The following is a 56,092-nucleotide window of genomic DNA, read 5'->3' as shown; positions in this document are numbered from 1 at the left end:
CTTCGGCTCTTCCGCGTCGTCGGCTTTCTTGTCGTCAGCCTTCTTCGCGGCGGCCTTCTTGGCCGGCTTCGCCTTGGTCGCGGTTTCGGCCTCCTCGTCGTCGGCCATCAGCTCTTCCTTGCTGACCTTGACGTCGGTGACCGAGATCTGCTCGAGCAGGTGGTCGACAACCTTCTCCTCGAACATCGGCGCCCTGAGCGCGTTGAGCGCCTCGGGGTTGCCGCGATAGAACTCGAAAGCTTCCTGCTGCTGGTTGGCCGGGAAGCGACGAACCTGCTCGAACAGGCCGCGCTGCAGTTCCTCATCCGACACGGTGACGCCGGCCTTCTCGCCGATCTCGGCCAGCACCAGGCCAAGGCGCACGCGGCGCTCGGCCAGACGCATGTACTCGGCGCGCGCCTCTTCCTCGGTCGTCTCTTCGTCGGCGAAGGTGCGGCCTGCGGCCTCCAGGTCGCGGTTGACCTGTGCCCAGATGTTGTTGAACTCCGCCTCGACGAGCTTCGACGGTGCTTCGAACGAATAGGCCGCATCGAGCTGGTCGAGTAGCTGGCGCTTGACCTTCTGGCGCGTCATCGAGCCGAACTGGTTCTCGATCTGGCCGCGCACGATGTCACGCAGGCGCTCAAGCGATTCCAGGCCAAGGTTCTTGGCGGTCTCGTCATTGATTTCCAGTTCGCCCGGCTTCGACACTTCCTTGACGGTGACGTCGAAGGTCGCCTCCTTGCCGGCCAGATGCGCCGCCTGGTAGTTTTCCGGGAAGGTTACGGTGACCTGCTTCTCGTCGCCGGCCTTGGTGCCGATCAGCTGTTCCTCGAAGCCCGGAATGAACTCCTTGGAGCCCAGCACCAGCGGCTGGTCGTTGCCGGCGCCGCCGGCGAAAGCCTCGCCGTCGATCTTGCCGACATAGTCGATGCTGACACGGTCGCCCTCGGCGGCCTTGCCGGCCTTCGGCTCGTAGCTGCGTGCCGATTCGGCGACGCGCTTGACCTGGTCGTCGATTTCCGAATCGGGAACGTCGAACACCTGCCGCGTCACCTTGATGTCGGAGAAATCCTTGATCTCTATCGCCGGAATGACCTCATAGTTGAGGCGGAATTCGAAGTCGGCGCCGCCGGCCAGGATCTTCTCGGCTTCCTTCTCGTCCTCGGTCATGATGACCTCGGGCTGCATGGCGGCTTTTTCGCCGCGCCCGGTGATGATGGAACGGGTCGAGTCGTTGAGGATCTCGTTGACCACTTCGGCCATGAACGACTTGCCATAGACCTTGCGCAGGTGCTGCACCGGCACCTTGCCCGGACGGAAGCCGTTGATGCGGACCTTGTCGCGGGCATCCGACAGCCGGGCCATCAGCTTGGCTTCCATATCACCGGCCGGCACGGTGATCTTGATCTCGCGCTTGAGACCGGAATTGAGTGTTTCGGTGACCTGCATCGTAAAACCTTTGTTTTCACCAATGAGACTGCCAAACGGCTCCCTGCCGTTCACAGCCTGCCGGTAATTCTTGCCGGGAATGGCTTTTGGTACGGAACCTGGCGATTTGACCGGAAATGCGGCTCAAACTCTCCCAAACTGCGTTCCAAAATGTGAATAAGTTCTTGTTTTTCCTACTTCTTATCACATTCTGCAGAAGCGGATCGTCGCGTCCCGTCACATTTGACACGCCTTTTGTCACAGGCGAGCCTAATTTTCAACAGTCTTCGCGTTTAGGCGAATAACCACATTTCGGTCCTGACCCGACATGTTGTCTCCGACATTGACAGAATGATGGCTACATGGGATTGCCGGGCCACGCGGGTATGGCGGAACTGGTAGACGCACCAGATTTAGGTTCTGGCGAGAGATCGTGGGGGTTCGAGTCCCTCTACCCGCACCACCCTTCGCTCTTCGAACTTTGGGTGGCAGGCCACACGAAGCTCGTTAGACGAAGGAGTGTCCTCCGAAGCCTTGGCGAACGAGGACCGGCGTTATCGTGCCTCCCACGACCTAGTAAAGCGGCTCCTCGAACAGCGTCTTGTCGCCATCCACCAGCGCCTTGATCTGCGCCGTGCCATCGGCGGCGAGCGCCAGCTTGATCCCGAATGGCCGCACCCGCATGTCGGTCTGGATCGCCAGTCCCTCGCCTTCGGGCAGATAGAAGCGTTCGATGCCGTAATCCGGCGCGATTGTCATGCCTTCGCCACGCAGGTCCCAACCGGCGGCGACATGGCCCGAAATGTCGGCCTCCTCCGCGGCGGCCGGCGTCGGCGCCTTGCCGAACCAGGCGATGGTCGGTGTCCAGTAGCCATCGGCGCCCTTTTTCAGCCGGACCACGATCGAGGTATCGTCGCTGGAGAATTTGTCGGCCGGAATGTTGGCGATCATCTTCACCGGTATGCGCGAGATGTCGTAGCCGAGGATGATATAGTCGCCGCGCAGCAGATCGCGTGGGTCGACGGGCTCGATCTTCAGCAGCACTTCCTTGCCATTGCGCAGGATCGCCGCCCGTCCAGCGATGATCCAGCTCAGGAATCCGATCTGGACGAGCGCCAGCACCAGCGCCGAGATGACAAGCCTCTTTCCGGTCATCATGCCGTGGCTCCCCCGCTGAGTGGACCCTTCATGCGTTTTTCGACGCGGATGATGACGATCGCAAGCACGCCGAGCAGTACCGCGGCGGCAAGGAAGAAGCCGGCCGTATCGAGCATCGACTGCAAGGTCACGACGTAGATGATGGCGAGTTCGAAGGCGAAACCGAGATAGGCAAGCCAGCGCAGGCCCCGGCTCTCGCGCCCTGCGAGCACGATAGCCGCGACGATGCCGGCCAGCGCGACGACCGAAGCGATGGCGAAGCCGCTGTTGTAGGTACTTTCGTCGGCCAGTTCGAACTGGATGATGGCCAGGCCGGTGAGGAAGCCGAGCAATGCGTGCAGCGGCAAGCGGCCGCCGAGCTGCACGATCCTGTCGACAGGTTCCGGCGCAAAGACCGAACCCGCGAAAAGCAGCGCCGAAACGATGACCAGCGGGATCGCTACCGGCAGCGTCGCATGGTCCGTCGCCAGCAATATGAGATAGAAGAGCAGCGACACGATGATCAGGTGCCGCGCCGGCTGGCTGCGGGTCCAGAACGAGATGGCAAACAGCACGATCGCCATGACGACGAAGGCATGCGGAAAGCCGCTGCGGCTGTAATAATCGAACCCTTTCAGGAACAGCCAGGCGTCGGCGATGCCAACTGCTGCCACGGTCAGCGGGTTTGAGCGCAGCGCCACCGCCGCCAACGCCGTGCCGGCGCCCCAGGTGACCAGCGCCGAAGCCTCGTCGCCGGACAAATGGTACATCTGGCCGATCAGCGCGATCGAGCCGCCGAACGCGGCCGCCGCCACGATCCACAGCGCTTCGCCGATTGCCGCGTGGTCGCGCGTCTTCAGCACCCCGCCGCCGACATAGCCGCCGAGGATAATGGCAAAGAGCGCCGCCACCCGCGCCAGGCGCGGAATCGCATCCCAGTTGGCGGCGACGAAGATCAGGATGGCCGCTCCAAAGAGAAGAGCCGCCATCATTGCGAGGATCGAGCCGAAGCTGAGCGACTGGCGTGCGTTGGCCTCGACGTCGCGCCTCAGCACGTCGGCCGTCGAGGCGTCGATCAGTCCGGCCTGCCGCCACCGCTCGATGTCGGCCCTGATCCGTGTCGAGTACCCCGCCATGTCCTCTCTCCCCACCCGGTCGTAATTTTAACCGACGCACCCAAACCGTTGACGTCACGGCACTTTCTGATTCTGGCTTCTTTGTGTCAGGTCCGTGAAGGCGCGTTAATGTTGCATTGCACAATTTGCATTGCTGCCATGCAGCCATAGCGCTTTTAAATCGATATGGGTCCCCCTACTTATGGTTCGTACACAAACGGAATGATCCGCAAGAAAGACGAAACGAGAACTACCATGAACTTGATCCGCAACTACCGCAACTGGCGCCGCTACCGGGACACCGTTTCCGAGCTGAGCCGCCTGAGCAACCGTGAACTGACCGACCTCGGCATCAGCCGCAGCGACATTCCTTACGTCGCTCGCAAGGCGGTCTAATTCTTCGGACCGCGAATGGTCCGAACCAGTTTTGAAAAAGAGAACGACAATGAACCTGATCCGCAACTATCGTAACTGGCGCGTTTATCGCGAGACGGTTACCGAGCTGGGTCGCCTTTCGAACCGCCAGCTGCATGATCTCGGTATCGTCCGCGACGAAATCAAGATCGTCGCCCGCAGGGCGATCTAACAGAATTTCGCTTGGGTCGACCTCCTCCCCGACCTCAAGCGAATACGGTCAGCCCTTACCTCCTCCCAAGGGTTGACCACCAAAACGGCGCCCGCCGCACCTCCTCCCGCGGCGGGCGTTGTTTCCCAGGGGCAAACGAATTTGCCCAAGAGGCTTCGCCCTCTTTAAAAATGCGAAAAGAATTTCGTCAAAGCCGACCTCCTCCCCGGCGATGACGAATAGGCCCAACCTTCACCTCCTCCCGAGGGTTGGCCACCCAAACGGCGCCCGCCGCACCTCCTCCCGCGGCGGGCGTTGTTTCCCTAGGGCAAAATGAAATTGCCCCAGAGGCTTCGCCCTCTTTAAAAATGCGAAAGGAATTTCGTCTGAGCCGACCTCCTCCCCGGCGATGACGAATACGGTCGATCTTCACCTCCTCCCGAGGGTCGCCCCAAAAAACGACACCCGCCGGACCTCCTCCCCCGGCGGGTGTTGTTGTTTTCAGGCGGAGGCTTTCCCGACCAGCGTTCGCGTTACCGCCGCGCGACAATTGCAATCGCGACGGCAAGCGATTATTCCGGCGGCCATGAGCAAAAATCCAATCCATATCATCGGCGGCGGCCTCGCCGGTTCCGAAGCGGCATGGCAGGTGGCGCAAGCCGGCGTGCCCGTCATGCTGCATGAAATGCGCCCGGTTCGCGGCACCGACGCCCACAAGACAGACGGCCTGGCCGAACTGGTCTGTTCCAATTCCTTCCGCTCCGACGATGCCGAAAACAACGCCGTTGGCCTTCTGCACGCCGAAATGCGGCTGGCGGGCTCCTTGATCATGAGTGCCGGCGACGCCAACCAGGTGCCGGCCGGGGGCGCGCTGGCCGTCGACCGCGACGGTTTCTCCGAGGCGGTGACCAAAAAGCTCGAGGCGCATCCGCTGATCACGATACAGCGTGAGGAAGTGCCAGGGCTGCCGCCGGCGGAGTGGGACCAGGCGATCATCGCCACCGGGCCGCTGACCGCACCGTCGCTTGCCCAATCAATCGCCGAGGCGACCGGCGCCGATGCGCTGGCCTTCTTCGACGCCATCGCGCCGATCATCCATTTCGACACGATCGATATGGATACCTGCTGGTTCCAGTCGCGCTACGACAAGGTCGGGCCTGGCGGCACCGGCAAGGACTACATCAACTGTCCGATGGACAAGGACCAATATCTCGCCTTCGTACAGGCGCTGATCGACGGCCAGAAGACCGAATTCAAGCAGTGGGAAGGCACGCCCTATTTCGACGGCTGCCTGCCGATCGAGATCATGGCCGAGCGCGGCGTCGAAACGCTGCGCTACGGACCGATGAAGCCGATGGGCTTGACCAACGCGCACAATCCGACCGTGAAGGCCTATGCCGTGGTGCAGTTGCGCCAGGACAATGCGCTGGGCACGCTCTACAACATGGTCGGCTTCCAGACCAAGCTGAAGCACGCCGAGCAGGTGCGTATTTTCCGCACTATTCCGGGCCTGGAAAACGCCGACTTCGCCCGCCTCGGCGGCCTGCACCGCAACACCTATATCAACTCGCCGACCTTGCTCGACGCCTCGCTGCAGCTGAAGTCGCGGCCCGGCCTGCGTTTTGCCGGCCAGATCACCGGCTGCGAAGGCTATGTCGAAAGTGCGGCCATCGGCCTGCTCGCCGGGCGCTTCGCCGCAGCCGAGCGGCTTGGCCACGCACCGTCCCTGCCGCCGCTCACCACCGCCTTCGGCGCGCTGCTCAACCACATCACCGGCGGCCACATCGTTTCCGACGACGAGCCCGGGAAAAGATCCTTCCAGCCGATGAACGTCAATTTCGGCCTGTTCCCGCCCGTCGAAGCGCCGAAGACCGAAGGCAAGCGCATGCACGGCAAGGACAAAACCGTGGCCAAACGGCATGCGATCACGTCGCGAGCGCGGAGTGACTGTCGACAGTGGCTGGGTTTGCCGGCGGAGACGGCTCAGGCGGCGGAGTAGCGGACAGCCCGATCAGTCCTCAGGCGATATTATTCCGCGGCCTCGACACCTGCCGACGGCAGTCCGGGCTTGCCCGCCTCCCCCGGATTTCTCCGCAGATACGCTGCCTTCAGCGTCTCCGACGTGTCGCGCGAACCGTCATGGCTCCATCCCGGCGGCTTGATCAGGTAGTTCAGGCGCTCGCGCGGCGTCAGATCGGGTGCGAAGGCGTCCCTGAACATGCCGATCCATTCGTGGAACGCCACCTTCAGCGGGTTGAAGGTGCCCAGGTTCTTGACGATCCCATAGCGCGGCCGATCTTCTTCCAGCTCCTCGACGAAGGTGCCGAACATGCGGTCCCGACAGCGCCATGCCGAGCACGACGATCGCAACCAGTACGGACAAGCTCATGGATTTCCTCCCGGCCGGCCCGTCGTCTTCGGCGACAGTTCTCGGCAGGCGGACTCCTTAACACGATTGACGTTTACGTCAAAGTGCTGGCCAACCCTTGCCTGCACGACGCAGCAGCAACCAATGCCGGCGCAACGCCGACAGCCGTGCCACGCCGCCGAGCGGTGAGTGGCGCGAGCCTTCCATCTTGGCGAGATAGGCGCGTGACAGCGCCAGCGGCAGGAATGCCGAACGCAACGACCCCGGCAGCGCCGCAGCGCCTTGCTCGAAGGCCGACAGGTGTTCGCGCGCCAGCGCGATCATCGCCGCCACCGCGCGCCGGGCACCAGGCCCGCCGTCGCCGGCAACAAATTCTTCCGGCGACGAGCCCGCCGCCGCCAGGATGTCGGCCGGGATAAAACACTGTCCACGCCTGCGGTGCAGCGGCAACAGAAGCAAAAGCCCCGTAATCGCCTGCGCACAACCCGCCCTACCCGCCAGTTCGGCAAACCCTGGCGCGTCGGCGGGATCGAGTACCATCGCCGCGAGTTGGATGAGGGCGGCCGCCGTCTCGCCGCAATAGCCCTCCAGATCGGTGCGCGATGGCATCGGGTCGTCGTAGAGATCGAAGATGCGCGCCTCGAGCATGTTCTCGAAGGCCAGTTTTGGCAGCTTGAATGCTGTAATGGTGAGGTTCAAGGCGTCGGCAACGGGATGGCCCGCGCCCGCCTCACCGCCGGCGGCAATGACATCGCGCCACCATTGCAGCCGCACCTCGCCGGGTAACGGCTCATGGATGCGGTCACGGATGCCGGCGATCTCGGCATTGAAGGCGTAGAGCGAAAACAGTGCGTCGCGCTTGTCGGCAGGCGCGTAGAGCGCGGTGAGATACCTGTCATGGTCGGCGGCGCGCACCGCGTCCATGACGATTTTGGCGTTCTGCAACATATCAATCGACGGCGATGAGCGCCGCGGCCACGGCGCGGTCTTCCGCCAGAAGGACATTGTAGGTCCGGACCGCGGCCCCGGTCGACATCGGGTCGGACGTTATGCCGGCCTCTTTCAGCGCCGCCCGCAGCGCCGCCGGCAAGGGCCGCAAATCCCTGCCCATGCCGACCAGCAGGATCTCGACCTTGTCGGCTTCCGCCAGAAGCTTGTCGAAATCCGCGACGGTCAGCGCCAGGGGATTTGCCGGCTCCCAGCCATGGATGCCCGTGGGCAAGCAGAGCAGCGAGCCGCGATGCGACATGTCGGCAAAGCGAAACCCGCCATTGCCATAGGCCTCTATCGGCGCGCGGCCGGGGAAATGCGCCTCGCGGATGACGATGCCTTTGCCGGTCACCACTCTGTCACCCTTCGGGCCGCGCGTCAGGTCGCGACGGCCTTGCCGCCGTTCACCGGCTTTTCCTCATCGGCCGAAGCCTGCGGCCGCAGCTTGAACAGGATCAGCAACGGCGCCGCGATGAAGATCGACGAATAGGTACCGAACACGACGCCGAACAGCATCGCCAAGGTAAAGGAGCGGATCACTTCGCCGCCAAACAACACCAGCGCCAGCAGCGCCAAGCTGGTCGTCACCGACGTCAGCGTCGTTCTCGACAACGTCTCGTTGATGGCGTTGTTCAGCAGCTGCGGTAGAGGCATTCGCTTGTATTTTCGCAGATCCTCACGGACGCGGTCATAGACGACGATCGTGTCGTTCAGCGAATAGCCGATGATGGTCAGGATCGCCGCCAACGACGACTGGTTGAATTCGAGCCCGGTGATGACGAAGAAGCCGAGCGTCATGACCACATCGTGCACCGTCGCGACAATGGCGCCGACCGCGAACTGCCATTCGAAGCGGAACCAGACATAGACCAGGATGCCGACCAGCGCGACGATCATGGCTATCGTGCCTTGCTTGGCAAGTTCGCCGGAAACCGTCGGGCCCACCACTTCGACACGGCGGAAATTATACTGGTCCTGCAGCTCGCCGCGCACCTTGTCGATCACGGTCTGCTCGGCATTTTCACCCGCGTCTTGTGTGCCGACGCGGATCAACACGTCGTTGGGTGCACCGAACTGCTGCACCTGGACTTCGCCGATGTTCAGTTCCGTCAATCTGCCGCGGATGTCGGCGAGATCGGCATTGCCCGACTTGGATTGTACCTCGATCAGCGAACCGCCCTTGAAATCGATGCCGTAATTGATGCCGGCGCTCATAAACAGCACCACGGACAGGATCGACAAGGTGCTCGACAGCGCGAACGTCCACCGCCGGATACCCATGAACGGAATTTTCGTGCCGGGTGGAATGAAGGTCACCGGTGCCTTCGGCAATTCCTTCGGACGGGCGCGGCGCAGCCAGATCGACACCAGCAGGCGGGTGAAGGTGAAAGCGGTGAAGACCGTGGTCAGGATGCCGATGGCATAGGTGATGGCAAAGCCCTTCACCGGTCCGGTACCGAGATAGAACAGCACCACTGTCGCAATCAGCGACGTGACGTTGGAATCGACGATGGTCGCCAGCGCCTTCGAGAAGCCGGTGTCGATCGCCTGGATCACCGAGCGGCCGGCTCGTCGCTCCTCGCGGATACGCTCGTAGATCAGCACGTTGGAATCGACCGCCATGCCGATGGTCAGCACGATACCGGCGATACCGGGCAAAGTCAGCGTCGCGCCAAGCAGCGACAGCAGCCCGACGATCATCGCCACGTGCACCGCCAGCGCGATGTTGGCGAGGAAGCCAAGGAAGCCGTAGGCGACGAACATGAACGCCACGACGAGGATCGAACCGATGATGCCGGCGACCTTGCCGGCATGGATCGAATCCTGGCCCAGGCCCGGACCGACGGTGCGTTCCTCGATGACGGTCAATGTCGCGGGCAGCGCGCCGGCGCGCAGCAGCACGGCGAGGTCGTTGGCGCTCTGGGCAGTGAAATTACCGGAGATCTGGCCGGTACCGCCAAGGATCGGCTCGCGAATCTGCGGCGCCGAGATCACCTGGTTGTCGAGGATGATGGCGAACAGCTTGCCGACATTCTGCGCGGTGGCCTGGCCGAAGCGGGCAGCGCCCTTCGAATCGAAGCGGAACGAAACCACCGGCTCGTTGTTCTGCGAATTGTATGTCGCCTGTGCGTCGACGAGGTTTTCACCCGATACGATGACGCGGTTCTCGATCAGGTATGGAACCGGCGGATCGTCCTGCGAATAGAGCACCGAAGAACCGGCCGGCGGGCGCCCCCTGAGCGCATCCTGCACCGGCATCGACTGGTCGACCATCTGGAAGGTCAGCTTCGCGGTCTGGCCGAGGATTTCCTTCAGCCGCTGCGGATCCTGCAGGCCGGGCACCTGGACAAGGATGCGGTCGTCGCCCTGCCGCTGCACGATGGGCTCGGTCGTGCCGAGTTCGTTGACGCGGCGCTCGACCACTTCGATCGACTGCGCCAATGCGGTCGATGTGCGGTACTTGATACCGGCGTCGGTGACGGTGAACTTGAGCAGCCCCGGCTCGGAATCGTCGAGCGACATTTCCTGGATGGAGCCGCCTGTGAACAAGCCGGCTGCGACAGGATCGGTCAAGCTCTTCAACGCTTTCTTGGCGGCATCGAGCTGAGCGGGATCGGTGATGCGGACCTGCAGGGTCTTGCCGGTACCGGCAAGACCCGTATAGCCGATCTTGGCATCGCGCAGCAGTGTGCGGATTTCATCGCGCGTCGTCTCGAGCCGATCCTTGATCAGATCGTTCTGGTTCATCTCCAGCAGGATGTGCGAGCCGCCCTGGAGATCGAGGCCGAGTGTCATCTGCCGCTTCGGCACCCAGCTGGGGAGCTGGGCCAGCGTGCTGGCGGGGAACAGGTTCGGCGCGGCGAGGACCACTGTGGCGGCCACGGCCAGCCAGATCAGGATCATCTTGAAGCGCGAGAAATAAAGCATATGGCGTCGTCCGTCAGAGCGTGTCCGCGGATCGCTCCGCCTGGAATTTGGTTATTTCTTGGCGTTCTGGTTGGCGACCGGTTCGCCCTTGACGCGCACGTCGGCAATCGTCGAGCGCAGCGCCGTCACCTTGGTGCCGCCACCAAGGTCGATCTCGAGTTCGTTGTCGTCGATCACCTTCGTCACCTTGCCGACGAAACCGCCGCCGGTGACGACCGTGTCGCCGCGGCGAACCGCCGCCAGCATCTCGCCGCGCTTCTTCAGCTGCGTGCGCTGCGGGCGGATGATCAGAAAATACATGATCACGAAAATCAGGACAAACGGCAAAATGCTGATGAACATATCGGGAGAGGCGCCGCCGATGCCTTGGGCGTATGCCGGTGTCACGAACATCGAGGTACTCCTGAATTTTGAAAACAGCCGCCAAACCGTCTTGTGGAATTTGGCGGCCCCTAGAAATTTGGCCGGAATATAGTCGGTAAAGTTGTCAATGCAACTGCGCGACCGGGCAAATCCGCCGCTTTTCCGGCCTGTTTAGCCGTGTTAGAGCAGGATCGCGAAAAGCGCGAGCCGGTTTTCGGAAAAGATCACGTTCGAACAAATGGTTGCAACCGGTTTCGAAACCGCCGGAATCGAACCGGGTCCGCCTGCCACTGCAAAAACCAACGCAAAAAGACCTGATATGACCGATACCAGCATCGATGCCTTGAACCAGAAACTCGACCGCCTGATCGAAGCGGTCGGCCGCCTCGCTCCGCCGCCGGTCCCTGAAACCGACCTCGACGTGGCCGACTGCTTCGTCTGGCAGGCCGATCCCGGCTATCTGGAGCCGGTGCGCAAGGTCAATCGCGTCGACATCGGCCTGATCCGCGGCGTCGACCGCGTCCGCGACATCCTCGTCGACAACACCGAGCGCTTCGCCGCCGGCTTCGCCGCCAATAACGTCCTGTTGTGGGGCGCGCGCGGCATGGGCAAATCGTCGCTGGTCAAGGCCGTGCATGCCGAGATCAATGCCAAGGCCAAATCACAAAAGCCCAAGTCCGACCTGCCGCTCAAGCTGATCGAAATCCACCGCGAGGACATCGACACGCTGCCGAAGCTGATGAGCTTGCTGAAGGCGGCCCCTTTCCGCGTCATCCTGTTTTGCGACGACCTGTCCTTCGATCATGATGATACGTCCTACAAGTCGCTGAAGGCGGCGCTTGAAGGTGGCGTCGAGGGACGCCCGGCCAACGTCATCTTCTACGCCACATCGAACCGCCGTCACCTGTTGCCGCGCGACATGATCGACAATGAGCGCTCGACCGCCATCAACCCGTCCGAAGCGGTCGAGGAAAAGGTCTCGCTATCCGACCGTTTCGGCCTCTGGCTCGGCTTCCACAAATGTTCGCAGGACGAATATCTCGACATGGTCAACGGCTATGCCAGCCATCATGGCCTCGACATCGATCCCGAGCAGCTGCGCGCCGAAGCGCTGGAATGGGCAACGACGCGCGGCAGCCGCTCCGGCCGCGTCGCCTGGCAGTTCACGCAGGATTTGGCCGGCCGGCTTGGCAAGCCGTTGAAGGATTGATGCGTTTGATCGCGTCGCGGGCGCAACGTCATCCGGGCGGTTGAGCCCGTCGCAGATCGCCCGGCGTTTGGCCGATCTCGCGGCGCATCCAGTGCGCCAGGTGTGACTGGTGCGCGAAGCCGGTCAATTCCGCCACTTCGCTTGTGCTGAGATCGCCTCGCAACAGCAGAACGCGTGCGCGTTCGACGCGACGTCGCAACACGTAGCGGTGCAGGGTGACGCCCGTCGCCACCTTGAACCATGTCCGCAAATGCGAGCTGCTCGCGCCGGCAACCCGGCTTAGTCGATGCGTCGAAAGCGGCTCGTGGAGAGCCGCCTCGATGTACTCCAGCACGCGTTTCAGCTGGGTATCCGACAAACGGTTCGTTCGACCGATATCAGGTTCGCCGAGGCCAAGCAGCCTCACCGCCAGTGCGGCGCCAATGCTGTCGGCAAACAAAGGGTCACTCGGCGAGTTCGACTTCAATTCGCTCTCGAGCGCCCGGGCGAGATGTTCGATGCGCTGGTCACGAAGCAGGTGACGCGTGTCGAACCGCACTGCTTGTGCCTTGCCGCCAAGTTCCGCCGCCACCCTTTCCATCAGCGCCGGCTGCAACGCAATCTCTATCGTGTCGAACGGGGTTTCGGCCTCGAAGCCGCCTTCCTGGCCGGCCGGCACCAAGTCGATATCACCGGCGCGCCTGACGAAATACCGTCCGACCTGATTGCAGTAGGAACGTGTCGCCGCGCTGGCATGCACCATGATGCGATGGTGTGGCGCCCGGGACAGACGATGGACGCCAGCTTCGACATGCCGGGAGGCCATTGTTACGTCGGACGCGGCTTGGGCCGAAGCGTATTGCGAACGCATGCTCTCTCGATTCATGGCAAAACCTGTTCAAGATTTGGCAATTCCCGCGCGATTTTCAATGCCGTGGACCTGTACTCACGCCTCTCCATCAAACCTGGAAGAGAGGCTATGCCATGAGTTTCTATGTTGTTGTCGGAGCCGGCCCGGTCGGTCGCGAAACCGCTCGCCTTCTTGGCGAGGAAGGACATGACGTCGTTCTCACCAGCCGAAGCGTCGGTTCGAACGGATTGCGGAATGTGCGGGCCGTACAAGCCGACGCCACCGATGCCTCGGACCTCGCGCGTGTCTGCCAAGGCGCCGATGCCATCTTCATGTGTGCCATGGCCACCTATCACAGGTGGCCGACCGACTTCTTCCCCATCATCGACGGTACCGTGCGCGCGGCCGAAACGGTGCGCGCCAAGCTCATCGTACTGGGAAACCTGTATGGCTATGGGGAAAATGCCGACAGCCCGCTTCGCTCCGACCTTTCCCTGGACCCGACTTCGAAGAAAGGAACCGCTAGGACGATCATGTGGCAGCGGGCGGTTCGGGCCGATGTACCGGCGATCGAAGTGCGGTCGAGCGACTATCTCGGACATGGCGCCATCAGCTACTTCTCGCTTGTTGCGCTGCCTTCCATCATCGAGGGGAAACCCACCGCTTTCATTGGAAACCTCGATGCGACGCATGCCTGGGCCTTCACCAAGGACGTCGCCAGGACGCTTGTCGCGGCCTCCCGCTACACGGGCGAATGGGGGCGCGCGTTTCACGTTCCCTCGCAATACGCCTCACCCAGGGAGCTCATCCAGAAAACCGCTGCGATGCTTCGGCGAGAGATTTCAGAAACGCGTTCCTATTCCATCGCCGAGATGGAGGCATTGGGCATGCATGAGCTGATCGAGATGAGTTATCTTTTTGAGAACCCCTTATTGGTGGATTCTTCCGACGCGGAGGTCCTTCTCGGCATCAAGGCCAGCAGCCTCGAGGTCATGATCGCCGACACCCTGCGCGATCACCTTTGAGCCTTGAGCAACAGGCATCCGACAAAACTGAAAAAGCCCGCTCCTTTCGGGGCGGGCCTGAGCCGGCGGGCTGGACTGGAGGTCAGGCGGCCCGCAAATCGCTTTTTTTATTCTATTCGAGATAACCTGACGGGTCGACCGGAGCCGAGTTCTTGCGCACTTCGAAGTGCAGCTTCGGCGAGTCCGTCGTGCCGCTCATGCCGGACAGGGCAATTTCCTGGCCGCGCTTGACCTTCTGGCCGCGCTGCACCTCGATCGAGCTGGCGTGGCCATAGACGGTGACCAGACCATTCTCGTGGCGCACCAGCACCGTGTTGCCGAATTCCTTGAGCCCATCGCCGGCATAGATGACGACGCCGTTCTCGGCCGCCTTGACCGGCGTGCCTGACGGCACGGCGATGTCGACGCCGTCCTTGCCGGATCCGAAACCGGAAATCACCCGGCCGCGAACCGGCCAGCGCATCTTGCCGATCCCCGTGGCACCCGGCGCCACCGCGTCGTCGTCCTCAGCCTGCTGGATGACCTTCGCGTCCTTCTTCGGCGGCGTGTAGGAAGCCAGCGTTTCCGACGGCGTGGCCTTTGCCGCGGGCTGCGTGGTGGCCGTGGTCACCGGATCGATCTTGGCCGGCTTGGCGCTGGCGACTGTCGCCGTTCCGCCGGCCGGCACCTTCAGCGTCTGGCCAATCTTCAACAGGCCATCCTTCATGCCATTGGCCTGCTTCAGCGCGACGACGCCGACACCGGTCTTCCTGGCAATCGAGGACATCGTGTCGCCCGACTGAACCGTGTAGGTACCGGCGGCGCTGGTTGCCTTGGCCGCCTGCGCCGGCTTGGGCTCCTTGGGCAGGCTCGCGGCGGCCGACGCACCGACCTGAGCGGCGGACTTGCCTTCCTTCAGCTTCGGTTGCTGCGGCAGCACGGCCACCTTGTCCGGCGCGGAAGCCGGGAGATCGTGCTTGCCGTCCTTCACCGGCTTTGCGTCGGCAACCTTCGGCTCGCTTTTGCTTGAATAGGCATAGGCCGGGATGACGATCTTCTGACCGGACTTCAGCCCCTTGGTCGGGCTCAGGCCATTCACCTTCATGATGACATCGGCCGGCACCTTGTAATGCGTCGCCAGGCCGGAAATGGTCTCGCCGTCCCTGACGACGATTTCGGTGGCGTGCGGCGTGCCTGCCTGGGCCATCTTCGGCTCGTCGGGCTGGGTATTCTTGAAAGGCTTCGCGGCCGGCGCGACGGTGCCGGTCGTCGTCCTGTCGACATGAGGAGCGGGCCGAACCAGGGCCGGCGCCGACGCGACACGCACCGGTTTGGCGGCAGGCGCGAGCGCTGGAGCCGGCTGCGCCTGCGCGGAAGCCGGCGGCGGCAATGGCCGGCTCGAAACCGGTTCGAGACTGGAGCGGCTCACCGACTGCGTGTGGGTGCCGTCGAGCGGAGCAGCCGAGACATCGCCCGGATAGGGCTGCGCGGCATCCTGCTTGTTGATGATGGCGCGCTGGTTGTTCGTCGAAGAGGTGAAGACGTCATCGACACTGTTGAACCGCGAAGCCTGGGAACTGCATCCGGCCGCCGCGCCCGCAATCATCAGAACAGCGCAGCCCCGCGCCAGATTGCGACTATTTGCCTTCAAAACACTGAGTTGCATCGCACTAACCCGCACAAAACGCTGCACCAACTGGACAGGATTAAAGCGCGTTAATGTTACTGGGCGGTTAACCCATTAGAATCCGACGAAAATTTTCTTAAAACATTTGAGGATGGTCAGCGATACGGATAGCTGGGCCGAAATGAGATCCGCAGCCTGTCCGAAACTAGATAACCGCTGCCATGCTGCGCAGGATTGGTTGCAGCCGCACCATGCCGATATCCTCGCGTTCGAAACGGCTGCCGACCTTGGTGAGCTTGGCCAGCACCTGCTCGCCCTCTTCCGGCCCGATCGGCGCGATGACGATGCCGCCGCTCGACAACTGGTCGAGCAGGAAGCGCGGCAGGCTGTCGAACGCCGCCCAGGCCACGATGCGGTCGAACGGCCCTTCATTGGGCAATCCGTTGGAGCCATCGGCCTGGCGCACGATGGCATTGCCGATGCCGAGCGCCTCGAAACGCTGCCGGGCTTGCTCGACCAGCGTCTTGTAGCGATCGACGGTCACAATGCGCGCCGCCAGCCGCGACATGACAGCCGATGTGTAGCCGGAACCGGTGCCGATCTCGAGCACACGGTTTCCCGTTTCGATGGCGAGTGCGGCGATCACCGCCGCCTGCATGTCGGCGCCTTCGATCGCTTCGCCGCATTCGATCGGCAGCATGCGATCCGACCAGGCGATCTGGTGGAACTGCGCCGCCAGGAAACCGCGCCGCGGTGTCGCTTCGAAAGCCGCGATCAGTGCCTTCGGCACCGTTCCCCTGCCGCGCAGGCGCAGCAGGAAAGCGGCAAATCCTTCGCGATCATCGATTGGAAAGCCTTGGTTCATGCAAGCGCCTTGCTCAGCTGGTCACGGATCTCATGCGCGGTAAGGTCAAGCTGCAACGGCGTTACCGACACCAGCCGGTTGCGCAAGGCAAAGAGGTCGGTGCCTTGTTTGCCTTCGACCGGCTCGCGGCCGAAGCGAAGCCAATAGTAAGGCAGGCCGCGCCCGTCTCGGCGCTCGTCGACCCACAGGCTGTGCACCAGCTTGCCCTGCGTGGTGACCACTGTGCCGGCCACCTCCTCGGGAAGGCAGTTGGGGAAATTGACGTTGAGCAGGACGCCGTCGGGCAATGGCGTCGCCACGAGCTTCTTCAGCAGCGCCGGCGCCAGCGCCTCGGTGGTCTCGTAAGGGACGACCCGGTCCTCGCCGACATAGCTGTAGCCCTGGCTGAGCGCGATCGACCTGATGCCGAGCAGCGCGCCTTCCATGGCGCCGGCGACGGTGCCGGAATAGGTCACGTCGTCGGCGATGTTGGCGCCCGAATTGATGCCGGACAGGATCAGGTCGGGTGCACCGGGCAGGATCTTCTTGACGCCCATGATGACGCAGTCGGTCGGCGTGCCGCGTACGGCAAAATGCTTCTCGCCGATTTTTCGCAACCGCAGCGGCTCCGAAATCGACAACGAATGCGCATAACCCGATTGGTCCTGTTCCGGCGCCACCACCCAGACATCGTCGGACAGTGTGCGGGCGACGCGTTCGAGCGACGCCAGGCCCTCGGCATGAATGCCGTCATCATTGGTCAGAAGGATACGCATTATTTCGATTCGATCTTTCCCAGACCGCCCATGTAAGGCCGCAGCACTTCAGGAATGGTTACGCTGCCATCCTCATTCTGGTAGTTTTCGATGACAGCAATAAGCGCGCGGCCGACAGCGGTGCCCGAACCGTTGAGCGTATGGACGAAACGGTTGCCCTTGCCATCCTTGTCCTTGTAGCGGGCATCCATGCGGCGCGCCTGGAAATCACCGCAGACCGAGCAGGACGAGATTTCGCGATAGGCGTTCTGGCCCGGCAGCCAGACCTCGATGTCATAGGTCTTGCGCGCGCCAAAACCCATGTCGCCGGTGCATAGCACCATGGTGCGGAACGGTAGCTCGAGCCGCTTCAGGACCTCCTCGGCGCATTGCGTCATCCGCTCGTGCTCGGCGAGCGAGGAGTCCTGGTCGGTGATCGACACCAGCTCGACCTTGTAGAACTGATGCTGGCGCAGCATGCCGCGCGTGTCGCGTCCCGCCGAGCCTGCCTCCGAACGGAAGCAGGGAGTCAGCGCGGTGTAGCGCAGCGGCAGCTTTTCGTGGGCGGTGATCTCTTCGCGCACGAGATTGGTCAGCGGCACTTCTGCTGTGGGGATAAGGTACCTTCGCTCGCGATCGTTGTAGAAAAGCCTCACCAACTTAGCGAGACCTTCGGTGGAGGCCTTCTGATCACTTTCTGAACCGTCAGCCTGAGTGATTTGCCGATTAGGCTGAAGGAACGCCGACACCTTGTCTCTAAAATCAAGAAGCCCTCGTGCTATGTCGTGTGATTGCACCTCCTTTGGGATGCCTGTTGAGAAAAGGTCCTCCTCAAATTTCGGCAACTGACCGGTGCCAAACATCACGTCGTCCTTCACCATCAACGGCGGGATGACCTCCTCATAGCCGTGTTCGGTCGTGTGCAGGTCGAGCATGAACTGGCCGATCGCGCGTTCCATCCGCGCCAGGCCGCCCTTCAGCACGGTGAAGCGCGAGCCCGACAGCTTTGCCGCACGCTCGAAATCCATCATGCCGAGCGCTTCGCCGATCTCGAAATGCTCCTTCACCCAGTTCGGCCGCGTCGGCGCCTTGCCGACAATATGCCTGACGACATTGTCGTGCTCGTCCTTGCCGACCGGAACGTCGTCGAGCGGCACATTGGGCAGCACCGCCAGCGCGTCGTTCAGCGCCTTGTCGAGCTCTCGCTCGCGCGCCTCGCCATTCTGGATAAAGGTCTTGATCTCGCCGACTTCGGCCTTGAGCTTTTCGGCAAGGGCAGCATCGCCCGAACGCATGGCATTGCCGATCTCCTTCGAGGCGGCGTTGCGGCGCTCCTGCTTGGTCTGCAGTTCGGTGACGTGCTCGCGCCGCGCCTCGTCCTTGGCAATCAGCCCGTCGACCGTGGATTGCGCCTCAGCCGACGGCCACGAGCGCTTGGTGAGCGCCTCGACGAGAGCCTTCGGGTTGTCGCGAATCCATTTGATATCAAGCATGGTTATCCGTCCTCAAGCTAGGCAGGAGGGCGTAAACCGCATCCTCGATCGATGCAAGATGAGGCGGGGCGGCGGTTGTCGTTTTCCGCCGCTGGCGTCTTACGAGGCAGCCGGGGCCGGAGGCTCGTCCGGCGCCTTGTCCGCCACGGTCTCGCCGGCTTCCTGCTTCTCGCGCGCCAGCCGCTGTTTTTCCTGATCCCGCTCGATCCATCGCGCGGCCCAGATGGAGACCTCGTAGAGAACGATGGTCGGAATGGCCAGGCCGATCTGGCTCATCGGATCCGGAGGTGTCAGCACCGCGGCCACGATGAAGGCGATGACGATCGCCCATTTACGTTTTTCCGCCAGCGCCTTGGACGACAGCATGCCGACACGCGTCATCAGGCTGGTCACCACCGGCAACTGGAACACCAGGCCGAAGGAGAAGATCAGCGTCATGATCAGGCTGAGATATTCCGACACTTTCGGCAGCAGGGAAATCTGTACCTGGTCGTCCGTGCCTACCTGCTGCATGGCGAGGAAGAACCACATCACCATCGGCGTGAAGAAGAAATAGACCAGCGAGGCGCCCATCAGGAACAGGATGGGCGATGCGATCAGGAACGGCAGGAAGGCATTGCGCTCGTTCTTGTAGAGGCCAGGCGCGATGAATTTGTAGATCTGCGTGGCGATCAGCGGAAAGGCAATGACCATGCCGCCGAACATGGCGAGCTTGACCTGCGTGAAGAAGAATTCCTGCGGCGCGGTGTAGATCAGCTCGACCTTGTGCGGGTCGAGCCCCGCCCATTTCGTCGCCCATTTGAACGGGACGACCAGAAGGTTGAACAGCCGCTTGGCGAAGAAGAAACAGACCAGGAAAGCGACGAAGAAGCCGCCGAGCGACCAGATCAGCCGTCGGCGTAACTCGATGAGATGCTCGATCAGCGGCGCGGACGATTTCTCGATCTCGTCCTTTTCCTTGTCCGAAACGCTCACTTGGCGGCTCCAGCCGTCTTTTTGGCTCCCGGCTTCTTCGCCGGAGCAGGCTTCGGTTCGGCTTTTGCTGACGCTTTGGCAGCAGTCGCCTTGGGTGCAGGTGTCGCTTTCGCCTTCACCGCGGGTGCGGCTTTTGCCGTCACCGCCTTCGCAGATGTCGAGGCCATGGACGGCGCCTTCGCGGCCGGGGCCGCCTTGGCGGTTTTCTTGGCCGCAGCTGCCTTCGGCGCAACGGCAGGATCCGTGGATGCCGCCACAACCGATTCATCGGTCATCGCCGGGAAAATCGGGGCTGGTGTCGTGGCTTCAGGCCCGTTGACGCCAGGCATTTCAGTCGCGCCGTTCTTCAACGGCTCGGCCGCCTGTGGCGTCGAAGCGGCAGGCGCCGACGGATCGGCGGCCGGCTTCGGCTTCATCGCGGCATCGACACCGGCGCGCACATCGGCCGCCGCCTGCTCGAACGGATTGAGCTGCTTTCGGATTTCGGCAACCGGGCTCAGGCCCCTGAGCTCGTCGACCGACTTCTTCACGTCGTCGAGCTCGGCTTCCTTCAATGCCTCGTTGAACTGTTTCTGGAAGTCGGCGGCCATGGCGCGCAGCTTCGCCGTCGTGCGGCCGAAGGTGCGCAGCATGTTGGGCAAATCCTTCGGCCCGACGACCACGATCATGACGATCGCGATCACCAGCATTTCGGTCCAGCCGACTTCAAACATGGCAATCCGTTCCGACTAGAACTTCTTGGCTCAGCTCTTGCTGGCCTTTTCCTTCGCGGCCGAAACGGTCTCATCGGCACGGTGTTCGACGGTGCGCTTGTCGTCGGCAACGTCGTCGTCGGCCATGCCCTTCTTGAAGCTCTTGATGCCCTTGGCCATGTCGCCCATCAGCTCGGGAATCTTGCCGCGACCGAACACCAGAAGCACGATGACCAACACGATCATCCAGTGCCAAATCGAAAATGAACCCATAGCAAATCTCTCTCGAATGTTTTCCCTGGCGATGATCTATGCGTTTTCGCGTTGGGATTCAAACACAACCGCGACAGAGTTTATGAAAGGGTGTCGGATGTCACGCATTTTCAGCGATGCGGCCCGCTACCAAACGGCACATGTAAAGGTGCAAGACGGCTTTTGATAGGCGCTCGTGGTCAATCTTCCGTGACGCGCGGCGTCAGCAGACCGAGCTCCTCGAGATCGATGTCGGTCAGCGGATCCTCGTCCTCGGTCAGCGCGTCGGGATCGGCCGGCGGCTGCGGGATGGAGAAGTTCGACGGCATGCGGCCTGACAGCAGGCCGGCGCCCTTCAGTTCCTCCATACCCGGAAGATCGCGGATCTCTTCGAGCGCGAAATGATCGAGGAAGGTTTCGGTGGTGCCATAGGTGACGGGACGGCCGGGCGTTTTGCGCCGGCCGCGCATGCGCACCCATTCCGTCTCGAGCAGCGTATCCAGCGTCCCCTTCGAGGTCTCGACGCCTCTGATGTCCTCGATCTCGGCGCGCGTCACCGGCTGGTGATAGGCAATGATCGCCAGCACCTCGAGCGCCGCCCGCGACAGCTTGCGCTGCTGCACCGTATCGCGGCTCATCAGAAAGGCGAGGTCGCCAGCGGTGCGGAACGCCCAGGCGTCGCCGACCCGGACCAGATTGACGCCGCGCCGGGCGTAGATCTGCTGCAGCTCTGTCATGGCGAGGGTAAGATTGATGCCATCGGGAAGGCGTGCGGCAAGCTGCTTTTCGCTGACGGGTTCGGCGCTGGCGAACACGATCGCCTCGGCCATGCGCACGGCTTCCGCCAGATACAGCCGCTCGGCCGGGTTCTGTACCGGATTCCCGGCCGAGGCCTGGTCGATCTCGCCGTCTTCCGACTCATCATCCATCTTGAATGGGATAACCGAAGCGTTGGCGCGTTCGCTCATGATGCCACCTCGACTGCCTTGATTGTCTGTGCGCGGTGGTCGCGCAGATAGATCGGTGCGAACACCTCGTCCTGCCGCATATCCATCTTGCGCTCGCGCACCAGTTCCAGTGTGGCCGCGAACGAACTGGCGATCGCGGTGCGCCGCTCTTGCGGGCTGGTCAGATATCGGATGAGGAAGCTGTCGAGCGTCGTCCAGTCGCACAGCGAGCCGATCAGCCGGGTCAGGATGTCGCGAGCGTCCTTGAGTGACCAGACGCCGCGCCTGGCGATCGTCACGTTGGTGATCGCCTGCTTCTGCCGCTGCTGCGCATACGCGGTCAGGAGATCGTAAAGCGACGCCGAATAGGTGTTGCGCTTCTCGATGATGACCATTTCCGGCATGCCGCGTGCGAACACGTCGCGGCCGAGCCGGTTGCGGTTGACCAGACGCGCCGACGCATCGCGCATGGCTTCGAGCCGCTTCAGCCGGAATTGCAGCACCGCCGCCAGTTCCTCGCCGCTTTCGCCCTCTTCGCCCGGCTGCTTGGGGATCAGGAGCTTCGATTTGAGGAAGGCCAGCCACGCCGCCATCACCAGATAGTCGGCGGCAAGTTCGAGCCGCAGCGCCCGCGCCGTCTCGACAAAGGTCAAATATTGCTCGACCAGCGCCAGGATGGAAATGCGCGCCAGATCGACCTTCTGGGTGCGGGCAAGGTGCAAGAGAAGATCGAGCGGGCCTTCGAAGCCGGCCACGTCGACGACCAGCGACGGGTCGCCCGTCAGCCGTGACTCATCGTTCTCGGCCCACAGGCGGTCCATCGGTGCAGCCTTCGCGGCCTTGCTTTCCAATGCTTCCGCCACTGCCTGTCACTTCCTCTTTGCTAGGCCACCGCGTCGAAATAGGTGGCGAATTCGGCACGGATTTCGGTTTCTTCGGCCGCGTCGCGTTTGCTTATATAGGTCATCGCCCGCTTGGCACGCTCCAGCGACTTGCCTTCAAGCCCCGTGGTGCGCGATGCGATACCCGCCATTTCCTCAAAAACACCGTTGCAGTGAAGGACCAGATCGCAGCCCGCCGCAAGGATCGAGGCCGCCTTTGTCGGGAAATCCCCAGAAAGTGCCTTCATCGAGGTGTCGTCGCTCATCAGCAGTCCATCGAAGCCGATCTCGCGTCGAATGATCTCGTCGATGACCTTGCCGGAAGTCGTCGCCGGGTTCTTGGGATCGATCGCGCTGTAGACGACATGCGCGGTCATCGCCATCGGCAGATGGTTGAGCTCACGGAACGGAGCAAAATCGTGCCGCTGCAGATCGCTGAGCGAGGCGTCGACGACAGGCAGTTCGAAATGCGTATCGGCAAAGGCCCGGCCGTGCCCCGGAATATGCTTCATCACGGGCAGCACACCGCCCGACATCAGGCCCTCGGCCGCGGCGCGGCCAAGTTCGATGACCGGACGCGGATCCTTGCCATAGGCGCGCGCGCCGATGACATCGCTGGCCCCTTCGATCGGCACGTCGAGCACCGGCAGGCAATCCGCTGATATGCCGTAGCGCAGCAGGTCGAAGGCATGCAGCCGCGCCATCAGCCAGGCGGCGCGTGCGCCGGCGTCGTGATCGTCGCGCCACAGCGCCCCAAGCGCGCCGCCGGCCGGATAATTCGGCGCCAGTGGCGGCCGCAGGCGCTGTACCCTGCCACCTTCCTGGTCGATGAACACCAGCGCGTCCGGGCGCCCGATACAGTCACGCATTTCGGCGACCAGGTCGCGGATCTGCTCGGCCTCGCCGATGTTGCGGGCAAACAGGATGAACGCCCACGGGCATTCATTGCGATAGAAATTGATTTCTTCGCGGGTGAGCGATTTCCCGGCACAGCCGAGGATCATGGATTTTGATTCGGTCATTTCAGGAGTCTAGGGCTTCGCGCTGTCAAAGGGAATCATCCCTGACCGCATGCGGCGGGCTGCAGGACATGTTCCACATGAAAAAGTCAGGCATATGAATATCGCCATATAAAAAGCCGGCGCGGCCCAGGGCCGCGCCGGCTTTGAAGGATTGGATCGACGTCTAGCGCGATACGAAGCAGTTGCCGCCCGCGGCCTTGTAGCTGGTGCACAGATTGATGGCATCGTTGCGCGACTGAGCCGGAACGCGCACGCGGTAGAACGTTCCCTTGCCGGCAATCTCGGCCTTGACGATGTTGGCCGTGCGGCCGGAAAGCACGCTGCCATAACGGCGCTGCAGATCCTGGTAGGTCGACTGGGCGCTGTCCACCGTCGGCTGCGAAGCGATTTGTATCGACCACGCACCGCTGCCAGTCGCGGTCGAGGCCGGGTCGATGGAAGCGACCTGATCGGGCTTGACCTCGCCGACCACGTCGACCGGCTGGTCGGACGGACGTTGCGGCGCGATCGCAACCTTGGCTGGCGTGTTGGCCGACTGCGCCTTGGCTTCAGCCTTGGCAGGCTTGGCGGCAGGCTTCAGAGCCGGCTCATCGTCAGCCTGCGCGGCGGCGGGCGCCACCGTGCCAGTCTGGTCGGTGCCAGTCTCGTTGGCGCCAGTCTGGTCGGCGCCAGTCTGGTCGGCTCCGGCAGGCGCCACATGCTGTGGCGCCGGATCCGTCGGCTCGGCCGCGGCCACCTGCGGTGCCGCCGGTGCCGGATCCTCGCGCGCCACCAGTGACCCGTCGGACTTGACCACCATGGTCCTGACCTTGCGCGGCGCAACGGCAACGACGTCGTTGTTGGTGCCCTTGTCGGCGTCCTGCAGGACCTGCGCGATGCGATCCTCCGACTTCGGCGCGGGCGCCGCATTGTCGGCCGGGGCCGCGCCAGCGGTCGAAACCTCGCCACCGCCATCCGTGCCGGCGGCGGCGTTCTGATCGGGAGAAAGATTGACGGCGCGGGCCGGGTCTTTCGCCTGCACGTCCACTGGTTCCTCAGTGTTGGTGACAAGCTTCTGCTGGACCGGCTCGGCGGGCTTCGCGCCCTTGACCACCGCGTCATAGACCTTGTTGTCCTGGTTCGGCACCACCGTGCCGCCCGGATTTTCCGGCTTGACCTTGATCGGCGAATTGTCCGCCTTGACGATCACCGGAGCTTCGCTGCCGCCCTTGCCGCCCAAAGACAGCGCGAAGGCGCCAAGGCCGCCCGCGACCGCAACGGCACCGACAATCGCGGCAATGAACAGGCCGCGCCGGCCCGACGGCCTGGCGGCTTCCCGCTCGCCGAGGCCCGGAACCGACATCGCTTCGTCCAGCTCGGGATCGTAGTCGAGTTCATCGACGGCAAAATCGTCCGCCTGAGAGACCGGCTGGCTGCCGGGCAGATTGTCGAGATCGAAGCCTTCGGCAGCATCGGCATAGCCCGAGGCCGACGCGCGGGCGGGCATTTCCGCCGGCCGTGCCGCATAGGTCCGCGCTTCCGGCTGATAGGCTTGCCTCGGCTCTTCATATCCCGGATTGACCCCGTCATATCCCGGATTGACCCCGCCATATCCCGGATTGGCCTCGCCATATCCCGGATTGGCCTCGCCATATCCCGGATTGGCCGCGCCATATCCCGGATTGGCAGCGCCATATCCTTTATTGAACCCGGTATTGTAGGATTCGTCGGCATAGGCGGCGTTGCCGGCAGTAGCAGGCGCGACCTCGACCGAATTCATCTCGGTCAGAAGGCTGGCGAATTCGGCGTCGAGATCATCATAACCGGCCGCTGCCGGCTCATCTTCCTCGAAATGCAACTCCGGAATGTCGAGATCGTCAGCCAGCGCGACGACGCGCTCCGGCACATCGACCGTCTCGACATCGGGCATCTCTTCATAGTGCGAGGACTGCCCTGCCTGCGGCGCCGATACCGGAGCCATATAGGGAGCAGCCGCAACCGGCTCGGCCGAACGGTAGGACGGCACGGTGGCCACTTCCGGGGCCGCCATCCTGGCCGCCATGGAGGGAGCAGGCTGCGCGGCAAACGCCGGCTGTTGGGGAACTGGTGTCACGCGGCTCCAGGAACGGGCCGACTCCGACGCTCCGGAACGTTCCGCCAGCCAATCGAGCGAATCGGCCTGATCCGGCCGGGACGCCGTTTCGTCACGCGAACCGATGCTTTTGGCCAGGGCGGCGTCGAAGGCATCATTGTCGAGATCGACATCACCCTGTTCAGCGGCATCCGGGCCGAAATCCTGGTCCTGAAGTTCATCGAGCAACAGGTCGTCGAGGTTGGCGTCGGCGGCCTGGGCGGAGCCGGATTGATGCGCATCCTCGGACGCTGTTTCATCGAGATCCCAGTCGAGGTCACCAACAAGATCGACGGGTTGCTCCGCGATCTTTGTAGTCGCGGCGAGAGGCGGCTGAACGGGCGCTGCGGTTGGCTGGGTCGCGGCTGGCTGGGTCACGGCGGGCTGAACCATGGCCGGTTCCTTGGCCGACGGCAGCGTGCGCGCGGTCATGGCACCGAGAAGCGCGTTCAGCTCGTCTTCGAGGCTTCGTTCGTCCGCGATGGGCGCTTGCACCGGCGGCACAATGGCTGCCGCGGGAGCTGCCGATTGCGAGGAAGCCGCGGCGATTTCGGCGACGGGCTCTTCGGCAGGCTCGGCAAACGCCTCGTCCAGATTCAGGTCGAAGGCGTCATCCGAAACAGCTTCAGCGCCTGGAATTTCATCCTGCGTCTCGACGGCATCGGCGCGCAGTTCGTGCGCCGGCTCGTCATCAAAAGCCTCCGGCTCGTCCGCCTGAACGTCAAAATCCACATCGACATCGGGCATGGCATCGTCGAAGTGACCCGCGAAATCCTCGTCGGAGATCACCTGGGTTTCATCCGCGGCGGCCAGTACAGGTTCTGGATAGTCGACAGCAGCCGCTTGGCGCTGATCCGCCGGATGGTCGTCGAGCATCAGCTCGTCTTCGAGCGAGATCGCGACCGCATCGTCGAATTCATGATTGGAGGCCGGCTCGACGGCCACCGGCACTTCGGCCACCGGCGATTCAACGGCATACCGGGCCTCGGCAGCCTCGTCCTCGATATGGAAATCCTGGTCGAGGGAGGCGGCAAGCTCATCCTCCATCGGCAGATCATCGTCGAAGGGCGAGATGTCTTCGAGCGAACTGGCGACGGCATTGTCGAAATCGGCGTCGAAGGCAGGTTCAACGGACGGCACGGCTTGCGCGGCGCCAGCGGTCGCATGGCTGGCGGCGACCGCCTGGTCATCGGCATCCGACATGTCCAGGTGGAAATCGTCGTCGAGTGACAATGCGAGATCGTCGTCCGCAACATCGACGGCCACCGGCTCGACTGCCGGCTCATGAGCTGCGACAACTGGAGCGGCAACGCTGTCGGCAGCGTCGAACTCGCCCATCAGCTCCTTTTCGAGGTCGATGTCGAAATCGCCCTCTCCCGCGGACGGATCGGCCACAGCGGCTTTCGGCTCGGCCGGCGCCTGCGGCTTGACCGGCTGGCGCGGGTCGAATCCCATGATCCTGGTCAGTTCCGCGAACGGATCATCGTCGGTGATGTCGTTGTTGTCGGCTGCTCTCAGTTGGGTTCTGTCTGCCATTATTGTTCCCGAACTCGCACTCATTCGGACGCCTTGGACGTCGCGCAGGGTTGGCCCTTACCAGCGCAATGTGGGCAAAAGGTGACAGGTTTTTTAGTCAAACCTAACGCATTTCGGTGGGCGCAGCCGCTCCGATCAACGTCAGGCCGGACGTCAGAACATCCGAAACAGCCTGCACCAGCCCTAGTCTGGCATGCGTCAATTGTCGGTCGTTAACCTTAACAAAACGTAAGTCCGGATTATCCGTGCCCCGGTTCCAGTGTCCGTGGAAACTGGAAGCCAGATCATAGAGATAAAATGCCAGCCGATGCGGCTCGAGCGCAAGAGCGGCGGACTCGATCAGGCGTGGATATTCGGCAAGCTTCCGGATCAGCCCGATTTCACCTTCGTCGGCCAGCGACGTTGCCGCGGCCGCCAGGTTGTTGCGATCGAAATTCGCCTCCCCCAACTGTTCGCTCGCCTGCCGGAACACCGAATGGCAGCGCGCCGAGGCGTACTGCACGTAGAACACCGGATTGTCCTTCGACTGCTCGGTGACCTTGGCGAAGTCGAAATCGAGCGGCGCATCGTTCTTGCGATAGAGCATCATGAAGCGGATCGGATCGCGTCCGACTTCTTCCACCACCTCGCGCAACGTCACGAAATCGCCGGACCGCTTCGACATGCGCACCGGCTCGCCATCGCGAAACAGCTTGACCAGATTGCACAAGAGGACGGTGAGCTTGACGTCGTCGCCGGCAATCGCCCGCGCCAAGGCTTCCAGGCGCTTGACGTAGCCGCCATGGTCGGCGCCGAGAACATAGATCAGGTCGACGAAGCCGCGATCGACCTTGTCCTTCAGATACGCCACATCGGCGGCGAAATAGGTGAACGAGCCGTCGGACTTGACCAGCGCCCGGTCCATGTCGTCGCCGACGGCGGTCGAGCGGAACAGCGTCTGTTCGCGGTCTTCCCAGTCGTCCGGCTTCTCGCCCTTGGGCGGCGGCAGCTTGCCCTTGTAGATATGGCCCTTCAGCGTCAGGTCGTTGATCGCCGAGCGGATCTTCCTGGCATTGTCGGCATGCAGCGTGCGTTCGGAGAAGAACACGTCGTGGTGCACGTTGAGCAGCGCAAGGTCCTCGCGGATCATCGCCATCATCGCATCGATGGTCCGGTCCTTGACGATGGCCAGCGCCTCGTCGTCCGGCATCTGCAGCAAGGAACGGCCGAACTCCCTGACCAGGGCCTCGCCGACGGAGACAAGATAGTCACCGGGATAAAGCCCCGGCGGAATCTCGCCGATATCTTCTCCAAGCGCCTCGCGGTAGCGCAACATCGCCGAGCGCCCAAGCACGTCGATCTGGGAGCCGGCGTCGTTGATGACATATTCCTTGGTCACGTCGTAACCGGCGAACGCCATCAGATTGGCGAGTGCGTCACCGACGACGGCACCCCGGCAATGGCCGACATGCATCGGCCCGGTCGGGTTGGCCGAGACATATTCGACGTTGGTTTTGCGGCCGGCGCCGATCGTCGAGCGGCCATAGTTGCGCCCCTCGCCTAGAAGCGCCGACAGATGCGCCTGCCAGAAACCGTCCTTGAGCCGCAGATTGACGAAGCCTGGACCGGCGACCTCGGCAGCGGCGACGTCATTGTCCGCCCGCAGCGCTTCCGCCAGTTTCTCGGCCAGTACGCGCGGGTTCTGGCCGGTGGGCTTGGCCAGCACCATTGCCGCATTGGTCGCGAGATCGCCATGGCTGGCGTCGCGGGGCGGCTCGACGGCGATGCGCGACAGATCAGGCGAAACGCCATTGCTGTCTTTCAGGTCAAGCGCTTCGACAGCCTTTACGACTCGCGCGGTGAAATCGGCGAAGATGTTCATGGTGTATGCTCTGGCGGCTTTACGACGAATCCGGCCCTTTGGCCGGCAAATCGAGCCCGCCCTAGCTCAAATCCGGGGTGCGGTCAAACAAACGCCTGTGTTCCTTGAGCGCGTAGGTGTCGGTCATGCCGGCCAGGAAATCGGCGACGCTGCGTGCCTTGATGCGATCCTCGGCGCGGTCCAGCCCTTCGCGCCAGCCATCGGGCATGGCGCGCGGGTCGGCGAAATAGACGTCGAACAGGTCCCTGACGATCTGCTCGGCGTCCGCACGCACCCGCATGACCTCTTCGTGCCGATAGAGGTGCTTGTAGAGGAAGGCCTTCAGTTCCTTCTCGGCTTCCGCCATTTCGGCCGAAAATGTCACCATCGTCTCGCCCGCCGCCCTCACCGCCTCGACGCTCAGCGGCCTGATCCGCTCCAGATTGGCGGTCGTTGACTTGATCACATCCTCGACCATGGCCGTGATCTGCCGCCGCATCAATTCGTGGCCGGTGCGCACGTCGTCGAGCCTGGGATAGCGCTCGCGCACGCTCTTCAGGATCGTTCCAGGCAGCGAAACGGCCTTCAGCATGTCCAGCGTCAGCAGCCCTGACCGCAGCCCATCGTCGATATCATGCGTGTTGTAGGCGATATCGTCGGCAATCGCCGCGCACTGCGCTTCGATGCCGGCGAACCGGTCGAGTTCGAGATCCTGCAATTGCGAGTAGTCGCGGATCGCCTGCGGGACCGGCCCTTTCAGGCCCTTGCCGCTGCCGTCGGTGAGCGGACCATTGTGCTTGACCAGGCCTTCAAGCGTCTCCCAACTCAGATTGAGCCCGTCGAACTCGGCGTAGCGCGCCTCCAGCCTCGTCACGATGCGCAGGGATTGTGCGTTGTGGTCGAAGCCGCCCCACGGTGCCATCTTCTCGTTCAGCGCGTCCTCACCTGTGTGGCCAAAGGGCGTGTGGCCGAAATCATGCACCAGTGCCACCGCTTCGGCGAGATCCTCGTCGCCGCGCAACGCCCGCGCCAGCGCACGCGCGATCTGTGCCACTTCGATCGAATGGGTGAGCCTTGTGCGGTAGTGATCGCCTTCATGGGCGATGAAGACCTGCGTCTTGTGCTTCAGCCGCCGAAACGCCGTCGAATGGATGATCCGGTCGCGGTCACGCTGGAAAGGCGTGCGGGTCGGACTTTCCACCTCGTCGAACAGCCGGCCGCGCGAGCGCGCCGGATCCGTGGCATAGGCCGCGCGCGGCCGATAGCCGAATCCGATGTCGCCAAGCTCATTTGTCATGGCTGATGCCGCCGCAGTTGACTTGCCCCGTCGCGCTTCATACCTATCATGTGAAACCGAAAGCAAGGTGACGCCTATGGGCGCGGATGCCAAGACCGCCATGAAAGTCGAGATGACCGAGGCCGCCGCCAAGCGGATCGCCAAAATTGTCTCTGGCGAGGCCGGCAAGACGGCGCTGCGCGTTTCCGTCGAGGGCGGCGGCTGCTCAGGCTTTTCCTACAAGTTCGATCTGGTCGACGCGCGCAATGACGACGACGTTGCCATCGAGAAGGACGGCGCCACGCTGCTGATCGATGATCTGTCCCTGGTCTATATGGGTGGCTCGGTAATCGATTTCGTCGACGATTTGATGGGGCAGTCGTTCCAGATCCGCAACCCGAATGCGGTCGCCTCCTGCGGCTGCGGCACCAGCTTCTCCATCTAGGACCGAGATGCCCGCAACCGGCGCGGTTCGTCAGGTTGCGCTCTCCGCCGGTCGCGACCTCGACGCGACATTGGCCTTTTGGCGCGATGTCCTCGGCATGAGGGTGCATGCGCGGTTCGATCCGCCCGGCATTGCCTTCATCATGGCCGGCGATGTCAGGCTGTTGTTCACCGACGGCATCCCGGCCGGCACCATCTATCTCGACATATCAGGCCTCGAAGCCTTCCACGCCGAGGCGAAGGCAGCCGGCATCCCCTTCACCGCGCCGCCGACGCTGGTCCATCGCGACACCGAAGGGCAGTTTGGTCCGGCGGGGGAAAGCGAATGGATGGCCTTTCTAAAGGATCCGGCAGGCAATACGATCGGTTTAGTCGAACGCCTTCCGCCGCAGGAACAATGAGACCGTCATGAAAATCGTCACCTGGAACATCAACGGCGTGCGCGCCCGCATCGGCAACCTGACCCATTGGCTGACCGAGAGCGCGCCCGACATCGTCTGCCTGCAGGAGATCAAGACGGTCGACGAGCAGTTCCCGCGCGCCGAGATCGAGGCGCTTGGCTACAATGTCGAAACCCATGGCCAGAAGGGCTTCAACGGTGTCGCGCTGCTGTCGAAGTTGCGCTTCGATGAAGTCACCAGAGGCCTGCCGGGTGACGATGCCGACGAACAGGCACGTTTCATCGAAGGCGTGTTCTCGACCGACAAGGGCGCGCTTCGCGTCGCCTCGCTCTATCTGCCGAACGGCAACCCGATCGATGACGAGAAGAAGTTTCCCTACAAGCTGTCCTGGATGGCGCGGCTGGAGCGCTGGGCGCAGGAGCGCCTGAGGCTGGAAGAGGCGCTGGTGCTGGCCGGCGACTACAACGTCATTCCCGAGCCGATCGACGCGCGGTTCCCGGAGAACTGGCTGGGCGACGCGCTGTTCCAGCCACAGACAAGGCAGGCCTTCCGCCGGCTGCTCAATCTCGGTTTCACCGAAGCGGTGCGCGCGGTCACCGATGCCCCGGACACCTACACCTTCTGGGACTATCAGGCCGGCGCCTGGCAGAAGAACAATGGCATCCGCATCGACCATCTGCTGCTGTCGCCTGAAGCCGCGAACCGGTTCTCATCGGCGTCGATCGAAAAACATGTGCGCGCCTGGGAAAAACCATCCGATCACGTCCCGGTGGCGATCGACCTCGCGCTGCAGCCGGCCTGACGCAGACCCTTCTGCCGCCGAGTAGTCTGGACCTCGTGTCGCCACAATCACGCGCATGATGGGAAATCATCATGGTGGCCGGGTTTCCATGACCGTTCGATTTGCTCATTATCCGATCGGCTTGGCATTCGCCACGACCGCGATCGTGCCGGCCTTCGCCGCCCCGGAATGTCTCGCCAATGGAAAATCCTATCCGGTCGGACAGGTCACCTGCCTGACGGTTGCCGACCAGAGTCATTTGGCTCGCTGCGACATGGTGCTCAACAACACATCCTGGACCAAGGTTGGCGATAGCTGCCCGGCAAACACCATGGCGCCGCACCTGCACGTCACACCGATCTCGACACCCGCGCCAAGCATGGTCCCGACGGAGCCAACCGAAAACTAATTTTCTCCTGGATTGCCTCGTCCTCGGATCGAGACGAGCCTCGATAGGCCGGCGTTGTCCGTCATTGCCATGCCGACGTTCTTCGCTAGAGAAGCCAAGCAGTTGGCTTCTCGTCCGCTACACGGATCGCTCCTCGGCTCGCCGCAGGTGACGGGGAAAGAGCCTACTGATCGGCGTTGCTGCCCTTGGTCAGGATGTCGTCCGCCAGCGAGATCGCGGTGCGGCGGTCGGCTTCGCCGGCCGCGGCGAACGCCTCTTCCTGCATGCCGCGGATCCAGGGCTGATCGGTCGGCGACGCACGCTCGAGGGCCGCGGTCATCATCGCCAGGCCGCGCACGATCTTGCCGCTCTGGAACAACAGGTGGCCAAGCGTCGCTTGCGCACCGGCATGGCCCTTCTCGGCGGCGAGTTGGAACCAGCGCCCGGCCTGCTTGACGCTGGCCTTCACACCGCCCTCGCCCTTCAGGAACATCTGGCCCATCTCGAACTGAGCGTTCGGATTGCGGTAGTTGGCGGCGGCGCGCATGTAATATTCCTGCGCCGCCACCTCGTTCTCGGTGACCGGGCTGCCGGGAATGCCAGTGCGCAGATAGTCGCCGAGCGCCACCAGCGCGTCGGAGACATAGCTTTCTTCCGGCGAGCCGGGCTCGACGTCCTGGTCGACGATCTCCGAGAAGAACTTGAAAGCCTCATAGTCGTCGCGGGCCACGCCGTCGCCCTCGGCATACATGCGGGCAAGCTTCCAGGTGGCGCCGATCTGGCCGTTTTCGGCGGCATATTTGTAGGCCTCGGCGGCCTGCTCCTTGTGGCCGCTCTTGTAGGCGGAGAACCCGAACTGAAACACTGCCCAGGGGCTCGACTGCGGCTTCACGCCGGTCTTGTCGTCGAACACCTTGTCGTCGAAGGCCATGGCCTGGCCCACGGCGCCAAAGATCGCAACCGCGACCAGTGCCGGAAGGACAGATGACCTCAACAACTCTGGTGTTGACTTCAACAACTCAGATATCCGCATAGCAGTGTGTTTCTTTCGCACCGCCCGGATGGGTGACCGCGCCATCCCTGGCGGACCCTACCGTCTGTGCGTATTTCCATATCGCGCCCGACTGATAGTCGGTCGTGCGCGCCTTCCATGTCTTCGCTCGTGCCGCCAGTTCGGCCTCGGACAGCGCTACGTCGATCGTTCCGTTCACCGCGTCGATCGAAATCACGTCGCCATCCCTGATGAGGCCGATCGGGCCGCCAACCGCCGCTTCCGGGCCGACATGGCCGATGCAGAAACCGCGCGTCGCGCCCGAGAAACGGCCGTCGGTGATCAGCGCCACCTTGCCGCCCATGCCCTGGCCGTAGAGTGCCGCCGTCGTCGACAGCATCTCGCGCATGCCAGGACCGCCGCGCGGTCCTTCATAGCGGATGACCAGAACCTCGCCTTCGCGGTAGGCGCGGTTCGTCACCGCCTCAAAACATTCCTCTTCCGAATCGAAACAGCGCGCCGGGCCGGAGAATTTCAACTCCGCCATGCCCGCGACCTTCACGATCGCGCCTTCAGGGGCAAGATTTCCCTTCAAGCCCACGACACCGCCGGTTTGGGTAATTGGTCTGTTGGCCGGGCGGACCACATCCTGGTGTTCATTCCAGGCAACGTGCTCCATATTTTCGGCCAAAGTACGGCCAGTGACCGTTAGGCAATCGCCATGCAGATAGCCGTGGTCGAGCAGCGTCTTCATCAGCAGCGGAATGCCGCCGGCCTCGAACATGTCCTTGGCGACATATTTGCCGCCCGGCTTGAGATCGGCGATGTAAGGCGTCTTCTCGAAGATTTTCGCCACGTCGAACAGGTCGAACTTGATCCCCGCCTCATGCGCGATCGCCGGCAGATGCAGCGCGGCATTGGTCGAGCCGCCGGTGGCCGAAACAACGGTCGCCGCGTTTTCCAGTGCCTTAAGGGTGACGATGTCGCGCGGGCGGATGTTTTTGGCAATCAGTTCCATGACCTTTTCGCCCGAGGCGAAATTGAAGCGGTCGCGCATTTCGTAGGGCGCCGGCGCGCCGCAGGAATAGGGCAGCGCAAGACCGATTGCCTCGGCGACGGTGGCCATGGTGTTGGCGGTGAACTGGGCGCCGCAGGAACCGGCCGAAGGACAGGCGGTCTGCTCGATTTCAAGCAGCTCGGCATCATCGATCGTGCCGACCGAGTGCTGGCCGACCGCCTCGAACACATCCTGCACGGTGATCTGGCGGCCGCGATAGCTGCCGGGCAGGATCGAGCCGCCATAGATGAAGATCGACGGCACGTTGAGCCGCACCATGGCCATCATCATGCCGGGCAGCGACTTGTCGCAGCCGGCTAGGCCGACCAGCGCATCGTAGCAATGGCCGCGCATGGTGAGTTCGACCGAATCGGCGATGACTTCGCGCGACACCAGCGACGACTTCATGCCCTGGTGGCCCATGGCGATGCCGTCGGTGACGGTGATGGTGCAGAATTCGCGGGGCGTGCCGTTGGCGGCTGCCACGCCCTTCTTGACCACTTGCGCCTGGCGCATCAGCGAGATGTTACAGGGTGCTGCCTCGTTCCAGCAGGAGGCGACGCCGACCAGCGGCTGCGCGATTTCGGCCGCCGACAGGCCCATGGCATAGAGATAGGACCGGTGCGGCGCACGCGCCGGACCGACAGTCACATGGCGGCTAGGGAGCTTAGCCTTTGAAATGACCTTGGCGTCCATTCTCTTCCTTGCCGCGGGCGGTGCGGCCTGCCCCATCGCCGAGCCTTTTGGCACGTGTCCCGAGACGAGTTCGAGGTGCGCCGGGTTTATGGCGGGAAATGGGCAATTTCCTCGGCCTGACCTTTAGCGCAGGGGTTGTTCAGAAAGTGTTGCCAAAACGTCACAATCGCACGAGGCGGCCCAAGTGCGGCTTATATGCAACGCAGCTTGTATGATGGGGCCAGCGACGACGTCGGCACAAACGAAAAGGCCGGGCAATGCCCGGCCTTTTACTAAAACTTTCAAACGCTTAGAACTTTATCTTGACGCCGCCGGATATTGCCGTGACCAGATCATTGCCGAAGTCGTAACTCGCGTCGTCACCTGCAACATAGCCATTGTCCCCGGCCACTATACCTGAGTGACCGCTGGTCAAGACGCCTATTGCGCCAGCTACGCGAAATTCAATGTTGGGCTTAGGCGTGTAGGCAACACCGCCGCCAAGTGTCCACGTATCGGTCTGCGCTCCATAGCCGTGCGAAGTGCCACGATCCCATGAAAGCTGACCAGCAGCGCTCCACTGATCGTTAAACTTGTGGCCAACGCCGCCTGAGATCGTCCAGCCATCACGATACATCAGATCGAGTGAGGTTAACTGTGCAGAGTGCAGTTTGTCGCCCGTGACACAGAGCGCGTCGGGAGTACCCACCGCACAAATTGGAACGCTCTGCAGGACACTCCAATTGACCCACTTGACGGAGCCAAAAGCCAACCACCCAGGAGCGATGCCAGATTGCAATTTGAATTCAACAACATCCGGCATATATTGCGTGGAGCCGTAGATCGGAATTATGCCCTGGCCAACACTGGTCAAATCGAGCGTACCCTCGATGTTATCGAGCTTAACCTTCGAGTTATAGACGAGGCTCGCGCGCAGTGCGATGTCGGGGATTTCATAAGCGAGGCCAGCGCGCCAGCCCCAGCCAGTGGTCGACAGATCGACACGGCCCGTCGGTGACGGCCCAAATGGGTTGAAAGCCACAAGACTTTCCTTAAAGCCGTAGACCTTTTGATAGAACACACCGCCGATAAAGCGAAGCTGACCTTTGCCCGCATCCATCTTGTACGAGCAGGTGCCCGCGTAGTTATCGCTCTTGATGTCGGTCTCTATGTTTGAAACTGCGCCGTTCCACATGCCTGGCGCGGAATGTGCTCCCCAAGGTTGGGAATAGTCGACCATGCAATCGACGCCCGGAACGACCTGCGCCTTAACACCGATGCGCGGCACCCAATAGCCCTCCGCTCCATCAGCCGAGGTGCCCAAGCCGAGATTGAATCCGCCCGGCCCCTTGGCATTCTCGTATTTGCGATCCGGCATCACATAGGTTGCTTCGGCCTCCGTCGCGACCTGGGCCGGATCGAACAGTAGGTCGATATCGTAGCCGCCGCGCTCCAGACCGCCAGCATGCGCCGGGTGGATAAGCGAGCCCATCAAGGCCAACGAAAAGCACCCTGCCCCCAGCAGTGCTTTCAGACGCAAATTGCTCATGGATGTCCTCCCGAATAACTAGTGGATCAAGCTAGAACCAATTCAAGTTAACGGCGCAACAACGAATTCCCGGGCGTACATGTACATGTCCGCCAAACGCTTTTTCGACAAAATGCAAAGGAATGTCCCAAGGCCAAAAACGGCCCTGAGCACATCCAAAACGCCGAAAAGATGCACGAAAATGGCCCCAAAAAGCTCGAAAACAGCTAATTTTGAGGGGATCTGGCCCCATTGTTACATTATGGCAACAATGGGCTAAAAGTTTCCGTTTACGTCAACATTTACGCAACGGAATGCCCATTTTTGAGGCGGTGACGCATGGGAATTCGCTCCGGGGTCATGGACGAATCTGCCCTTCAGCCGGCGTCGCGAACCCTGGTCAGCGCTACCGAAAGCTTGTCCTGCGCGGCGCGATATTCGGCCAGCTTTTCCCGCTCGCCTTCCACGATCTCGGCCGGCGCGCTGGCAACGAATTTCTCATTCGACAGCTTCTTGTGCAGGCGCGCGATTTCCTCGGTCACCTTGACCAGTTCCTTCTGCAGCCGCGCGGCCTCCGCCGTGAGGTCGATCAGGCTGCCAAGCGGCAGGCAGATCGTCGCCTCGTTGAGCACGATCTGTGCCGACCCCTTGGGTGCCGCATCGGCGAGCGAGATGTCACCAACACGCGCCAGCCGCTTGATCGCTGAGTCCTCGCGAACCAGCCGTTCGCGCGTCACGTCGTTGGCGCCGACCACCACGAGCGGCGCTATTGCCGCTGGCGGCACGTTCATCTCCGAGCGCACCGAGCGGATACCGGAGACGAGATCGACCAGCCAGTTGATGTCGGCGGCCGCTTCAGCATCCTCGAAATCCGGCGACGGCCATGCGGCATGGCACAGCAGCGAGGCGCGTTCCCTGCCCTCACCCGCCGTCTGCGCCCACAGCTCTTCGGTCATGAACGGCATCATCGGATGCAGGAGCTTGTAGATCTCGTCGAGCACGAAGGCGACGCAGGCGCGGCTCTCGGCCTTGGCGGCCTCGTCCGTGCCCATGAATACCGGCTTCAGCAGTTCCAGATACCAGTCGCAGAACAGGTTCCAGACGAAGCGGTACGCGGCTCCCGCCGCCTCGTTGAAGCGGTATGAGGTGATGCCGTCGGTGACCTCGCGTGCGGCGCGTGTCAGCTCGGTCAGGATCCAGCGGTTGACCGCCAGCTTAGCGTCGTTCAGCCAGAAATCGTCATTGCGCGCGACTTCGTTCATCTCGGCAAAGCGCGTGGCGTTCCACAGCTTGGTGCCGAAATTGCGATAGCCGGCGATGCGCGCCGGGTCGAGTTTCACGTCGCGCCCCTGCGCCGCCATCACCGTCAGGGTGAAGCGCAGCGCGTCGGCGCCATATTCGTCGATCAGATCGAGCGGGTCGATGACGTTGCCCTTCGACTTCGACATCTTGGCGCCGTTCTTGTCGCGCACCAGCGCATGCACATAAACGGTGTGGAACGGCTCCTCGTCCATGAAGTGCAGGCCCATCATCATCATGCGGGCGACCCAGAAGAAGATGATGTCGAAGCCGGTCACCAGCACATCGGTCTGGTAGTAGGTCTTCAGTTCCGGCGTCTGGTCCGGCCAGCCGAGCGTCGAGAAAGGCCACAGCGCCGACGAGAACCAGGTGTCGAGCACGTCTTCGTCGCGCGTCAGGATCTCGCCCGGCTTGAAGTTCTCCAGCTTATCCTCGACCCAGGCCTTCCAGGGGCCTTCGAGCGCCAGATAATATTCGATCGCCGCGCCCAGCGCCTCTTCCTCGGACTTCTCGACAAAGACGCGCCCATCCGGTCCGTACCAGGCCGGGATCTGATGTCCCCACCACAGCTGGCGCGAAATGCACCAGGGCTGGATGTTCTCCATCCAGTCGAAATAGGTCTTCTCCCAGTTCTTAGGCACGAAATTGGTGCGCCCCTCGCGCACCGAGGCGATCGCCGGCTTGGCCAGTTCCGCCGCGTTGGCGTACCACTGCTCGGTCAGGTACGGCTCGATCGGCACACCGCCGCGGTCGCCATGCGGCACGGCGTGGCGATGCGGCTCGACCTTGTCGAGGAAGCCGCCGGCCTCCATCAGTTCGACGATCTTCTTGCGGGCGACGAAACGGTCGAGACCGTCGAGCTCGTCCCAGACAGCTTGCCGTTCCGGCGTCGCCTCGAGGCCCGCCAGGAAGTCCTCGTTGTCCTTCAACTTGACCGCCGCCTCGACCGTCAGGATGTTGATCGCCGGCAATTGGTGGCGTTTGCCGACCTCGAAGTCGTTGAAGTCATGCGCCGGCGTGATCTTGACCGCGCCCGACCCCTTTTCAGGATCGGAATACTCGTCCGCCACCACAGGTATCTTGCGGCCAACGATCGGCAGGACGACATTCTTGCCGATGAGATGTTGGAACCGCTCGTCGTCGGGATGCACGGCGACAGCCGTGTCGCCCAGCATGGTCTCGGGGCGCGTCGTCGCCACGGTGATGAAGGTCTTTGGGTTTTCCGGATCGAAGGTCGCGCCTTCGACCGGATAGCGGAAATGCCAGAGATTGCCGTTGACCTCCTGCTGCTCGACCTCGAGGTCGGAGATGGCAGTCAACAACTTGGGGTCCCAGTTCACAAGGCGCTTGTCCTTGTAGATCAGCCCTTCCTTGTAGAGGCTGACGAAGACTTCGAGCACCGCCTTGGACAGGCCTTCGTCCATGGTGAAGCGTTCGCGCGACCAGTCGGCGGAGGCGCCGAGACGTTTCAGCTGGTTGAAGATCAACCCACCCGATTCGGCCTTCCACTCCCACACTTTCTCGATGAATTCTTCGCGCGTCAGATCGCGGCGATGGATCTGCTTTTCCATCAGCCGCCGCTCGACCACCATCTGCGTGGCGATGCCGGCATGGTCCATGCCGGGCTGCCACAAGACGTTCTTGCCACGCATGCGCTCGAAACGAACCAGAATGTCCTGCAGCGTGTTGTTGAGCGCATGGCCCATATGCAGCGACCCGGTGACGTTGGGCGGCGGAATGACGATGGTGAAGGCCTCGGCCCCCTCCTCGGCGCCTGCGCCGGCGCGGAACGCGTCGGCTTCCTCCCACACCTTGGCGATCTTCGGCTCGACGGTCTTGGCGTCGTAGGTCTTTTCAAGCATGGGAAAACGGTCCGCGCTGTCGGGAATTTTGCTGGTTCGGTGTAAATCGGAAGGTCTTGGCCAAGTCAACCGCGAGGGCTGCCTGGGGTCATCACAAGCAGATAGGCGCGGACCTATTCATTTCAACAGAAGGCCGCGCTGGCAATTGATCGCCTTCGCCAGTTCTGCAACCAACGGCCGACCTCGTCACAACGAAAAACGCCGCCTCAATGGCGGCGTTTCTTCTGGAACTTAGGCCTGGACGCTATTGCGCCCCGCGTGCCACGCGCTCGATCTCTTCGCGCACCAGCCTTTCGACCAGCGTCGGCAGATTGTTGTCCAGCCAATCCTGCAGCATCGGCCGCAGCATTTCCTCGGCCATCTCGTCGAATGTCTTCTTGCTGCGGCTTGCAAAGGCGTCGGACAGTTCGCCGAAGGCAGCCGCAACCTGCCGTCCAGTGTGTTCGGAAAGAATTGCGGGACGCACCGCATGCGCTTCGTTCGCCGCCGCGCGCGCCTGAGCCGTGCCCGTTGGAGCATCGTTTGACGAAGACCGCTCGATCGCAGGTTCCGCCGCCGACTCGCTCGCCGACACATCCGGCTGGGGCGATGGGCGGATGCTCCGCTCCGGCATCGCCTTGGCTTGCTCGCCAACCGCCGCGATCTCGCGACGCCAATCGGCGACGATGGCTTCACTTGTCGCAACCTCGACGGGAGCCGCCGGCGCGTCGCGGCTGGCGGCAGGCGCCGGCTCGGCGGCAACCCGGGCGCTGACCTCAGCCAATGTCGTCGGCGTCCTGCCCGCAGCCGGATCGGCACGTGGCGGCGTTTCGGTGCGTGCTGTCGCCGGCAGTATGGCTGGCGTCTGGATTTCCGCCATCGCGACAGGCTTCCTGACCTCTGGGACGGCATGCAGTTCGGCGCGGAACGCATCGATATCCGCAGCTGGAACAGCACTCGGCGCGGGCTCCAGGTCCTGTTGCAACTCATCGGCGTCGCCGGGCTGCTTGCGGCCGTTGTCGCTGTCTTCGATGATCCTCCTGATGGAAGCGAGTATCTCTTCCATGGAGGGTTCGCGCTGTGCGCTGCTTGCCGTTGCCATCGTCACATCCGCCGCCCTTGTGACCCGTTGCAGGTTTCCGCTCCGGCAAAAGCCGGATTCGAATCATGGTGACAGCGTAACCGACGGATCGCCGCACGAGAATCCCCAATCTGGGGACATGTGGGATTTCAACAGATTAGAGCGATTCCGCCAAAGCCGTGTGACGGTTCCCGTTAGCAACCACCAGAAGGACAACGACAATCCTGTGTTCCCGTACGAACCACTCAGCCCGGAAACGCCGTTCGAACGAAGGGCCTAGCGGCCATCCGGCGTGCGCAGGCCGATCCACTTGTCCTTGACGGCGTTGTAGTGTTCTTCGGGCTTGTACTTCGTCACCGCCAAGCCAAGCCGGTCGACTGAGAGGCGGCCCATCGCCGACAGGATGGCATAGCTTGCCACCACCACATCGTGTTCGTAACCAGCGTGGTTGATCTTGGCGGTGATGACGGCGGCTTGCGCATTGAGCACGTCGAGCGTCGTGCGCTGGCCGACATTGCGCTCCTCGATGACGCCGTTCAGGGCCAGTTGCGCGGCGTCGATCACCTGCCTGTTGGCGGACGCGCTTTGTTGCGCGGCGGTGTATTGGGACCATGCCGTGGCGACGGCCTGGCGCACCTGGTCGCGGCTGACGTCGACCTGGATACGCGCCTGCCCCAGCGATTCCTTGTTCTGCCGCACGACCGCCGAGGTTCGGCCGCCCGAATAGATCGGAATGGTCAGCGTCGCGCCGATATTGGCCGACGTCGAATTGCCGTTGGAACCTGACAAGTCGGGGATGGCGTTGCGGTAGTTTTCCGAAACGCCAGCCGAAGCCGACAACTGCGGCAACAGCGCGCCCTCGGACGATTTCACCGAAAATGCAGCGGCATCGACCAGATGCTGGGTGGCAAGGATGGCCGGGTGTTCGGCCGATCCGATGGCGATCGCGGCGTCGAGGCTCGACGGCAACAACCTGCCCAATGGCGAAGCGGCCTTGAGCTTGCCGGGCTCGTCACCGACCACCTGGTGATAGGTCGCGGCGCTGGCCAGCGCCTGCGCGCGCGCAGCGCTCAGCGCTGCCACCGCGGAAGCGCGCGAGGCATCGGCCTGCGCAACGTCGGTGCGCGTGCCTTCGCCGACCTCGAAGCGCGAGCGCGCGGCGCGCGCCTGCTCGGTCAGGAACTGCAGGTTCTGTTCGGTCAGCACCGCGATCTGCCTGTCGCGAATCACGTCCATATAGGCCATGGCCGCATTGAACAGCGTGTTCTCCTCGGTATTGCGCAGGCTTTCAACGGACGCCTTGACCTGGGATTCGGCCGCCGCGACATTGTTCCTTGTCTGAAAGCCGTCGAACAGCGACTGGTTGATCTGGATGCCGTAGCTGCCGCTTGTCAGCTTCGAATTGCCGCCGCCATTTGCCTGGCGCGTGTTCGTATAGTCGATGTTGGCCGAGCCGGTGATCGTCGGGCGCCAGCCTGATTTGGCTATGGCCACGCTCTCGTCGGTCACGCGCACGCCGGCACGCGATGAATTTAGTGTGGAATTGTACTGATAGGCTTTTGCAAGGGCACCCGTGATGGTTTCGGCCGATGCAGCCAGTGGGGACAGCGCGGTCGCCGACACAAGGACGGCGGTGAAAAGTGACTTGCGTACTGACGGCACGGTTTAACCCTCATTCGTTTTCCATGGGAACCGCGCCGCACCAGCTTCTCTTCCTGAGCAGCCCGAACGGCGTGTTTCATGTTCCCTGTTGCTCAGCCCAAAGTGCCCCCAGTCTGGGATCAGCAACGATCGTTCAAATGCAAGCGACCATGACAAAGCCTTTGCTGCAAGGCCAAATCATTCAGAATTCGAAAGCATGCTCACGTTCGAATCCGGGTAGTGGCTTAATTGCCGCATTAAATGCCCTTCTCCCGGTTACAACCCCCCCCGCCTTGAAAAAAAGCCGCGCCACGCCCGAATTGCCCTGACCCTCGACCGCAACCAGGCGGCCGCCTTCGGCGAGCTGGTCGAGCAGCGACGCCGGCACTTTGGCGACACTGCCGCCGATGAAGATGACATTGTACGGCGCCTTCGCCGCATGGCCTTGCGCCAGAGCGCCCTGGACCACGGTCACATTGCCGCAGCCCAGGCTGGACAGGGTCGACGCGGCGGTTTGCGCCAATGCCGAATCGCTTTCGAGCGCCACGACGGACCTCGCCAGGCGCGACAGGATGGCCGAAGCGTAGCCGGTGCCGCAGCCGACATCGAGCGCCGAATCGGTCACACTGATCTCGGCCAGTTGCATCAGCTTGGCCAGCGGCGAAGCCTCCATCAGGTAGCGCGAGCCATCGGCGCTGTCTGCGATGCGGATGTCCTCGTCGATATAGGCGAGATCGCGCTGGCGATCGCCGACGAAAACCTCGCGGGGCACGGAAAGCAACGCGTCGAGCAGCGGCGCGCTGGTCACGTCGGTGGTGCGGACCTGACCATCGACCATCTTGACGCGAAGTTCGGAGAAATCAGCGCTCATGTCCCAACCAATCTGCTTGCCGCGTCAGAATCGCGGTTCATGTCGACCGGAACTTCAGGCTCCGGCGCTGACGCGCGGGAGCCCGGGTATTGGAGGCCTCGCCCGGAATCGAACCGGGGTGCAAGGATTTGCAGTCCTCTGCGTAACCACTCCGCCACGAGGCCTCGTTGCTCCCGGCGTTCCACCCGGTTCCAATAGGTTGCGGCGAAAAAGCCGTCAAGCGGCCACGACGTATTCCGAACGGTTTCGTCTGCGCCGGCTGCGGCCCTGTCAGTTCGCCGTCATAGCCACCCGCCCACATTCGCAATCCGTTGAGCATGGCGGATGATCGAGCGAAACTCCGCGCTCCGGCTTGCGTTGTGAAACGGGAGGACTGCGCCATGACCCTGGCCAAACCGAACGACGAAACGAACGGAACGGAAAACGGCCGCTGCTGGGGTGCGAGGACTTGGTGCGCTACGCCATCAACTGCCTGAGAATAGAAGGCACAGGCAGGCTTTCACCGCGTGACCGCGCGCGTCTGGCCTCGGCTTCCGCGGTCCTGAAGCAGATCAGCGAGGATTTGAAGGCAGGCACGCAACCGGATTCGAAGGAATCGGGCACTGGCACCGAGAGACAGGGCCAGAATTGATTCTCTTCGGAGACCACCGCCATGCGAGATGTATCGGCCGCTCAATCCGGCCGGCGTCGCCGCTCCCACCAGACGACCAAGCGGCGCCGGTGGCGGCGCACCATGGCAAATTCGTAGGAGAGCACCAGCAGTCCGAGCGGCACCATCCAGAACCCAAGGATCGGCAAGAAACCGAGAATGCCGCCAATGGTCAAAAGCACGCCGATCGTGATTCTGAGACCGCGCGACTGCGGCATGGTGAATTCGCGGCCGAAAACCGAGATCTTTCGTGCTGCTATCCGGTTTTCGTCCGCTGCCGTCATCGCGAAGAACTGCCTGTCTGGGGGCTCGATAATGTCATTTTACGAAAGCTGCGACCGCCCTTTCGGTTCCGTGCCGTCGCCAAGACGGCTAATATGAGGGCGGCCAAGGCCGATTGCGAGAAACCGCTGCGCGAAAAAGTCTCGGAAAAATGCGAAATGCTTCTTTGCAAAGCCGAAACGGGTTTGCTATAGGCTGCGCCACTTGCTCAAAGAGCCTCCGTTCCCCGGTAGCTCAGTGGTAGAGCAACCGGCTGTTAACCGGTTGGTCGCTGGTTCGAATCCGGCCCGGGGAGCCAACATTTCCAAGGTCCGTTCCGGACACATTGGTTACGGTTTATACCGGAGACATGGGTAACACTTTTGGCCCGACGGGGTTTTGGAGTGGTTCGAGCCTGCATGTCTCATGATCGAAGTATCCCAAATCGTAGTCCATGAAGCTCGCCAGCCAGATATGGTCTTCGACCTGTTTGATGCCAACGTCTGGCCGGCGAAGACGAGCCTGAGATTGATCTTCTTGCAGTCGGACCCCCGGAAAGGCCGATTGCCTAAGAGGAGCGCCTTGACGGGCTGTGACAGCGACACTTCTGGCCGCTGCCGTTGCCCCAGCTAGGCGGCTACCCCACCGCGGCCTGATTTGGTGCCGCTCATCCAGGGGAGCGGAGCAAGCGGCTCCTGCAGGATCTTGACGGATCTCGCGAACCCAGCGACGGCATCGCGCGCGACCGACAGGGGTATCTGACCGTCGTAAGCACGCTGGCAAGCCCGGAAGGCCGTCTCGAAAATCGGGCCCCGACGTTCCCGCGGCCACTCGTCCAGGAAATCGAATGCGTGATCAAGACTTCCTATTTCTTGAATGAACTGACCATTCCTAACCAACACTGGTCGATCGAACGTCCTGTCGCCCATATGGTCCTCCATTCGGTTGAGCGATTTGGTTTGCTGGTTCAGCTTTTCACGCAACGGCATGCTCAGGCTCCGCGAACATGCCGCCATCTCCACATCTGGGCGGGACACCGGCATAGGCCGGAACCGGCGGCGGATCATCCTCATCGTCATCCCGCCAGGGGTATCGCAGCCAGCTACGCCTCGTTTTGTTTCGACGCCGGCCTGAAGACGGACTGCGGTCAAACGGTGCCCTGGCCGGCGGCTTGCGGCCAATCTCGTCCAGGGTGTGGAGCGCAAGAAGAATCTCGCTGACTTGCGCAATGGCACCGCTGTCCAATTGGCGTAGGGTGGGATTGTCAGGAACCGCATTGGCGTCTGAAGCCCAGAAGGCGAGCAAAGCCCTCTTCTCGCCGACCGTCATGTCCTCGTTCAGGACGTCCTCGGGCGTACGCAGGGCAGCGAATTCCTCTGCGTGATCTGTCAGTCTGAATTCATGAACACAGTCAGATTCGTATCTCATCTCCATTCTCCGCGATCTGTGCCTCCCGGCCAGGCCGGGAGGCGGACCACAGACTGAGGTTGCCAGTATCAGGCGACCTTGCGTTGCAGCTCTGCATCCATGGACTGCTTGCTGCCGCTCTCCTGAAGCGGAACCGCTCTGGCTTCGGAGCGGATCTCGATGCGCCGAGGCTTGAGTTCCTCGGGCACTTCGCGGACCAAGTCCACCGACAGCAGGCCATTATGGATATTGGCCGCCTTGACCTTGACGTGGTCTGCAAGTTTGAACACCTGCTTGAAGTTGCCTATCGCGAGGCCGCGGTGGAGGATTTCCAGATTTTGCTGATCAGGCTTCCTCTGTCCGATTACGGACAATTCAGGGCCGTTCTGCACAAGGTCCACTTCGTCAGGACCGAAGCCGGCGACGGCCATGGTGATGCGATAGTCGTTGTCGCCATTCTTCTCGATGTTGTAGGGAGGCCAGTCGGAGCGGACGCTGTTTTCGAGCATGTCGAACAGCCGGTCGAAGCCGACGGTGGTGCGGTAAAGAGGGGAATAATCAAAGCTTCTCATAGCCATATCCTCCGTGAAGCAACATGGTTTACGGGTCGCCGCAGCGCTGCTGCGGCGCGGTATGTCGAGCCGAAGCCTCGACGGAAAACGATCTGGGAATCACGGTTTTTTTGTTCAAGAGGTCGCCCAAAAAAATTTTCGGAGCGGCACCACGGCCAGTCAAGATCGGGCATGCGCCAGACTTTTGCGGTGAAAGCATTCCGGTTGGAAGCGGGTGAGGAATATGGCTCGGCAAGTGCGCGCCAGGTTCCGCCTCTGGTCACGAGCGGCCTTGCACGCTGCCGCCGCCGCGCGATAGATGCGTTCGGTCAAGGGAGGACATCATGCGGAAAATCCTGGTATCGGCATTGCTGCTCACGGCAGCGTCGTTCGCGACCGGCGCTCATGCATTGGACAGCGGCGGAACCCCGGTCGTCGTGACGCCGCTCGCATCACGCACCACCACGGCATCCGGGCAGCCGATCACGCTGCCGCGGAAGAACGTGCAGGTGTTGGTCTCGACCTATGACATCGCGCCCGGCGCGACCTTGCCGGTCCATCGCCATCCCTTCCCACGCTACGCCTATGTCCAGGCTGGAACGCTGAAGGTCACCAATGTCGAGACCGGCAACAGCAACACCTACAAGACCGGCGATTTCATCGTCGAAATGATCGGGCAGTGGCACCAGGCCACCAACATTGGCGATGGGCCGGTCAAGCTCCTGGTGATCGATCAGGTCGAGGAAGGCGCCAAGAATACGGAATTGCGCCAGTAGCCGCCAGGCTGCAGGTGCCCCGAGGGCGGGAAGGCAATGCGCCGCCCGCCCCTCGCCTCGCGGCAGCCCCAGCGCTTAGCCCCAGGCGCCAACCGGCTGCCGGGTCGCTGCGTTCAGCCTGTTGAAGGCGTTGATCAGCGCGATCTGGATGACCAGCGCGGCAAGGGCCTTTTCATCATAATGGCGGGCCGCTTCGTCCCAGACATCGTCCGGCACCGCGTCCGGCCGGTCGGCCAGTCTGGTGCCGGCTTCGGCCAGCGCCAATGCCGCACGTTCGGCGTCAGTGAAATACGGCGTCTCGCGCCATGCCGCCAGCGCAAAGATGCGCTCGTCCTTTTCTCCGGCCTTCTTCAGTTCGCGCGCATGCATGTCGACGCACACGCTGCAGTTGTTGATCTGGCTGGCGCGCAGATGAATGAGCTTGCGCGTCACATAGGGCACGTCGGCCGCCTCGGTCGACTTGTCCAGCGCCAGCAGCGCCTGCACCGAACCGGGGATGAGCATCACCGGGTTCTTGATCCTTGCTTGCATGGTCGTTCTCCTTTTGAATTGTTTCTCCGGGCGTGTTTTCCCGGCCCGGACGACTCGCATCCAGGGTTTCGAACTTGATGAAAACTGTTGGCTGCCCGCCGCGTATCAGGCCTGTTTTGCGGTAACCTGTTCGAGCCGTTCGAGAATGCGCGGCCAGCCACTTCCCATGCCGATATAGCCACGCTCGTCGGCCGGCCGGAATCCCGACTGCTCCATTCGCACCCGGGTCGCCACACCCTCGGGCGTCAGTGACCATGTCACCACGGTTTTCAACCCACTGTCCGATTCCGTCCCATCGCCCCAACTGTAGGCCAGCAGCCGCGGCACCTCGACTTTCAGCACCACGCAGTTCGTCACGCCAGACCATCCGGGAACTGGCGTCGCGCGGAATGTGAAGCGATGCCCCTCTTGCGCCGCGAAGTCATTCTGCATGAGCCATTCGCCGACGAGTGCTGGCACGGTCAGTGCGCGCCATATCTTTTCCGCCGAATATGGGATCAGCCTTTCGACGACGATCGATTTGGTTTCCGTCATGCCTTGCTCCTCTCGTTGTTGTCGTCGCGCCACGCACGCGCAATCAATAACCTGCCAGCTATACATTACTCATAACCATGCAGTTATGCAACAGTCAAGAATGGAATCTGCCATCTGGTCCAAATGGCGGCGTAGGTTCACGCTTTCGCGTCAGCCGTCGTGGTGCTAGGGCTCTCCACAACATGATGAACTGGATCGCCTCTTGACCACGCAAACTCGCCCGCCGCTGATCGAAATCTGTGTCGAAGGCATCGATGGCCTGCTCGCCGCGCAGGCCGCCGGCGCCGACCGAGTCGAACTCTGCGCCAGCCTGGTCGAGGGCGGCATTACGCCCAGCCTCGGCACGGTGCGCGCAGCGCTCGACCAGGCGACCGTGCCGTTCCACGTCATGGTGCGGCCGCGCGGCGGCGATTTTCTCTACAGCGAGACCGAATACCGATCGATGCTCGCCGATGTCGCCGCGCTCAGCGAACTCGGCGTGCCCGGCGTGGTGTTCGGCTGCCTGAACGCCGACGGCACCATCGACGAGAAGCGCATGGGCGAATTGACCGAGGCCGCAGGCGCCTTGAACGTCACCTGCCACCGCGCCTTCGACATGACGCGCGATCCGGCCGAGGCGCTGGAAGCGCTGATCCGCTGCAAGGTTGGCCGTGTGCTGACCAGCGGCCAGCGCGACACCGCGATCGAGGGCTTGCCGCTGCTGGCGGATCTGGTGCGTCAGGCCGACGGGCGCATCATCATCCTCGGCTGTGGCGGGCTCGATCTCGGCAACATCGCCGAGGTGCGCGCAAGGACCGGCCTGGCCGAAATGCACTTCGCCGCCCTCAAGGACGTGCCGAGCGCCATGCGCTACCGCAATCCCAAGGTCGGCATGGGCGGCTCCGATCTCGACCGCGAGTATCGCAACACACTGACCGATACACCGCTGGTGGCGGCGACGATCACGGCGGCCAAGGCATGACCCCTCCGATAGACCGCATAGCGCAGGACGACGAAGCCGCCATTCTGGCGCTCAACAACGAGCACGCCGCCGAATTGTCGTGGCTCGAAGCCGAACGGCTGTCCTTCCTGCTCGGCGAGGCATTTTATGCGCGCCGCATCGGTGATCTCGAAGCCTTCATCATGACCTTCGACCAGGATGCGAACTACGACAGCCCGAACTTCGTCTGGTTCCGCGAGCGCTACGAACACTTCATCTATGTCGACCGCGTCGTCGTGGCGGCGCATGCAAGAGGCCGCGGCCATGCTCGCCTGCTCTATCGGGACCTGTTCGACCATGCGCAGAGCGCCGGCCACACGCTGGTCACCTGCGAGGTCAACACCGACCCGCCCAACCCCGCCTCGGACGCCTTCCACGCCGCCCTCGGCTTCGCCGAAGTCGGCGACGCGGTGATCCACGGCGGCAAGAAAGCGGTGCGTTATTACGTCAGGCGGATCGCCGCCTGATCCGGTGGCGCTCGCCATCGGCGGCGCTCACTCACCAATTGCGGTTGAGCCATTCACGCGCCGGGCGCTCGATGAGGTAGTAGCTGCAGAGCGCGCAGGCAAAGACGCCGGCCAGCATCGGCCATGGGTTGGTGCCCTGATCGTAGACGAATTTGTAGAAGGGCTGCTGCCACAGATAGAGCGAATACGACCACAGGCCCAGTGTCGTCATCGGCAAGGATGACAGCCATCCCGACAAGAACCTCGTGCTGAAATCCAGCGCGTTGACGGCAATCGCCAGCAACGGCACCGCGACCAGGTAGTGGATCGGTGTCGGCACGGCGTCCATGAACAGGAAGACCGCGCCGGCAGCCGCCGCAACGGCGACATAGGGTCCCTTCAGCAAGGACGGGAGCTTGCCGTCGGCCTTGAGCAGGCAGATCGCGGCCGACAGCAGGATCGAGGCGATGTGCACGTCGGTGCGCCAGTATGTGGTTTCATAGTCCATGTGCAGGAACCAGTAGGAAGCCGCGCCATTGGCCATGGCCAGCGCAGCCAAGACCAGCAGCAGCGGCACGACACGGCTTCGGCTGGCAACGATTGCGCTGATCGCCGCCAGGATAATGTAGGCATGCTCCTCGACGCAGAGCGACCAGATGTGGTCGAGTGCGCCGGCCCGGTTCAGGAGAATTCCGGCATAGTTGTAGCTGAATGTCAGCGCCGTCAGGGCCGCCTTCCATTTGAAGGCGATGAAGGTGCCGGAGAGCGCGACCATGGCGAGGACGACAAAGACCAGAAGCGCCGGATAGATGCGCGAGAAGCGGCGTTTGAAGAATTTCTTCAGTGGATAGCGTTCGATGAACAGGATTTCGGCCATCAGCCGGCCGCTGAGCACGAAAAAGAATTCGACACCCAGCACGCCCAGATTGATGCCGGGAACGGGGAGAAAATGCCCGATCAGCACCAGGGCGATCGACAGGCCGCGCCAGCCATCGAGATAGGCCAGTCTTGTCCTGGCCGCCGATCGGTCGGCGATCGTTCGGGACGGAACCAAATGGGTCGCGGAAATTTCGGACATGCCGATCCCTTCGCATTGGCATGCGAAAGGGCACGGCGGTATGGATTCCGAACCCGGCTCGCATTCCCGCCCCAACCCATACTGCAGTGCAATATGAATTTGTGCAAGTGCGAGATTGTCGCCAATGCGATTCCCAAGCAAGCATGGGCCGCAATTGCTTCAAGCAGAGGATGGGACGCGGCGCCGGGGGCTAGGCAGCTACACGTGCCAGGAAAGAAAGAGGGGCCGCTACAGGCCCTTTTTGTCCGCAATCGATCTTGCGTCAGGCGTTGGCTGCCGCCACGGCGCGCTTGGCCATGACCGCGATCAGATTGGCGCGGTAGTCTGATGAAGCGTGGATGTCGCTCATCAAGTTCTTCGCCGGCACTTTCACGCCATTGAGCGAAGCGGCATCGAAGCTCTTGGCGAGTGCCGCCTCGATCTCCTTCGAGCGGAAGACGCCGTCGTCGCCGGCGCCGGTGACGGCAACCCGGACGCCATCCTTGCCCTTGGCCACGAACACGCCGACGATCGCGTAGCGCGAGGCCGGGTTGCGGAATTTTTCGTACGCGGCCTTTGCCGGAGAGGTGAAGGAGACCGCCGTGACGATCTCGCCATCCTTCAAGGCGGTTTCGAACAACCCCTTGAAGAACTTGTCGGCTGATATCTCGCGCTTGTTGGTGATGATGGTGGCGCCCAGCGCAAGCAGCGCCGCCGGATAGTCCGCCGCCGGGTCATTGTTGGCGATCGAGCCGCCGATCGTGCCCTTGTGGCGAACCGCCGGGTCGCCGATCAGCGACGCCAAATGGGCAAGCGCCGGGCAGGCCTTGCGCAGCTTCTCGTCATTGGCGACATCGTAGTGGGTCGTGGCCGCGCCGATCGTGACCGTCTTGCCTGACACCTTGACGCCTTGCAGCTCCTTGATGCGTGACAGGTCGACCAGATCGGAAGGGGCCGCCAGCCGCGTCTTCATGGCGGGGATCAACGTCATGCCGCCCGACAGCAGCTTGGCGTCCCCATTCTTCACGAGCTTGGCGGCTTCAGTGACCGAGGCGGCACGGTGATAGTTGACTGCGTACATGGGATCCTCCCCTAAGTGGTCAGGCAGTAGTAGCAGTGAGTAGTCAGTAGTGGGAACGTCGCCGCCGGAGCTGGATACGGTGCCCTATTCGCTACTCACTACTCCCCACTCACTCATTTCGCGGCGCGGATCGCGGCCCACACGGTCGACGGCGTGGCCGGCATGGCGATGTCGGCGATGCCGATGGCATCGGTGATGGCATTGATCACCGCCGGCGGCGAGCCGATGGCACCGGCCTCGCCGCAGCCCTTGATGCCGAGCGGGTTGCTCGGACACGGCGTGTTCGACGTCGAGACCTTGAACGACGGCAGGTCGCCGGCACGCGGCATGGTGTAATCCATATAACTTGCCGTCAGCAGCTGGCCGCTGGCGTCGTAGTGAGCGCCCTCCAGCAGCGCCTGCCCCACGCCCTGGGCGATACCGCCATGCACCTGGCCCTCGACGATCATCGGATTGATGATGTTGCCGAAATCGTCCGCCGCCACGAACTGGACGATCTCCGTCGTTCCGGTTTCCGGATCGATCTCGACCTCGCAGATGTAGCAGCCCGCCGGGAAGGTGAAGTTCGCCGGATCGTAGAACGCCGTTTCCTTCAGTCCTGGCTCCATGCCGGCGGGCAGATTATGCGCGGTATAGGCAGCCAAGGCCACCTGGAACCACGGCAGGCTCTTGTCGGTCCCGGCCACCTTGACCTCGCCATTCTCGATGACGATATCGCCCTCGTCGGCTTCGAGCAGATGGGCCGCGATCTTCTTGGCCTTGGCCTCCACCTTGTCGAGCGCCTTGGCAATTGCCGACATGCCGACCGCGCCCGAACGCGAACCGTAGGTGCCCATGCCCATCTGCACCTTGTCGGTGTCGCCATGGACGATCGAAACCGAGTCGATCGGCACCCCAAAGCGCTGATTGACCAGTTGCGCGAATGTCGTCTCATGGCCCTGGCCATGACTGTGCGAGCCCGTCAGCACCTCGATCGTGCCGACGGCGTTCACACGCACTTCAGCCGATTCCCACAGGCCGACACCGGCGCCAAGCGAGCCGACCGCCGCCGACGGCGCGATGCCGCAGGCCTCGATATAGCAGCTCATGCCAATGCCGCGCAGCTTGCCCTTCCCAGCCGCATCCGCCTTGCGCGCGGCAAAGCCGGCATAGTCGGCGGTCTTCATCGCCGCGTCGAGCGAGGTCGCATAGTCGCCGGCGTCGTAGTTCATGATCACCGGTGTCTGGTGCGGAAACGTCGTGATGAAGTTCTTGCGCCTGAGGTCCGCGGGAGACACGCCGAGTTCGCGTGCCGCGGCCTCCATGGTGCGTTCCAGCAGATAGGTGGCTTCCGGCCGCCCTGCCCCGCGATAGGCATCGACGGGTGCCGTGTTGGTGTAGACGGTGCGCACATTGGCGTGGATGGCCGGGATGTCATACTGGCCCGACAAGAGCGTGGCGTAGAGATAGGTCGGCACGCAGGACGAGAACAGCGACATGTAGGCGCCGAGATTGGCGATCGTATCGACCTTCAGCCCGGTGATCCTGTTGTTCTTGTCGAAAGCCATCTCCACCGTCGAGACGTGGTCGCGGCCATGGGCGTCGGTGAGGAAGCTCTCCGTGCGATCGGCGACCCATTTGACTGGCACGCCGGTCTTCTTCGAGGCCCACAGGCAGACGATCTCTTCCGGGTAGATATAGATCTTGGAGCCGAAGCCGCCGCCGACGTCCGGCGCGATCACCCGCAGCTTGTTTTCGGGCGCGACATTGTAGAAAGCACTCATCACCAGTCGCGCGACATGCGGGTTCTGCGATGTCGTCCAGCAGGTGTAATGATCCTCGGCCTTGTCGTAATGGCCAAGTGCGGCGCGTGGCTCCATGGCGTTGGGCACCAGCCGGTTGTTGACGATCTTCATGCGGGTGACGTGCGCTGCCGCCTTGATGGCGGCATCGGTCGCCTTGCCGTCGCCGATCTCCCAGTCGAAGATCAGGTTGTTCTCGGCTTCGGCATGAACCTGGGGCGCGCCCTTTTCGAGTGCCTTTGTGGCATCGACGACCGCCTTAAGTTCCTTGTAGGTGATTTCGACCGCCTCGGCGGCATCGCGTGCCTGGCCCTTGGTCTCGGCCACGACGATGACGACGGCATCGCCGACATAACGGACTTTGTCGACGGCCAGCGGCGACCAAGCGCCCATCTTCATCGGCGAACCGTCCTTGGAATGGATCATCCAGCCGCAGATGAGGTTGCCGATACCGTCGGCCTTGAGTTCCTTGCCGGTCAGGACGCCGATGACGCCCGGCATGCCCTGAGCCGTTCTCACGTCGATCTTCTTGATCTGCGCATGGGCGTGCGGGCTGCGCACGAAGGCCGCATGCTTCATGCCGGGCACCACCATGTCGTCGACATAGCGGCCGGCGCCGGTGATGAACCTTTTGTCTTCCTTGCGCGCGACCCGAGCGCCAACACCTTCGATGCCCATGGAAATTCCTCCCGAATTTAGGGGATAAGCAGTAGGGGTTAGGCAGTAGTGGAAGGGCTCGTGGTCATATCGATGTTTGCCCTACTCACTATTGCCTATTGCCTATTGCCTAAGCTGCCTGTTTCGCCTTGCCCTTCGCGGCGCTCTTCGACATCGTCTTCGATGCGGCCAGGATCGCCTTCACGATGTTGTGGTAGCCGGTGCAGCGGCAGATGTTGCCTTCGAGTTCTGCCCGCACCGTCGCCTCGTCGAGGCCTTCGGGATGGCGGTTGATCATGTCGGTTGCAGCCATGATCATGCCTGGCGTGCAAAAGCCGCATTGCAGGCCGTGATATTCCTTGAAGGCCGCCTGGACGGGATGCAGGTCGGCGCCGTTGGCGAGACCTTCGATCGTGACCACTGTCGACCCGGACGCCTGGACCGCGAGCATCGTGCAGGACTTGACCGCCTTGCCGTCGACATGGACGACGCAGGATCCGCACTGCGAGGTGTCGCAACCGACATGGGTGCCGGTCAGGCCGAGATTCTCCCGCAGGAAATGGACGAGCAGCGTTCGATCCTCGACGACACCGCCAACCCGCTTGCCGTTCACCATCAACGAAACGTCCGACATAGCCCCTCCCTGGGTGTCAACCTTGGTCATCACGCTGCCGACGAGCCGTTGGCACTTCGGCCATGCGTTATTCGTACACTGCACAATGCACAAAAAACAGCACGACGGAAAAGGCGGATCATTGTACTTTCGATCATGGCCAGGGCACCGAAGCGCATTCCTGTGGCCCCATTGCCAAAACGCCTCGTGGCGGCAACAATGCCTTCGACGCCGCGCACAAGAAGCACTCGAAAAGCAGCGCACAAGAAGGCGTCGGAGGAAATGCGGGAGAACGCCGCTGACAGGTTCACGGACGCGCTATGCATGCGGCTTGTCGGCGCTGACCACGGACGAGCCCGACCCGGATGATTTCGCACGCGCGGTAGCCGCCGAGGCCGCCGCCATCGATGCCGGCTTCGCCCTCGTGTTCTTTTCCCAGAGCCTTGTCGAGGCCGGGGCCCTGTCGCGGGCACTCTCGGTCCACGCGCCGGGGCTCCACCACGCCGGTTGTTCGACCGCCGGCGAGATTACGCCGCAGGGGCTCGAGGAAGGCCATATGCTGGCGATGCTGCTGCCCTCGGCATCCTTCACGGCGGTCAGCACCATGGTCGACAATTTGTCGACTTCGGGCATGGACAGGATCACCGAAGAGGTCGAGGCCCTGAGGCGCACGCTGCGCGCCCGGCTCGGCGGCGAGCAGACCAGGAACACCTTCGCGCTCTGCTTCATCGACGGGCTGTCCTATGCCGAGGAAGCGGTGAGTTCGGCCATCCACTGGGGTCTTGACGACATACCGCTGCTCGGCGGCTCGGCCGGCGACGATTTGAAATTCGAGACGACGCGTCTGATCTCGAACGGCAGGGTCGCTTCGGACAGCGCCATCATCGTGCTGGTCGCCACGGAAATTCCGTTCCACGTCTTCAAGACCGACAACTTCGTTCCCACCGACGAAAAGCTGGTGGTGACCGCGTCCGATCCGGATCACCGCATCGTGCGGGAGTTCAACGCCACCAATGCGGCCGAGGAATATGCCGCTTCGGTCGGCATCCTGCCGCAGACCCTGACACCGCTGAGCTTCGCCTCGCATCCCGTGGTGGTGAAGGTGGGCGGCGAATATTACTGCCGCTCGATCCAGAGGATGCACGCGGATGGCTCGCTGTCGTTCTTCTGCGCCATCGACGACGGTGTGGTGCTGTCGATCGCCCAACCCAAGGACATGGTGGAATCGACACGAGCGGCATTGCGCGAGGTCGAGGAAAGGCTGGGCGGTATCGATATGATCCTTGGCTTCGACTGCGTGCTGCGCCGGCTGGACGCACGCAACCGGCAGGTCTTTCGCGATATTTCGGAGCTCTACCGGGTCAACAATGTCGTCGGCTTCGGCACCTATGGCGAACAATACCGGTCGATGCACCTGAACCAGACTTTCACCGGCATCGCTTTCGGTGACCGGCAAGCGGCTGAATAGGGCGGCGTAACAAAATGCCGCTCAGGGACATCAACGATCTCGACAGGCTGAAGAGGATCAACGCCGCCCTGGTCAGCCGCGTCGAGCGCTCGATGGACCAGCAAGGCAACGCCTTTTCGCTGTTCCAGACCGCG

53 protein-coding genes, 3 tRNA genes and 1 pseudogene (2 of these 57 running past the window's edge) are annotated in these 56,092 nt (G+C 62.5%); 17 read left to right on the top strand and 40 right to left on the bottom strand.

The window, feature by feature from the left end; all coding sequences use genetic code 11:
* On the bottom strand, positions 1 to 1,431 hold the 5' portion of the coding sequence (gene tig / locus EN851_RS02785; RefSeq protein WP_135928476.1) for a trigger factor. Its footprint begins 45 nt before the window's first position; only the first 1,431 of its 1,476 coding nucleotides appear in the window; its start codon is at positions 1,429 to 1,431; its stop codon lies off the left edge, out of view.
* 359 nt (positions 1,432 to 1,790) lie between these two features.
* On the opposite strand from tig, the gene EN851_RS02780 reads away from it, so the two are divergent.
* Positions 1,791 to 1,873 (top strand) — tRNA-Leu (locus tag EN851_RS02780).
* A 110-nt stretch (positions 1,874 to 1,983) separates the two neighbouring features.
* Here EN851_RS02780 and EN851_RS02775 read toward each other — a convergent pair.
* Positions 1,984 to 2,568 carry a GDYXXLXY domain-containing protein gene (locus tag EN851_RS02775; RefSeq protein WP_127872648.1) on the bottom strand — a complete coding sequence of 195 codons (585 nt, stop codon included), beginning with the start codon at positions 2,566 to 2,568 and terminating at the stop codon, positions 1,984 to 1,986.
* Entirely contained in the window at positions 2,565 to 3,683 is a 1,119-nt protein-coding gene (locus EN851_RS02770; RefSeq protein ID WP_135928475.1) for a DUF2157 domain-containing protein, read from the bottom strand. Before EN851_RS02770 ends, EN851_RS02775 begins: the two co-directional genes overlap by 4 nt.
* Positions 3,684 to 3,917: 234 nt before the next feature.
* On the opposite strand from EN851_RS02770, the gene EN851_RS02765 reads away from it, so the two are divergent.
* The 3 genes from EN851_RS02765 (at position 3,918) to trmFO (ending at position 6,226) form a co-directional block, all read left to right on the top strand.
* Positions 3,918 to 4,058 carry a DUF1127 domain-containing protein gene (locus tag EN851_RS02765; RefSeq protein ID WP_013531315.1) on the top strand — a complete coding sequence of 47 codons (141 nt, stop codon included), beginning with the start codon at positions 3,918 to 3,920 and terminating at the stop codon, positions 4,056 to 4,058.
* A gap of 49 nt (positions 4,059 to 4,107) precedes the next feature.
* A complete protein-coding gene (locus tag EN851_RS02760) occupies positions 4,108 to 4,248 on the top strand; it encodes a DUF1127 domain-containing protein (protein WP_013895120.1) in 141 nt (46 codons plus the stop codon).
* Positions 4,249 to 4,813: 565 nt separating this feature from the next.
* Entirely contained in the window at positions 4,814 to 6,226 is a 1,413-nt protein-coding gene (gene trmFO / locus EN851_RS02755; protein ID WP_135928474.1) for a methylenetetrahydrofolate--tRNA-(uracil(54)-C(5))-methyltransferase (FADH(2)-oxidizing) TrmFO, read from the top strand.
* 29 nt (positions 6,227 to 6,255) lie between these two features.
* Here the strand turns inward: trmFO and EN851_RS02750 are convergent.
* From EN851_RS02750 to yajC, 5 genes and pseudogenes are all read right to left on the bottom strand, one after another.
* Positions 6,256 to 6,564, bottom strand: a pseudogene (locus tag EN851_RS02750) (sterol desaturase family protein); the annotation flags it as partial.
* Between the two features lie 130 nt (positions 6,565 to 6,694).
* On the bottom strand, positions 6,695 to 7,543 hold the full coding sequence (locus tag EN851_RS02745; RefSeq protein ID WP_189343749.1) for a phytoene/squalene synthase family protein: 849 nt from the start codon (positions 7,541 to 7,543) through the stop codon (positions 6,695 to 6,697).
* A gap of 1 nt (position 7,544) precedes the next feature.
* Positions 7,545 to 7,937 carry an Mth938-like domain-containing protein gene (locus tag EN851_RS02740; RefSeq protein WP_127872650.1) on the bottom strand — a complete coding sequence of 131 codons (393 nt, stop codon included), beginning with the start codon at positions 7,935 to 7,937 and terminating at the stop codon, positions 7,545 to 7,547.
* Between the two features lie 26 nt (positions 7,938 to 7,963).
* Positions 7,964 to 10,513, bottom strand: coding sequence for a protein translocase subunit SecDF (secDF, locus tag EN851_RS02735; RefSeq protein WP_127872651.1), 2,550 nt, complete (start codon positions 10,511 to 10,513; stop codon positions 7,964 to 7,966).
* Between the two features lie 51 nt (positions 10,514 to 10,564).
* A complete protein-coding gene (gene yajC, locus EN851_RS02730) occupies positions 10,565 to 10,906 on the bottom strand; it encodes a preprotein translocase subunit YajC (protein WP_010909882.1) in 342 nt (113 codons plus the stop codon).
* 289 nt (positions 10,907 to 11,195) lie between these two features.
* Between yajC and EN851_RS02725 the strand changes: the two genes are divergently transcribed.
* Positions 11,196 to 12,086, top strand: coding sequence for an ATP-binding protein (locus EN851_RS02725; RefSeq protein WP_127872652.1), 891 nt, complete (start codon positions 11,196 to 11,198; stop codon positions 12,084 to 12,086).
* A 28-nt stretch (positions 12,087 to 12,114) separates the two neighbouring features.
* Here EN851_RS02725 and EN851_RS02720 read toward each other — a convergent pair whose 3' ends face one another.
* Complete coding sequence (locus tag EN851_RS02720) at positions 12,115 to 12,936, bottom strand: AraC family transcriptional regulator (RefSeq protein ID WP_127280318.1); 822 nt, start codon at positions 12,934 to 12,936, stop codon at positions 12,115 to 12,117.
* A 113-nt stretch (positions 12,937 to 13,049) separates the two neighbouring features.
* Here EN851_RS02720 and EN851_RS02715 point away from each other — a divergent pair, with 113 nt between their 5' ends.
* Positions 13,050 to 13,940 (top strand): NAD-dependent epimerase/dehydratase family protein, encoded by an 891-nt coding sequence (locus EN851_RS02715; RefSeq protein WP_135929139.1) that lies wholly within the window; start codon positions 13,050 to 13,052, stop codon positions 13,938 to 13,940.
* Positions 13,941 to 14,052: 112 nt separating this feature from the next.
* On the opposite strand, the gene EN851_RS02710 is transcribed toward EN851_RS02715, so the two are convergent.
* From EN851_RS02710 to EN851_RS02650, 13 genes are all read right to left on the bottom strand, one after another.
* Entirely contained in the window at positions 14,053 to 15,585 is a 1,533-nt protein-coding gene (locus tag EN851_RS02710; RefSeq protein WP_135928473.1) for a peptidoglycan DD-metalloendopeptidase family protein, read from the bottom strand.
* A 166-nt stretch (positions 15,586 to 15,751) separates the two neighbouring features.
* Positions 15,752 to 16,411, bottom strand: coding sequence for a protein-L-isoaspartate(D-aspartate) O-methyltransferase (locus EN851_RS02705; RefSeq protein WP_127872656.1), 660 nt, complete (start codon positions 16,409 to 16,411; stop codon positions 15,752 to 15,754).
* Positions 16,408 to 17,166: a 5'/3'-nucleotidase SurE gene (surE, locus tag EN851_RS02700; protein WP_127281111.1), complete on the bottom strand. Its 759-nt coding sequence runs from the start codon at positions 17,164 to 17,166 to the stop codon at positions 16,408 to 16,410. The genes EN851_RS02705 and surE overlap by 4 nt, the downstream gene beginning before the upstream one ends.
* Positions 17,166 to 18,638, bottom strand: coding sequence for a serine--tRNA ligase (serS, locus tag EN851_RS02695; protein ID WP_127872657.1), 1,473 nt, complete (start codon positions 18,636 to 18,638; stop codon positions 17,166 to 17,168). Before serS ends, surE begins: the two co-directional genes overlap by 1 nt.
* A gap of 99 nt (positions 18,639 to 18,737) precedes the next feature.
* Positions 18,738 to 19,613 (bottom strand): twin-arginine translocase subunit TatC, encoded by an 876-nt coding sequence (tatC, locus tag EN851_RS02690; RefSeq protein WP_127872658.1) that lies wholly within the window; start codon positions 19,611 to 19,613, stop codon positions 18,738 to 18,740.
* Positions 19,610 to 20,326 carry a Sec-independent protein translocase protein TatB gene (gene tatB, locus EN851_RS02685; RefSeq protein ID WP_135866833.1) on the bottom strand — a complete coding sequence of 239 codons (717 nt, stop codon included), beginning with the start codon at positions 20,324 to 20,326 and terminating at the stop codon, positions 19,610 to 19,612. The genes tatC and tatB overlap by 4 nt, the downstream gene beginning before the upstream one ends.
* 30 nt (positions 20,327 to 20,356) lie before the next feature.
* A complete protein-coding gene (locus EN851_RS02680) occupies positions 20,357 to 20,578 on the bottom strand; it encodes a twin-arginine translocase TatA/TatE family subunit (protein WP_015317533.1) in 222 nt (73 codons plus the stop codon).
* A 179-nt stretch (positions 20,579 to 20,757) separates the two neighbouring features.
* Positions 20,758 to 21,525 (bottom strand): SMC-Scp complex subunit ScpB, encoded by a 768-nt coding sequence (gene scpB, locus EN851_RS02675; protein ID WP_127280243.1) that lies wholly within the window; start codon positions 21,523 to 21,525, stop codon positions 20,758 to 20,760.
* Positions 21,522 to 22,325, bottom strand: a complete 804-nt coding sequence (locus EN851_RS02670; RefSeq protein ID WP_135929138.1) for a ScpA family protein — start codon at positions 22,323 to 22,325, stop codon at positions 21,522 to 21,524. The genes scpB and EN851_RS02670 overlap by 4 nt, the downstream gene beginning before the upstream one ends.
* Positions 22,326 to 22,387: 62 nt before the next feature.
* Positions 22,388 to 23,407, bottom strand: a complete 1,020-nt coding sequence (gene nagZ, locus EN851_RS02665; RefSeq protein ID WP_027146796.1) for a beta-N-acetylhexosaminidase — start codon at positions 23,405 to 23,407, stop codon at positions 22,388 to 22,390.
* 163 nt (positions 23,408 to 23,570) lie between these two features.
* Positions 23,571 to 27,053 carry an SPOR domain-containing protein gene (locus EN851_RS02660; RefSeq protein WP_135928472.1) on the bottom strand — a complete coding sequence of 1,161 codons (3,483 nt, stop codon included), beginning with the start codon at positions 27,051 to 27,053 and terminating at the stop codon, positions 23,571 to 23,573.
* 103 nt (positions 27,054 to 27,156) lie between these two features.
* On the bottom strand, positions 27,157 to 28,914 hold the full coding sequence (gene argS, locus EN851_RS02655; protein ID WP_135928471.1) for an arginine--tRNA ligase: 1,758 nt from the start codon (positions 28,912 to 28,914) through the stop codon (positions 27,157 to 27,159).
* Positions 28,915 to 28,975: 61 nt separating this feature from the next.
* Positions 28,976 to 30,190 (bottom strand): deoxyguanosinetriphosphate triphosphohydrolase, encoded by a 1,215-nt coding sequence (locus EN851_RS02650; RefSeq protein WP_135928470.1) that lies wholly within the window; start codon positions 30,188 to 30,190, stop codon positions 28,976 to 28,978.
* A gap of 76 nt (positions 30,191 to 30,266) precedes the next feature.
* Here EN851_RS02650 and erpA point away from each other — a divergent pair, with 76 nt between their 5' ends.
* The 4 genes from erpA (at position 30,267) to EN851_RS02630 (ending at position 32,204) form a co-directional block, all read left to right on the top strand.
* Positions 30,267 to 30,614, top strand: a complete 348-nt coding sequence (gene erpA, locus EN851_RS02645) for an iron-sulfur cluster insertion protein ErpA (RefSeq protein ID WP_135928469.1) — start codon at positions 30,267 to 30,269, stop codon at positions 30,612 to 30,614.
* A gap of 7 nt (positions 30,615 to 30,621) precedes the next feature.
* A complete protein-coding gene (locus EN851_RS02640) occupies positions 30,622 to 31,014 on the top strand; it encodes a VOC family protein (protein ID WP_127872664.1) in 393 nt (130 codons plus the stop codon).
* A 7-nt stretch (positions 31,015 to 31,021) separates the two neighbouring features.
* Positions 31,022 to 31,816 carry an exodeoxyribonuclease III gene (gene xth, locus EN851_RS02635; RefSeq protein WP_127872665.1) on the top strand — a complete coding sequence of 265 codons (795 nt, stop codon included), beginning with the start codon at positions 31,022 to 31,024 and terminating at the stop codon, positions 31,814 to 31,816.
* 88 nt (positions 31,817 to 31,904) lie between these two features.
* Positions 31,905 to 32,204: a hypothetical protein gene (locus EN851_RS02630; protein WP_127872666.1), complete on the top strand. Its 300-nt coding sequence runs from the start codon at positions 31,905 to 31,907 to the stop codon at positions 32,202 to 32,204.
* 163 nt (positions 32,205 to 32,367) lie between these two features.
* Here EN851_RS02630 and EN851_RS02625 read toward each other — a convergent pair whose 3' ends face one another.
* The 9 genes from EN851_RS02625 to EN851_RS02585 form a co-directional block, all read right to left on the bottom strand.
* On the bottom strand, positions 32,368 to 33,216 hold the full coding sequence (locus EN851_RS02625) for a tetratricopeptide repeat protein (protein ID WP_127279924.1): 849 nt from the start codon (positions 33,214 to 33,216) through the stop codon (positions 32,368 to 32,370).
* Positions 33,203 to 34,927, bottom strand: coding sequence for a dihydroxy-acid dehydratase (gene ilvD, locus EN851_RS02620; RefSeq protein ID WP_127872667.1), 1,725 nt, complete (start codon positions 34,925 to 34,927; stop codon positions 33,203 to 33,205). The genes EN851_RS02625 and ilvD overlap by 14 nt, the downstream gene beginning before the upstream one ends.
* A gap of 289 nt (positions 34,928 to 35,216) precedes the next feature.
* On the bottom strand, positions 35,217 to 36,455 hold the full coding sequence (locus EN851_RS02615) for an OmpP1/FadL family transporter (protein WP_127278526.1): 1,239 nt from the start codon (positions 36,453 to 36,455) through the stop codon (positions 35,217 to 35,219).
* 356 nt (positions 36,456 to 36,811) lie between these two features.
* Positions 36,812 to 39,595, bottom strand: a complete 2,784-nt coding sequence (locus EN851_RS02610) for a valine--tRNA ligase (protein ID WP_135928468.1) — start codon at positions 39,593 to 39,595, stop codon at positions 36,812 to 36,814.
* Positions 39,596 to 39,839: 244 nt separating this feature from the next.
* Positions 39,840 to 40,676: a PopZ family protein gene (locus EN851_RS02605; RefSeq protein ID WP_127278528.1), complete on the bottom strand. Its 837-nt coding sequence runs from the start codon at positions 40,674 to 40,676 to the stop codon at positions 39,840 to 39,842.
* Positions 40,677 to 40,931: 255 nt separating this feature from the next.
* Entirely contained in the window at positions 40,932 to 42,317 is a 1,386-nt protein-coding gene (locus EN851_RS02600) for a TolC family outer membrane protein (protein WP_135928467.1), read from the bottom strand.
* 181 nt (positions 42,318 to 42,498) lie between these two features.
* On the bottom strand, positions 42,499 to 43,167 hold the full coding sequence (locus EN851_RS02595; protein WP_135915762.1) for a protein-L-isoaspartate O-methyltransferase: 669 nt from the start codon (positions 43,165 to 43,167) through the stop codon (positions 42,499 to 42,501).
* Between the two features lie 90 nt (positions 43,168 to 43,257).
* Positions 43,258 to 43,331: transfer RNA gene (locus tag EN851_RS02590), tRNA-Cys, on the bottom strand.
* A gap of 508 nt (positions 43,332 to 43,839) precedes the next feature.
* Entirely contained in the window at positions 43,840 to 44,100 is a 261-nt protein-coding gene (locus EN851_RS02585) for a hypothetical protein (RefSeq protein WP_127872671.1), read from the bottom strand.
* 221 nt (positions 44,101 to 44,321) lie between these two features.
* Between EN851_RS02585 and EN851_RS02580 the strand changes: the two genes are divergently transcribed.
* Positions 44,322 to 44,396 (top strand) — tRNA-Asn (locus EN851_RS02580).
* Positions 44,397 to 44,706: 310 nt separating this feature from the next.
* Here EN851_RS02580 and EN851_RS02570 read toward each other — a convergent pair.
* The 3 genes from EN851_RS02570 to EN851_RS02560 all read right to left on the bottom strand — a co-directional run bounded on the left by EN851_RS02570 (position 44,707) and on the right by EN851_RS02560 (position 46,056).
* Positions 44,707 to 45,006 (bottom strand): DUF982 domain-containing protein, encoded by a 300-nt coding sequence (locus tag EN851_RS02570; protein ID WP_127872729.1) that lies wholly within the window; start codon positions 45,004 to 45,006, stop codon positions 44,707 to 44,709.
* A 46-nt stretch (positions 45,007 to 45,052) separates the two neighbouring features.
* Complete coding sequence (locus EN851_RS02565) at positions 45,053 to 45,505, bottom strand: hypothetical protein (protein WP_127872672.1); 453 nt, start codon at positions 45,503 to 45,505, stop codon at positions 45,053 to 45,055.
* A 68-nt stretch (positions 45,506 to 45,573) separates the two neighbouring features.
* Positions 45,574 to 46,056 (bottom strand): Hsp20 family protein, encoded by a 483-nt coding sequence (locus tag EN851_RS02560; RefSeq protein ID WP_127277412.1) that lies wholly within the window; start codon positions 46,054 to 46,056, stop codon positions 45,574 to 45,576.
* Between the two features lie 323 nt (positions 46,057 to 46,379).
* Here EN851_RS02560 and EN851_RS02555 point away from each other — a divergent pair, with 323 nt between their 5' ends.
* Entirely contained in the window at positions 46,380 to 46,811 is a 432-nt protein-coding gene (locus EN851_RS02555) for a cupin domain-containing protein (protein WP_135928466.1), read from the top strand.
* A gap of 75 nt (positions 46,812 to 46,886) precedes the next feature.
* Here EN851_RS02555 and EN851_RS02550 read toward each other — a convergent pair whose 3' ends face one another.
* Both EN851_RS02550 and EN851_RS02545 read right to left on the bottom strand, forming a co-directional pair.
* The gene (locus tag EN851_RS02550) at positions 46,887 to 47,342 is read right to left on the bottom strand and encodes a carboxymuconolactone decarboxylase family protein (protein WP_127872673.1); all 456 of its coding nucleotides are present in this window, start codon (positions 47,340 to 47,342) and stop codon (positions 46,887 to 46,889) included.
* 105 nt (positions 47,343 to 47,447) lie between these two features.
* Positions 47,448 to 47,876, bottom strand: coding sequence for an SRPBCC domain-containing protein (locus tag EN851_RS02545; RefSeq protein WP_127279182.1), 429 nt, complete (start codon positions 47,874 to 47,876; stop codon positions 47,448 to 47,450).
* 202 nt (positions 47,877 to 48,078) lie between these two features.
* Between EN851_RS02545 and EN851_RS02540 the strand changes: the two genes are divergently transcribed.
* Both EN851_RS02540 and EN851_RS02535 read left to right on the top strand, forming a co-directional pair.
* Positions 48,079 to 48,837: a copper homeostasis protein CutC gene (locus tag EN851_RS02540; protein ID WP_189521750.1), complete on the top strand. Its 759-nt coding sequence runs from the start codon at positions 48,079 to 48,081 to the stop codon at positions 48,835 to 48,837.
* Entirely contained in the window at positions 48,834 to 49,322 is a 489-nt protein-coding gene (locus EN851_RS02535; protein ID WP_135880552.1) for a GNAT family N-acetyltransferase, read from the top strand. Before EN851_RS02540 ends, EN851_RS02535 begins: the two co-directional genes overlap by 4 nt.
* 31 nt (positions 49,323 to 49,353) lie before the next feature.
* Here the strand turns inward: EN851_RS02535 and EN851_RS02530 are convergent, their stop codons facing one another.
* The 4 genes from EN851_RS02530 to EN851_RS02515 form a co-directional block, all read right to left on the bottom strand.
* A complete protein-coding gene (locus EN851_RS02530) occupies positions 49,354 to 50,379 on the bottom strand; it encodes an acyltransferase (RefSeq protein WP_127872675.1) in 1,026 nt (341 codons plus the stop codon).
* Between the two features lie 262 nt (positions 50,380 to 50,641).
* On the bottom strand, positions 50,642 to 51,439 hold the full coding sequence (locus tag EN851_RS02525) for a xanthine dehydrogenase family protein subunit M (RefSeq protein WP_127872676.1): 798 nt from the start codon (positions 51,437 to 51,439) through the stop codon (positions 50,642 to 50,644).
* Positions 51,440 to 51,552: 113 nt separating this feature from the next.
* A complete protein-coding gene (locus EN851_RS02520; RefSeq protein ID WP_127872677.1) occupies positions 51,553 to 53,898 on the bottom strand; it encodes a xanthine dehydrogenase family protein molybdopterin-binding subunit in 2,346 nt (781 codons plus the stop codon).
* Positions 53,899 to 54,007: 109 nt separating this feature from the next.
* Entirely contained in the window at positions 54,008 to 54,511 is a 504-nt protein-coding gene (locus tag EN851_RS02515) for a (2Fe-2S)-binding protein (RefSeq protein ID WP_135866804.1), read from the bottom strand.
* Positions 54,512 to 54,573: 62 nt separating this feature from the next.
* Between EN851_RS02515 and EN851_RS02510 the strand changes: the two genes are divergently transcribed.
* The 3 genes in view from EN851_RS02510 to EN851_RS02500 are tightly spaced (at most 29 nt apart) and all read left to right on the top strand, a layout consistent with a single transcriptional unit that may run on beyond the window.
* Positions 54,574 to 54,792, top strand: coding sequence for a hypothetical protein (locus EN851_RS02510; protein WP_127872679.1), 219 nt, complete (start codon positions 54,574 to 54,576; stop codon positions 54,790 to 54,792).
* A gap of 29 nt (positions 54,793 to 54,821) precedes the next feature.
* Complete coding sequence (locus EN851_RS02505; protein WP_127872680.1) at positions 54,822 to 55,958, top strand: FIST signal transduction protein; 1,137 nt, start codon at positions 54,822 to 54,824, stop codon at positions 55,956 to 55,958.
* Between the two features lie 14 nt (positions 55,959 to 55,972).
* On the top strand, positions 55,973 to 56,092 hold the start of the coding sequence (locus tag EN851_RS02500; protein ID WP_135915751.1) for a hybrid sensor histidine kinase/response regulator. 1,221 nt of this gene lie beyond the right edge of the window; only the first 120 of its 1,341 coding nucleotides appear in the window; its start codon is at positions 55,973 to 55,975; the stop codon falls past the right edge of the window.

The organism is Mesorhizobium sp. M8A.F.Ca.ET.208.01.1.1, assembly GCF_004791315.1.
Classification (GTDB): domain Bacteria; phylum Pseudomonadota; class Alphaproteobacteria; order Rhizobiales; family Rhizobiaceae; genus Mesorhizobium.
This window is presented reverse-complemented; position numbering and strand designations above follow the sequence as displayed.

Excerpts from the sequence above, each read along its gene's own strand:
- EN851_RS02775 (WP_127872648.1), bottom strand. The coding sequence starts at position 2,568 with ATGATGACCGGAAAGAGGCTTGTCATCTCGGCGCTGGTGCTGGCGCTC.
- EN851_RS02770 (WP_135928475.1), bottom strand. The coding sequence starts at position 3,683 with ATGGCGGGGTACTCGACACGGATCAGGGCCGACATCGAGCGGTGGCGG.
- EN851_RS02765 (WP_013531315.1), top strand. The coding sequence starts at position 3,918 with ATGAACTTGATCCGCAACTACCGCAACTGGCGCCGCTACCGGGACACC.
- EN851_RS02760 (WP_013895120.1), top strand. The coding sequence starts at position 4,108 with ATGAACCTGATCCGCAACTATCGTAACTGGCGCGTTTATCGCGAGACG.
- trmFO (WP_135928474.1), top strand. The coding sequence starts at position 4,814 with ATGAGCAAAAATCCAATCCATATCATCGGCGGCGGCCTCGCCGGTTCC.
- EN851_RS02745 (WP_189343749.1), bottom strand. The coding sequence starts at position 7,543 with ATGTTGCAGAACGCCAAAATCGTCATGGACGCGGTGCGCGCCGCCGAC.
- secDF (WP_127872651.1), bottom strand. The coding sequence starts at position 10,513 with ATGCTTTATTTCTCGCGCTTCAAGATGATCCTGATCTGGCTGGCCGTG.
- yajC (WP_010909882.1), bottom strand. The coding sequence starts at position 10,906 with ATGTTCGTGACACCGGCATACGCCCAAGGCATCGGCGGCGCCTCTCCC.
- EN851_RS02725 (WP_127872652.1), top strand. The coding sequence starts at position 11,196 with ATGACCGATACCAGCATCGATGCCTTGAACCAGAAACTCGACCGCCTG.
- EN851_RS02720 (WP_127280318.1), bottom strand. The coding sequence starts at position 12,936 with ATGCGTTCGCAATACGCTTCGGCCCAAGCCGCGTCCGACGTAACAATG.
- EN851_RS02715 (WP_135929139.1), top strand. The coding sequence starts at position 13,050 with ATGAGTTTCTATGTTGTTGTCGGAGCCGGCCCGGTCGGTCGCGAAACC.
- EN851_RS02710 (WP_135928473.1), bottom strand. The coding sequence starts at position 15,585 with ATGCAACTCAGTGTTTTGAAGGCAAATAGTCGCAATCTGGCGCGGGGC.
- EN851_RS02705 (WP_127872656.1), bottom strand. The coding sequence starts at position 16,411 with ATGAACCAAGGCTTTCCAATCGATGATCGCGAAGGATTTGCCGCTTTC.
- surE (WP_127281111.1), bottom strand. The coding sequence starts at position 17,166 with ATGCGTATCCTTCTGACCAATGATGACGGCATTCATGCCGAGGGCCTG.
- serS (WP_127872657.1), bottom strand. The coding sequence starts at position 18,638 with ATGCTTGATATCAAATGGATTCGCGACAACCCGAAGGCTCTCGTCGAG.
- tatB (WP_135866833.1), bottom strand. The coding sequence starts at position 20,326 with ATGTTTGAAGTCGGCTGGACCGAAATGCTGGTGATCGCGATCGTCATG.
- EN851_RS02680 (WP_015317533.1), bottom strand. The coding sequence starts at position 20,578 with ATGGGTTCATTTTCGATTTGGCACTGGATGATCGTGTTGGTCATCGTG.
- scpB (WP_127280243.1), bottom strand. The coding sequence starts at position 21,525 with ATGAGCGAACGCGCCAACGCTTCGGTTATCCCATTCAAGATGGATGAT.
- EN851_RS02670 (WP_135929138.1), bottom strand. The coding sequence starts at position 22,325 with ATGGACCGCCTGTGGGCCGAGAACGATGAGTCACGGCTGACGGGCGAC.
- nagZ (WP_027146796.1), bottom strand. The coding sequence starts at position 23,407 with ATGACCGAATCAAAATCCATGATCCTCGGCTGTGCCGGGAAATCGCTC.
- EN851_RS02660 (WP_135928472.1), bottom strand. The coding sequence starts at position 27,053 with ATGGCAGACAGAACCCAACTGAGAGCAGCCGACAACAACGACATCACC.
- argS (WP_135928471.1), bottom strand. The coding sequence starts at position 28,914 with ATGAACATCTTCGCCGATTTCACCGCGCGAGTCGTAAAGGCTGTCGAA.
- EN851_RS02650 (WP_135928470.1), bottom strand. The coding sequence starts at position 30,190 with ATGACAAATGAGCTTGGCGACATCGGATTCGGCTATCGGCCGCGCGCG.
- erpA (WP_135928469.1), top strand. The coding sequence starts at position 30,267 with ATGGGCGCGGATGCCAAGACCGCCATGAAAGTCGAGATGACCGAGGCC.
- EN851_RS02640 (WP_127872664.1), top strand. The coding sequence starts at position 30,622 with ATGCCCGCAACCGGCGCGGTTCGTCAGGTTGCGCTCTCCGCCGGTCGC.
- xth (WP_127872665.1), top strand. The coding sequence starts at position 31,022 with ATGAAAATCGTCACCTGGAACATCAACGGCGTGCGCGCCCGCATCGGC.
- EN851_RS02630 (WP_127872666.1), top strand. The coding sequence starts at position 31,905 with ATGACCGTTCGATTTGCTCATTATCCGATCGGCTTGGCATTCGCCACG.
- EN851_RS02625 (WP_127279924.1), bottom strand. The coding sequence starts at position 33,216 with ATGCGGATATCTGAGTTGTTGAAGTCAACACCAGAGTTGTTGAGGTCA.
- ilvD (WP_127872667.1), bottom strand. The coding sequence starts at position 34,927 with ATGGACGCCAAGGTCATTTCAAAGGCTAAGCTCCCTAGCCGCCATGTG.
- EN851_RS02615 (WP_127278526.1), bottom strand. The coding sequence starts at position 36,455 with ATGAGCAATTTGCGTCTGAAAGCACTGCTGGGGGCAGGGTGCTTTTCG.
- EN851_RS02610 (WP_135928468.1), bottom strand. The coding sequence starts at position 39,595 with ATGCTTGAAAAGACCTACGACGCCAAGACCGTCGAGCCGAAGATCGCC.
- EN851_RS02605 (WP_127278528.1), bottom strand. The coding sequence starts at position 40,676 with ATGGCAACGGCAAGCAGCGCACAGCGCGAACCCTCCATGGAAGAGATA.
- EN851_RS02595 (WP_135915762.1), bottom strand. The coding sequence starts at position 43,167 with ATGAGCGCTGATTTCTCCGAACTTCGCGTCAAGATGGTCGATGGTCAG.
- EN851_RS02585 (WP_127872671.1), bottom strand. The coding sequence starts at position 44,100 with ATGACGGCAGCGGACGAAAACCGGATAGCAGCACGAAAGATCTCGGTT.
- EN851_RS02570 (WP_127872729.1), bottom strand. The coding sequence starts at position 45,006 with ATGGGCGACAGGACGTTCGATCGACCAGTGTTGGTTAGGAATGGTCAG.
- EN851_RS02565 (WP_127872672.1), bottom strand. The coding sequence starts at position 45,505 with ATGAGATACGAATCTGACTGTGTTCATGAATTCAGACTGACAGATCAC.
- EN851_RS02560 (WP_127277412.1), bottom strand. The coding sequence starts at position 46,056 with ATGAGAAGCTTTGATTATTCCCCTCTTTACCGCACCACCGTCGGCTTC.
- EN851_RS02555 (WP_135928466.1), top strand. The coding sequence starts at position 46,380 with ATGCGGAAAATCCTGGTATCGGCATTGCTGCTCACGGCAGCGTCGTTC.
- EN851_RS02550 (WP_127872673.1), bottom strand. The coding sequence starts at position 47,342 with ATGCAAGCAAGGATCAAGAACCCGGTGATGCTCATCCCCGGTTCGGTG.
- EN851_RS02545 (WP_127279182.1), bottom strand. The coding sequence starts at position 47,876 with ATGACGGAAACCAAATCGATCGTCGTCGAAAGGCTGATCCCATATTCG.
- EN851_RS02535 (WP_135880552.1), top strand. The coding sequence starts at position 48,834 with ATGACCCCTCCGATAGACCGCATAGCGCAGGACGACGAAGCCGCCATT.
- EN851_RS02530 (WP_127872675.1), bottom strand. The coding sequence starts at position 50,379 with ATGTCCGAAATTTCCGCGACCCATTTGGTTCCGTCCCGAACGATCGCC.
- EN851_RS02525 (WP_127872676.1), bottom strand. The coding sequence starts at position 51,439 with ATGTACGCAGTCAACTATCACCGTGCCGCCTCGGTCACTGAAGCCGCC.
- EN851_RS02520 (WP_127872677.1), bottom strand. The coding sequence starts at position 53,898 with ATGGGCATCGAAGGTGTTGGCGCTCGGGTCGCGCGCAAGGAAGACAAA.
- EN851_RS02515 (WP_135866804.1), bottom strand. The coding sequence starts at position 54,511 with ATGTCGGACGTTTCGTTGATGGTGAACGGCAAGCGGGTTGGCGGTGTC.
- EN851_RS02510 (WP_127872679.1), top strand. The coding sequence starts at position 54,574 with ATGCGTTATTCGTACACTGCACAATGCACAAAAAACAGCACGACGGAA.